At 64.7% G+C, this 55,646-nt stretch carries 57 protein-coding genes (1 of these 57 cut by a window edge); 29 read left to right on the top strand and 28 right to left on the bottom strand.

The window, feature by feature from the left end; genetic code table 11:
• Positions 1–82: 82 nt before the first annotated feature.
• The 10 genes from BLV07_RS20580 to BLV07_RS20625 form a co-directional block, all read right to left on the bottom strand.
• Entirely contained in the window at positions 83–493 is a 411-nt protein-coding gene (locus tag BLV07_RS20580) for a DUF2000 family protein (protein ID WP_091888929.1), read from the bottom strand.
• A 174-nt stretch (positions 494–667) separates the two neighbouring features.
• Positions 668–1,057 (bottom strand): DUF4189 domain-containing protein, encoded by a 390-nt coding sequence (locus tag BLV07_RS20585; protein ID WP_091888931.1) that lies wholly within the window; start codon positions 1,055–1,057, stop codon positions 668–670.
• A gap of 208 nt (positions 1,058–1,265) precedes the next feature.
• Entirely contained in the window at positions 1,266–2,870 is a 1,605-nt protein-coding gene (locus BLV07_RS20590; RefSeq protein ID WP_091888933.1) for an NTP transferase domain-containing protein, read from the bottom strand.
• Entirely contained in the window at positions 2,867–3,568 is a 702-nt protein-coding gene (locus BLV07_RS20595; protein WP_091888935.1) for an XdhC family protein, read from the bottom strand. The genes BLV07_RS20590 and BLV07_RS20595 overlap by 4 nt, the downstream gene beginning before the upstream one ends.
• 2 nt (positions 3,569–3,570) lie before the next feature.
• Complete coding sequence (locus tag BLV07_RS20600) at positions 3,571–3,894, bottom strand: XdhC family protein (RefSeq protein ID WP_008564652.1); 324 nt, start codon at positions 3,892–3,894, stop codon at positions 3,571–3,573.
• A gap of 10 nt (positions 3,895–3,904) precedes the next feature.
• Positions 3,905–5,107: a vWA domain-containing protein gene (locus BLV07_RS20605; protein WP_091888937.1), complete on the bottom strand. Its 1,203-nt coding sequence runs from the start codon at positions 5,105–5,107 to the stop codon at positions 3,905–3,907.
• 140 nt (positions 5,108–5,247) lie between these two features.
• Positions 5,248–6,171, bottom strand: a complete 924-nt coding sequence (locus BLV07_RS20610) for an AAA family ATPase (protein ID WP_091888939.1) — start codon at positions 6,169–6,171, stop codon at positions 5,248–5,250.
• A 62-nt stretch (positions 6,172–6,233) separates the two neighbouring features.
• Positions 6,234–7,040, bottom strand: a complete 807-nt coding sequence (locus BLV07_RS20615) for an FAD binding domain-containing protein (protein ID WP_091888941.1) — start codon at positions 7,038–7,040, stop codon at positions 6,234–6,236.
• 31 nt (positions 7,041–7,071) lie between these two features.
• Positions 7,072–7,557 (bottom strand): (2Fe-2S)-binding protein, encoded by a 486-nt coding sequence (locus BLV07_RS20620; RefSeq protein WP_091888943.1) that lies wholly within the window; start codon positions 7,555–7,557, stop codon positions 7,072–7,074.
• A gap of 135 nt (positions 7,558–7,692) precedes the next feature.
• On the bottom strand, positions 7,693–8,139 hold the full coding sequence (locus BLV07_RS20625; RefSeq protein WP_091888945.1) for an SRPBCC family protein: 447 nt from the start codon (positions 8,137–8,139) through the stop codon (positions 7,693–7,695).
• 168 nt (positions 8,140–8,307) lie between these two features.
• On the opposite strand from BLV07_RS20625, the gene BLV07_RS20630 reads away from it, so the two are divergent.
• The 3 genes from BLV07_RS20630 to BLV07_RS20640 all read left to right on the top strand — a co-directional run bounded on the left by BLV07_RS20630 (position 8,308) and on the right by BLV07_RS20640 (position 10,987).
• Positions 8,308–9,663 carry a 3-carboxy-cis,cis-muconate cycloisomerase gene (locus BLV07_RS20630; RefSeq protein ID WP_091888947.1) on the top strand — a complete coding sequence of 452 codons (1,356 nt, stop codon included), beginning with the start codon at positions 8,308–8,310 and terminating at the stop codon, positions 9,661–9,663.
• A 37-nt stretch (positions 9,664–9,700) separates the two neighbouring features.
• Entirely contained in the window at positions 9,701–10,483 is a 783-nt protein-coding gene (gene pcaD, locus BLV07_RS20635; protein ID WP_091888949.1) for a 3-oxoadipate enol-lactonase, read from the top strand.
• A 111-nt stretch (positions 10,484–10,594) separates the two neighbouring features.
• On the top strand, positions 10,595–10,987 hold the full coding sequence (locus tag BLV07_RS20640) for a carboxymuconolactone decarboxylase family protein (protein WP_091888951.1): 393 nt from the start codon (positions 10,595–10,597) through the stop codon (positions 10,985–10,987).
• On the opposite strand, the gene BLV07_RS20645 is transcribed toward BLV07_RS20640, so the two are convergent.
• Both BLV07_RS20645 and BLV07_RS47675 read right to left on the bottom strand, forming a co-directional pair.
• A complete protein-coding gene (locus BLV07_RS20645; RefSeq protein ID WP_091888953.1) occupies positions 10,949–11,473 on the bottom strand; it encodes a hypothetical protein in 525 nt (174 codons plus the stop codon). The genes BLV07_RS20640 and BLV07_RS20645 overlap by 39 nt on opposite strands.
• Positions 11,474–11,663: 190 nt before the next feature.
• Positions 11,664–11,825, bottom strand: a complete 162-nt coding sequence (locus BLV07_RS47675; protein ID WP_164934786.1) for a hypothetical protein — start codon at positions 11,823–11,825, stop codon at positions 11,664–11,666.
• A gap of 269 nt (positions 11,826–12,094) precedes the next feature.
• Here BLV07_RS47675 and BLV07_RS20650 point away from each other — a divergent pair, with 269 nt between their 5' ends.
• From BLV07_RS20650 to BLV07_RS20670, 5 genes are all read left to right on the top strand, one after another.
• Positions 12,095–13,012, top strand: a complete 918-nt coding sequence (locus tag BLV07_RS20650) for an ABC transporter permease subunit (RefSeq protein WP_091888955.1) — start codon at positions 12,095–12,097, stop codon at positions 13,010–13,012.
• A 24-nt stretch (positions 13,013–13,036) separates the two neighbouring features.
• Positions 13,037–14,338: a high-affinity branched-chain amino acid ABC transporter permease LivM gene (gene livM, locus BLV07_RS20655; RefSeq protein WP_091888957.1), complete on the top strand. Its 1,302-nt coding sequence runs from the start codon at positions 13,037–13,039 to the stop codon at positions 14,336–14,338.
• A complete protein-coding gene (locus BLV07_RS20660) occupies positions 14,335–15,168 on the top strand; it encodes an ABC transporter ATP-binding protein (RefSeq protein ID WP_091888959.1) in 834 nt (277 codons plus the stop codon). The genes livM and BLV07_RS20660 overlap by 4 nt, the downstream gene beginning before the upstream one ends.
• Entirely contained in the window at positions 15,165–15,908 is a 744-nt protein-coding gene (locus BLV07_RS20665; RefSeq protein ID WP_091888961.1) for an ABC transporter ATP-binding protein, read from the top strand. The genes BLV07_RS20660 and BLV07_RS20665 overlap by 4 nt, the downstream gene beginning before the upstream one ends.
• A gap of 171 nt (positions 15,909–16,079) precedes the next feature.
• Positions 16,080–17,198 (top strand): branched-chain amino acid ABC transporter substrate-binding protein, encoded by a 1,119-nt coding sequence (locus BLV07_RS20670; protein WP_091888963.1) that lies wholly within the window; start codon positions 16,080–16,082, stop codon positions 17,196–17,198.
• Between the two features lie 76 nt (positions 17,199–17,274).
• Here BLV07_RS20670 and BLV07_RS20675 read toward each other — a convergent pair whose 3' ends face one another.
• A complete protein-coding gene (locus BLV07_RS20675; protein ID WP_091888965.1) occupies positions 17,275–17,658 on the bottom strand; it encodes a response regulator in 384 nt (127 codons plus the stop codon).
• Between the two features lie 235 nt (positions 17,659–17,893).
• On the opposite strand from BLV07_RS20675, the gene BLV07_RS20680 reads away from it, so the two are divergent.
• The 3 genes from BLV07_RS20680 to BLV07_RS20690 all read left to right on the top strand — a co-directional run bounded on the left by BLV07_RS20680 (position 17,894) and on the right by BLV07_RS20690 (position 22,261).
• Positions 17,894–20,731 carry a PAS domain S-box protein gene (locus tag BLV07_RS20680; RefSeq protein ID WP_091888967.1) on the top strand — a complete coding sequence of 946 codons (2,838 nt, stop codon included), beginning with the start codon at positions 17,894–17,896 and terminating at the stop codon, positions 20,729–20,731.
• Positions 20,732–20,789: 58 nt separating this feature from the next.
• Positions 20,790–21,785: a P1 family peptidase gene (locus BLV07_RS20685; protein ID WP_091888969.1), complete on the top strand. Its 996-nt coding sequence runs from the start codon at positions 20,790–20,792 to the stop codon at positions 21,783–21,785.
• A 251-nt stretch (positions 21,786–22,036) separates the two neighbouring features.
• Positions 22,037–22,261, top strand: coding sequence for a KTSC domain-containing protein (locus BLV07_RS20690; protein WP_091888971.1), 225 nt, complete (start codon positions 22,037–22,039; stop codon positions 22,259–22,261).
• On the opposite strand, the gene BLV07_RS20695 is transcribed toward BLV07_RS20690, so the two are convergent.
• The gene (locus BLV07_RS20695; RefSeq protein ID WP_091888973.1) at positions 22,262–23,056 is read right to left on the bottom strand and encodes an EF-hand domain-containing protein; all 795 of its coding nucleotides are present in this window, start codon (positions 23,054–23,056) and stop codon (positions 22,262–22,264) included.
• 281 nt (positions 23,057–23,337) lie between these two features.
• On the opposite strand from BLV07_RS20695, the gene rpe reads away from it, so the two are divergent.
• The 3 genes from rpe (at position 23,338) to BLV07_RS20715 (ending at position 24,737) form a co-directional block, all read left to right on the top strand.
• The gene (rpe, locus tag BLV07_RS20700; protein WP_091889163.1) at positions 23,338–24,039 is read left to right on the top strand and encodes a ribulose-phosphate 3-epimerase; all 702 of its coding nucleotides are present in this window, start codon (positions 23,338–23,340) and stop codon (positions 24,037–24,039) included.
• A 300-nt stretch (positions 24,040–24,339) separates the two neighbouring features.
• A complete protein-coding gene (locus BLV07_RS20710) occupies positions 24,340–24,519 on the top strand; it encodes a hypothetical protein (protein ID WP_091888975.1) in 180 nt (59 codons plus the stop codon).
• A 26-nt stretch (positions 24,520–24,545) separates the two neighbouring features.
• A complete protein-coding gene (locus BLV07_RS20715) occupies positions 24,546–24,737 on the top strand; it encodes a hypothetical protein (RefSeq protein WP_091888977.1) in 192 nt (63 codons plus the stop codon).
• A 22-nt stretch (positions 24,738–24,759) separates the two neighbouring features.
• Here BLV07_RS20715 and BLV07_RS20720 read toward each other — a convergent pair whose 3' ends face one another.
• From BLV07_RS20720 to BLV07_RS20740, 5 genes are all read right to left on the bottom strand, one after another.
• Entirely contained in the window at positions 24,760–26,199 is a 1,440-nt protein-coding gene (locus BLV07_RS20720; RefSeq protein ID WP_091889165.1) for a bifunctional serine/threonine-protein kinase/universal stress protein, read from the bottom strand.
• A 5-nt stretch (positions 26,200–26,204) separates the two neighbouring features.
• Positions 26,205–26,945 carry a metallophosphoesterase family protein gene (locus BLV07_RS20725; protein ID WP_091888979.1) on the bottom strand — a complete coding sequence of 247 codons (741 nt, stop codon included), beginning with the start codon at positions 26,943–26,945 and terminating at the stop codon, positions 26,205–26,207.
• A gap of 116 nt (positions 26,946–27,061) precedes the next feature.
• The gene (locus BLV07_RS20730; RefSeq protein WP_091888981.1) at positions 27,062–27,667 is read right to left on the bottom strand and encodes a hypothetical protein; all 606 of its coding nucleotides are present in this window, start codon (positions 27,665–27,667) and stop codon (positions 27,062–27,064) included.
• Complete coding sequence (locus BLV07_RS20735) at positions 27,660–28,346, bottom strand: DUF2135 domain-containing protein (protein ID WP_091888982.1); 687 nt, start codon at positions 28,344–28,346, stop codon at positions 27,660–27,662. Before BLV07_RS20735 ends, BLV07_RS20730 begins: the two co-directional genes overlap by 8 nt.
• On the bottom strand, positions 28,343–29,113 hold the full coding sequence (locus BLV07_RS20740) for a MotA/TolQ/ExbB proton channel family protein (protein WP_091888984.1): 771 nt from the start codon (positions 29,111–29,113) through the stop codon (positions 28,343–28,345). Before BLV07_RS20740 ends, BLV07_RS20735 begins: the two co-directional genes overlap by 4 nt.
• 212 nt (positions 29,114–29,325) lie before the next feature.
• On the opposite strand from BLV07_RS20740, the gene BLV07_RS20745 reads away from it, so the two are divergent.
• Together BLV07_RS20745 and BLV07_RS20750 are read left to right on the top strand one after the other, a co-directional pair.
• Positions 29,326–30,696 carry a sensor histidine kinase gene (locus BLV07_RS20745; protein WP_091888986.1) on the top strand — a complete coding sequence of 457 codons (1,371 nt, stop codon included), beginning with the start codon at positions 29,326–29,328 and terminating at the stop codon, positions 30,694–30,696.
• Between the two features lie 7 nt (positions 30,697–30,703).
• Positions 30,704–31,357, top strand: a complete 654-nt coding sequence (locus tag BLV07_RS20750) for a response regulator (RefSeq protein WP_091888988.1) — start codon at positions 30,704–30,706, stop codon at positions 31,355–31,357.
• A 450-nt stretch (positions 31,358–31,807) separates the two neighbouring features.
• Here the strand turns inward: BLV07_RS20750 and BLV07_RS20760 are convergent, their stop codons facing one another.
• On the bottom strand, positions 31,808–32,395 hold the full coding sequence (locus tag BLV07_RS20760; RefSeq protein ID WP_176945658.1) for a TetR/AcrR family transcriptional regulator: 588 nt from the start codon (positions 32,393–32,395) through the stop codon (positions 31,808–31,810).
• Between the two features lie 565 nt (positions 32,396–32,960).
• On the opposite strand from BLV07_RS20760, the gene purB reads away from it, so the two are divergent.
• Both purB and BLV07_RS20770 read left to right on the top strand, forming a co-directional pair.
• Positions 32,961–34,268: an adenylosuccinate lyase gene (purB, locus tag BLV07_RS20765; protein WP_091888994.1), complete on the top strand. Its 1,308-nt coding sequence runs from the start codon at positions 32,961–32,963 to the stop codon at positions 34,266–34,268.
• 172 nt (positions 34,269–34,440) lie between these two features.
• The gene (locus BLV07_RS20770; protein WP_091888997.1) at positions 34,441–35,613 is read left to right on the top strand and encodes a M20 aminoacylase family protein; all 1,173 of its coding nucleotides are present in this window, start codon (positions 34,441–34,443) and stop codon (positions 35,611–35,613) included.
• Between the two features lie 118 nt (positions 35,614–35,731).
• Here the strand turns inward: BLV07_RS20770 and BLV07_RS20775 are convergent, their stop codons facing one another.
• The 3 genes from BLV07_RS20775 to BLV07_RS20785 form a co-directional block, all read right to left on the bottom strand.
• Complete coding sequence (locus tag BLV07_RS20775) at positions 35,732–37,558, bottom strand: caspase family protein (protein WP_176945659.1); 1,827 nt, start codon at positions 37,556–37,558, stop codon at positions 35,732–35,734.
• Positions 37,558–39,360 carry a caspase family protein gene (locus BLV07_RS20780; protein ID WP_091889001.1) on the bottom strand — a complete coding sequence of 601 codons (1,803 nt, stop codon included), beginning with the start codon at positions 39,358–39,360 and terminating at the stop codon, positions 37,558–37,560. Before BLV07_RS20780 ends, BLV07_RS20775 begins: the two co-directional genes overlap by 1 nt.
• 206 nt (positions 39,361–39,566) lie before the next feature.
• Positions 39,567–41,474 carry an acyl-CoA synthetase gene (locus tag BLV07_RS20785; RefSeq protein ID WP_091889003.1) on the bottom strand — a complete coding sequence of 636 codons (1,908 nt, stop codon included), beginning with the start codon at positions 41,472–41,474 and terminating at the stop codon, positions 39,567–39,569.
• A 250-nt stretch (positions 41,475–41,724) separates the two neighbouring features.
• On the opposite strand from BLV07_RS20785, the gene BLV07_RS20790 reads away from it, so the two are divergent.
• The 9 genes from BLV07_RS20790 to BLV07_RS20830 all read left to right on the top strand — a co-directional run bounded on the left by BLV07_RS20790 (position 41,725) and on the right by BLV07_RS20830 (position 49,285).
• Positions 41,725–42,798, top strand: a complete 1,074-nt coding sequence (locus BLV07_RS20790) for a SecDF P1 head subdomain-containing protein (RefSeq protein ID WP_091889005.1) — start codon at positions 41,725–41,727, stop codon at positions 42,796–42,798.
• Between the two features lie 245 nt (positions 42,799–43,043).
• On the top strand, positions 43,044–43,850 hold the full coding sequence (locus tag BLV07_RS20795; RefSeq protein WP_164934486.1) for a Crp/Fnr family transcriptional regulator: 807 nt from the start codon (positions 43,044–43,046) through the stop codon (positions 43,848–43,850).
• Between the two features lie 187 nt (positions 43,851–44,037).
• Positions 44,038–44,835 carry a glutamate racemase gene (gene murI, locus BLV07_RS20800; protein ID WP_091889009.1) on the top strand — a complete coding sequence of 266 codons (798 nt, stop codon included), beginning with the start codon at positions 44,038–44,040 and terminating at the stop codon, positions 44,833–44,835.
• 61 nt (positions 44,836–44,896) lie between these two features.
• A complete protein-coding gene (locus BLV07_RS20805; RefSeq protein ID WP_091889011.1) occupies positions 44,897–45,670 on the top strand; it encodes an HpcH/HpaI aldolase family protein in 774 nt (257 codons plus the stop codon).
• Positions 45,671–45,973: 303 nt separating this feature from the next.
• Positions 45,974–46,741, top strand: a complete 768-nt coding sequence (locus BLV07_RS20810) for an acyltransferase (protein ID WP_091889013.1) — start codon at positions 45,974–45,976, stop codon at positions 46,739–46,741.
• 198 nt (positions 46,742–46,939) lie between these two features.
• Positions 46,940–47,557, top strand: a complete 618-nt coding sequence (gene rpsD / locus BLV07_RS20815; RefSeq protein WP_018647416.1) for a 30S ribosomal protein S4 — start codon at positions 46,940–46,942, stop codon at positions 47,555–47,557.
• Positions 47,558–47,672: 115 nt separating this feature from the next.
• Positions 47,673–47,900 carry a hypothetical protein gene (locus BLV07_RS20820; RefSeq protein ID WP_091889015.1) on the top strand — a complete coding sequence of 76 codons (228 nt, stop codon included), beginning with the start codon at positions 47,673–47,675 and terminating at the stop codon, positions 47,898–47,900.
• Between the two features lie 53 nt (positions 47,901–47,953).
• Entirely contained in the window at positions 47,954–48,181 is a 228-nt protein-coding gene (locus tag BLV07_RS20825; RefSeq protein WP_349525246.1) for a type II toxin-antitoxin system RelE/ParE family toxin, read from the top strand.
• A 36-nt stretch (positions 48,182–48,217) separates the two neighbouring features.
• Positions 48,218–49,285 carry a threonine aldolase family protein gene (locus BLV07_RS20830; protein WP_091889017.1) on the top strand — a complete coding sequence of 356 codons (1,068 nt, stop codon included), beginning with the start codon at positions 48,218–48,220 and terminating at the stop codon, positions 49,283–49,285.
• A 32-nt stretch (positions 49,286–49,317) separates the two neighbouring features.
• Here BLV07_RS20830 and BLV07_RS20835 read toward each other — a convergent pair whose 3' ends face one another.
• From BLV07_RS20835 to grxD, 4 genes are read right to left on the bottom strand one after another with little or no spacing between them, the layout of a single operon-like run.
• The gene (locus BLV07_RS20835) at positions 49,318–50,577 is read right to left on the bottom strand and encodes a serine hydrolase domain-containing protein (protein WP_176945660.1); all 1,260 of its coding nucleotides are present in this window, start codon (positions 50,575–50,577) and stop codon (positions 49,318–49,320) included.
• A gap of 1 nt (position 50,578) precedes the next feature.
• On the bottom strand, positions 50,579–51,865 hold the full coding sequence (locus tag BLV07_RS20840; protein ID WP_176945661.1) for a serine hydrolase domain-containing protein: 1,287 nt from the start codon (positions 51,863–51,865) through the stop codon (positions 50,579–50,581).
• Between the two features lie 46 nt (positions 51,866–51,911).
• Positions 51,912–52,463 (bottom strand): O-acetyl-ADP-ribose deacetylase, encoded by a 552-nt coding sequence (locus BLV07_RS20845; RefSeq protein WP_091889023.1) that lies wholly within the window; start codon positions 52,461–52,463, stop codon positions 51,912–51,914.
• A 3-nt stretch (positions 52,464–52,466) separates the two neighbouring features.
• The gene (gene grxD, locus BLV07_RS20850; protein WP_061883061.1) at positions 52,467–52,793 is read right to left on the bottom strand and encodes a Grx4 family monothiol glutaredoxin; all 327 of its coding nucleotides are present in this window, start codon (positions 52,791–52,793) and stop codon (positions 52,467–52,469) included.
• Between the two features lie 250 nt (positions 52,794–53,043).
• Here grxD and egtB point away from each other — a divergent pair, with 250 nt between their 5' ends.
• On the top strand, positions 53,044–54,342 hold the full coding sequence (gene egtB / locus BLV07_RS20855) for an ergothioneine biosynthesis protein EgtB (protein WP_176945669.1): 1,299 nt from the start codon (positions 53,044–53,046) through the stop codon (positions 54,340–54,342).
• Between the two features lie 48 nt (positions 54,343–54,390).
• Positions 54,391–55,362, top strand: a complete 972-nt coding sequence (gene egtD / locus BLV07_RS20860) for an L-histidine N(alpha)-methyltransferase (RefSeq protein ID WP_165405444.1) — start codon at positions 54,391–54,393, stop codon at positions 55,360–55,362.
• A gap of 10 nt (positions 55,363–55,372) precedes the next feature.
• Here the strand turns inward: egtD and BLV07_RS20865 are convergent, their stop codons facing one another.
• Positions 55,373–55,646, bottom strand: partial view of a low temperature requirement protein A gene (locus tag BLV07_RS20865; protein ID WP_091889029.1) — the 3' portion only. It continues 908 nt past the right edge of the window; the window shows 274 of its 1,182 coding nt (coding positions 909–1,182); its start codon lies off the right edge, out of view — the gene reads right to left on this strand; its stop codon occupies positions 55,373–55,375.

Here is a 55,646-nt window from a genome sequence, read left to right on the forward strand (position 1 = left end):
GGCGTCAAACAGCACAAACTTTGCGCAACCCGATCGCCATCACGACATCCCGATGACGGCACGACATGACACGCCTGCGGCCTCAGCTATGGAACTTGAGGCCGTCGATAATCTTGTCGATCACCTTGCGCTCGGCGCGCATCGCGATGCCGACGAGATTGAGGTCGGTGCGCATCACCGCCCTCACCACTTCGCGATTGGCGGCGTCATGCGTCGTCTTGAACATGTCCTCGGTATAGACCGCCGGCTTGACGTTGCGCGTCAGCGCCCGGTCGAGCGCGCGCGATAATGCCGGAGCATCGGCGCCATAGATCAGGATCGGCTGGCCGATCAGCGCATGATATTTCGTGCCCGAGGCGTCCTCATAGGCTTCGCCGATGCATTCCGGAAAGGCCGCGGCAATGCCGCTCGTCAGGAAAGACGCGACGTTGAGCTTCTGCCAGGCCTGAAGATCGGTGCGGATCACGACAGCGATCTTGGTGTCGAACTGCATGTATATTCCTAGATGTCATTCCGGGCGCGCCACTTGGCGCGAGCTCTGATGCGCTGCGCATCGAGAATCCATCGCGTCCCAAAGTCGGGGGAGGATCGATGCTCAGGTCCGCGCACCGCGCGGTACCGTTGCATCGCCCCGGAATGACAGCAAGAGGAATCAGCGCTCGAAGGATCAACCCTTGGCGTCGCAGGCCCAGGCGCGGATCACGCATTCCTTGCCGCCATATTTGTAGCATTCGCGCGTGGCGGCATTGAGCGAGTCCGAAATCTTCGGCTTGACGGCAAAGCCATAAGCGCCGCAGGGATTGGCGAGATCGACCGACATCGCAGCGCAGGCGCGCTTCATCGTCACGGTCGTGCAATCGCCCTTGCATTGTTTCTGTGCCGCGGCGCGCGCCTCGTGCTCGGCGCCGTAATCATAGGCCTGGCCATACGCGCCGCACTTGCCGACCGCAATAGCGCCCGCTGCGTGGGCTTCGGTGATGTAACGGGCGCCGGAGACACAAACCGACAGCGCAAAGAAAAACATCGCGCAACGGCGCGCGACGACGTTCGAAGCCATGGAAAAACCCCTCCCCCCAAGGCAGGTGGAGGGGACTCTAAGCGGGGGTCGTTTCCACTTGGTGAACGGGTGGTTGAAATCGGGGGGTGAGAGATGCCGTAGGAAGGTGCCGTAGGGTGGGCAAAGCGCAGCGTGCCCACCAACTGTCGATCGCAACGAAGAGATGGTGGGCACGGCGCTACGCGCCTTTGCCCACCCTACGGCAGCATCATCCGCGTCTTGCCGCTTCCAGCGCCTGCGGGGTGTCGATGTCGAGGAAGGCGCTCTCGCCATCGACGGGCACCTCGGCCACGGCCTCCGTGTGCTTGGCGATCAGATGCCGCGCGCCGATGTCGCCGTCGAGGGTCAACAACTCCTTGAAGAAGCGGCGCGACCACAGCACGGGGTTGCCGCGGCGGCCTTCGCTGACGGGCACGACGATGAGGTTGCCGCGGTCGGGTGCAAAGCCGTCGATGAGGCGGTCGATCAGACCGGCGTCGATCAGCGGCATGTCGCCGAGGCACACCAGGGCGCCGTCGCAGGTCTCGGGCACGGCGGCGATGCCGGCCTTGACCGAGCTTGCGATGCCGCCGGCGAAATCCGGGTTGCGGACGAACTTGACCCTCAAGCCTTGCAGCGCCTGCTCGACCAGCTCGGCCTGGTGGCCGGTGACGACGATCACCTCGGATGCCCTGGAAGCCAATGCCTGTTCGGTGGCAATTCGCACCAGCTTCTTGCCGTTGAACTCCGCGAGCAGCTTATTCGATCCACCCATCCGCGTGGAGCGGCCGGCCGCCAGAACGATGGCGGCGACCTGGCTGTTGCCCTCGGTCTCGGGTTTTGCGCGCGGCTGCGGCCGCGTCACGATCTCCATCAGGAGGCCGCCGACGCCCATGCCCATCAGCTCGGACCGCGTCACCTTGATGCCGGCGAGCAGCCGCATCAGCACCCAGTCAAAACCGTTCTCGACCGGCGAGCGCGCGCAGCCCGGCGCACCCAGCACCGGCACCTCGCCGGCACGGGCGATCAGCAGCAGATTGCCCGGATCGACAGGCATGCCGAAATGCTCGATCTCACCACCGATGCCGGTGACGGCCGCCGGGATCACGTCGCGGCGGTCGGCGATGGCGGATGCGCCGAACACGATCACGAGTTCGGCGCCAAGACCCAGCAACTCCTTGATCGCAGCCGACAGCGCCTGCTCCTCATGCGGAACCCGCCGCTCGGCGATGATGCTGGCGCCGGCCGGCGCGAGCCGCTCGGCGGTAACACGCAGCGTCTTGTCGATCACCTTGGATGACAGGCCCGGCAGCAGCGTCGAAACCACGCCGACGCGCTGGATCACGTAAGGCGCGATTCTGAGCACATCCTTGCCGGCCGCCTTGACCGCGGCATCGCGCAAACTCTCGTCGACGCCGAACGGGATGATCTTGACGGTGCCGACCATCTCGCCCTCGACCACCGGCTTGTAGGCGGCGAGCGTGGCAAAGGTGATGGCCTCGTCGACATTGTTGATGCGATCAACTGCGGCGCGGTCGATCACCAGAACGCCTGCGCGCGCGGCAAACAGGTTGGCGCGGCCGGTGAAGGCGCGCTCGACATGGATGCCCTCGCCGCCGACGGCAAGCGCGATGCTGGCGGCCGCAACGTCCTCGGAAACGTCGCCGGCCTCCATGCGCACCACCACAATATCTTTGATCCCAGCGCGCTCCAGCGCCTCGACCTCGGCGGGGCCGATCGTCGTGCCTTTCTTGAGCACCAGCGGCCCCTGGCGCAGGGTGTGAACGGTCACCCCGCCGATCGCATCCTTCGGGCTCGCCGGGCCGAACTTCATGCCGCTTCTTCTTTTTCTTTCGGAGGCAGCCGCAGCACCGCCGTGATCTCGGCCATGATCGCGACCGCGATCTCGGACGGAGAAACCGCGCCGATCGCAAGGCCAATGGGCGCGTGGATGCGTGCGATGTCGCTTTCCTTGGCGCCCTGCGCCCGCAGCCGGTCGCCGCGCTTGGCGTGTGTCTTCCGCGAGCCGAGCGCGCCGATGTAGAAGCAGTTGCGCTCGAAGGCGTGCAGCAGCGCGGGATCGTCGATCTTGGGATCGTGCGTCACCGCGACGAAGGCGGTGTAGGCATCGACATTGAGCGGCGGCAGCGCCGTGTCGGGCCATTCCGCGACGAGCGGAATGTCGGGGAAGCGCTCGGGGCTCGCAAAGGCCGTACGGGGATCGATGACCGTGACGTCGTAGCCGAGCGAGCGTGCCAGCGGCGCCAAGGCCTGGCTGATATGCACCGCGCCGATGATGACGAGCTTGGCGGTCGGCGCATAGACGTTGAGGAACAGCTTCTTGCCGCCAGCCTCGACATTGGCGCTCTTGCCCATGCGAAGCTGCTTGTCGAGTTCTGCGTGCAGCGGATCCTTGGCAAAGTCATTCGCCTTCACCAGGCGCTGTTCGCCGCTCTCGGTGTCCGTCACCAGAATCACCGGCCGGCGCGCGGCGCGCTCGGCGTTGAGTTCGTGCAGGATCGCGAGCTTCACGGCTAACCCACCTTCTCGACGAAGACGCGGATGGTACCGCCGCAGGACAGCCCGACATTCCAGGCGGTCTCGTCGGCAACGCCAAACTCCAGCATCTTGGGCTTGCCGCTCTCGATCACGTCCATGGCCTCGGTGACCACGGCGCCCTCGACGCAGCCGCCGGAGACGGAGCCCAAGAACGTGCCCTCGTCGTTGATGACGAGGCTCGAGCCCGCCGGGCGCGGCGCCGAGCCCCAGGTCTCCACCACGGTGGCGAGCGCAACACCACGGCCGGCCTTTTGCCAGTCCTCCGCTGCCTTCAGAATATCCTCGTCGCGATCGAGCATGGCTGGCCTCTCAAGCTGCGGAGCGGATCAGGCTGCGGTGATGCGGCGGCAGCGGCCGGGAGAGCGTGGTGATCAGCTCCTGGATCGAACTCAAATTATGTACCGGGCGGAATTCGTCAACGTGGGGCAGCATCATTTTGATGCCCTGCGCCTTGGCCTCGAAACCGCTGAACCGGAGCAGCGGGTTCAGCCAGATCAGCCGCCGGCAGGAGCGATGCAGCCGGTCCATCTCGAAGGCCAGCTTGGAATCGGCCTCCCGCTCCAGCCCGTCTGAGATCAGCAGCACGATGGCGCCCTGGCTCAGAACGCGCCGTGCCCACAATTTGTTGAAGTTGTGCAGCGATGCCGAGATCCGCGTACCGCCGGCCCAATCCTCGACCGAGGCCGAGCAGCTTGCCAGCGCCTCGTCGGGGTCGCGCTGGCGCAGGGCGCGGGTGACGTTGGTCAGCCGGGTACCGAACAAGAACACCGAGACGCGCTTGCGCGCATCGGTGATGGCATGCAGGAAATGCAGGAACAGGCGGGTGTATTCGCTCATCGAGCCCGAGATATCGAGCAGCGCGACGATCGGCGCGGGCTTCTCGATGCGCCCAAGGCGATGGATGTCGATGATGTCGCCGCCGGTTCGTAAAGATGCGCGCAGCGTGCGGCGCAGGTCGAGCCGAAGGCCGCGCGGATCGGGGCGTTGCCGGCGCGTCAGGAGCTCGGCCTGCGGCAGGTGCATCCGCTCGACGGCGCGGAGCGCCTCGGCGATCTCGGCCGCGCTCATCTGCGCAAAGTCCTTCTTCTGGAGGATCTCCTTGTCGGAGACCGACAGGCGCAGATCCTGCTCCTGGTGCTGCGGCGTCTCCGTCATGCGCGGCTGCGACATCGCCTCCTGCACACGGCGGGAGCCTGCCTGCGGCTTCTTCCTGGCCTGCTCCGGCAGCGGCACCGAATCCAGCATGTGCTTCCATTCTTCCGAGGCGCGGAAGAACAGGTTGAAAGCCTGCTTGAAGATCAGCGCATGCTCGTGGCGCTTGACGAAGATCGCCTCAAGCGTGGTGAAGACATCGGCGCGACTGCCGATGTCGATCACCTGGAGCGCGCTCATGGCGTCGATGGCGGCGCCCGGTCCGACCGGCATGCCAGCTGCACGCAGCGCGCGGGCAAAGCCGACGATGTTGTCGGCGAACTGCTCGGTTTGCTCCGGGGCAAGGTGATTGATGGCCATGGTTCAACGCTCTCAGTGGTCATTCCGGGGCGCGACGCAGTCGCGAACCCGGAATCCATTCCTCCCCGTCGCCGCTGCACGATGGATTCCGGGTTCGGCTACGCGCCCCGGAATGACGAGTTAGTTATGACGCACGCGCGTCAATTCTCGCTCGTCGCGTCCTTCAGTACCTTCTGCAAGGCATCGCCCTGCATCCGCGTGATGTCGTCCTGGTATTTGAGCAGTGCGCCCAGCGTATCGCCGACCACTTGCGGGGTCAGCGAGCGGGCGTCGAGCTCCGACAAAGCGGTGGCCCAGTCGATGGTCTCGGCGACGCCCGGCGACTTGTAGAAGTCCTGGTTGCGCAGCGCCTGGACGAAGCGCACCACCTGCTGCGAGAGTTTTGCCGAGATGCCGGGCACGCGCGTCTTCACGATCGCGAGCTCGCGCTCGGCGGCGGGATAGTCCACCCAGTGATAGAGACAGCGCCGCTTCAGCGCGTCGTGGATCTCGCGGGTGCGGTTGGAGGTGATGATGACGATCGGCGGGTGCGGCGCCTTCACGGTGCCGAATTCGGGGATCGTCACCTGGAAGTCGCTGAGGATTTCGAGCAGGAACGCCTCGAACGCCTCGTCGGCGCGGTCGAGCTCGTCGATCAGCAGCACCGGGGGACCGGCAACGTCGGGCTCCAGCGCCTGAAGCAGCGGCCGCTTGATCATGTAGCGGTCGGCGAAGATGTCGCTCGAGAGCTGGTCGCGATCGGTGTCGCCGGCGGCTTCCGCCATCCGGATCGCGATCATCTGCGCGGCACTGTTCCACTCATAGACCGCGGAGGAGACGTCGAGGCCCTCGTAGCACTGGAGGCGGATCAGCTTCCGCCCAAGTGCTGCCGACAGCACCTTTGCGATCTCGGTCTTGCCGACGCCGGCTTCGCCTTCCAGGAACAGCGGCCGGCCCATGCGCAGCGACAGGTAGGTCACCGTGGCCAGCGCTCGCTCGGCAAGGTAGCCGCGCGACGTCAGGAGTTCGAGCATCGCATCGACCGATGCCGGCAAAGCACCGGAAGAATTGGCCGCTGAAGTCATGAAAAAGCCAGTCTCGCTACGCCCTCACCGGGGACAGATTTGGGCCGAGGAATGAGGTCAGCTCATTCCTTGGCATTGGCGGCATCGACGGCGCGACGCGTCAGCACGCCGATGAGATGCGCGCGGTATTCGGCGCTGCCGTGGATGTCGCTGTTGAGGCCTTCCGCCGGCACCGCAATGCCGTCAAGCGCCTTCGCCGAGAAGCGCTTCTTCAAGGCCTCCTCGAACGCGGTAACGCGGAACACGCCTTCGGAGCCCGCACCGGTGACGGCGACGCGCACGTCCGACGGGCGCCGCGCCACGAACACGCCGACCAGCGCGTAGCGCGAGGCCTGGTTGCGGAATTTGATGTAGGCCGCCTTCTTCGGCAAGGGAAACATCACCTTGGTGATGATCTCGTCGGCCTCCAGCGCGGTCGAGAACAGGCCCTGGAAATACTCTTCGGCCTTCAGGCGTCGCTTGTTGGTGACGATGGTGGCCCCTAACGCGAGCACCGCGGCCGGATAATCCGCGGTCGGATCGTTGTTGGCGAGCGAACCGCCGATCGTGCCCTTGTGACGCACGGCGGGATCGCCGATTCCGCCGGCAAGGCTGGCGAGCGCCGGGATCGCCTCGCCGACGACGGCGGAGGCCGCGACCTCGGCGTGCTTGGCGGTGGCGCCGATTACCAGCGAGCGGCCCTTCATCTCGATCGTGTCGAGCCCCTCGATGTGAGAGAGGTCGACCAGATGTGGCGGGCTGGCGAGGCGCTGCTTCATGACGGGGATCAGCGTGTGGCCGCCGGCGATCACCTTGGCGTCTTCGTTCTTCACCAGGAGGTTGGCCGCCTGGCGAACGGTCCCAGGGCGATGATATTTGAATTCGTACATGGGTGTGTCCTGATCGCGGAATGCGCGCGGTTTACGCGAGATCGGATTTGGCCATCGCCTTCGCGCCGGCGGAGATCGAGGCGACGATGTTCTGATAGCCGGTGCAGCGGCAGAGATTGCCCTCCAGCTCTTCGCGGATGGTGTTGTCGTCGAGCTCATGGCCCTTGCGATGCACGATGTCGATCGCGGTCATGATCATGCCGGGCGTGCAGAAGCCGCACTGGAGCCCATGATGCTCGCGGAAGGCCTCCTGCATCGGATGCAGCGGCGCGCCATCCGCGGCCAGTCCCTCGATCGTCTTGACCTCGTGGCCGTCGGCCATCACCGCCAGTGTGGTGCAGGACTTCACAGCCTTGCCGTCGAGATGCACGACGCAGGCGCCGCACTGCGAGGTGTCGCAGCCGACATGCGTCCCGGTCAGCCGCAGATTCTCGCGCAGGAACTGCACCAGGAGGGTGCGGGGATCGACGTTGGCCGTGACTGGATTGCCGTTCACGATGAGGGAGATTTTTGCCATAAGCACTCTCTATCAGCGCCCCGACGGGTCCCATCGAAGCGGTTCTTATAATTATTCCAACCCATCATATGGGCCATTATGCCCGGGGGCAACATCACCCCGGACGCAAGGCGCCATGCCGAAAGGCGATAGCCTTCAGCCCTGTACCGCCTTGGCGAAGTTTGCGAAAAATTCGTCGGCCAGCTTCTTGGCAGCGCCGTTGATCAGGCGCTGGCCGAGCTGCGCCAACTTGCCGCCGATCTGCGCCTCGACGTCGTAGGAGAGCAGCGTGCCGCCGTCCTTCTCCGCGAGCTTGACGGCCGCGCCGCCTTTGGCGAAGCCGGCCACCCCGCCCTCACCCTCACCGGAGATTTTGTAGCCATTGGGCGGGTCGAGATCGGACAGCATGACCTTGCCCCTGAAACGCGCGGATACCGGGCCGACCTTCATTTTCGCCGTTGCGCGAAAGCCGCCGTCTTCAGTTTTCTCCAGCTCTTCGCAGCCGGGAATGCAGGCCTTCAGCACCTCGGGATCGTTGAGCTTGTCCCACACGGCCTCGCGCGATGCCGCAAGCTGGACTTCGCCGTTCATCGTCATGGCCATGGGTGCCTCCCGGATCGCACAACTATAATGCTGTTCAAGTAACGCACGGAGGCCGTAAAGGAAAGGGCGGGCCCCGGTCACGTGCAATGCATATTCGCAACTGCAAAAAGCTGCGCCGATAGTTTGGGATTGGCACAGGCGGGCCATGGTGGTTAGGTCCCGCATAATATGAGCACATCCCTCTCCCCCCTGCTCGCGCCGATGCTGTCGAGCGCAGCCATGCGCGCGGTCTGCGACGACCGGTCGACCCTTCAGAACATGCTCGATTTCGAGGCAGCCCTGGCACGGGCCGAGGCCGCCACAGCTGTGATTCCCGCATCCGCGCTGGGGCCGATCGCGTCCGCCTGCAAGGCTGATGCCTTTGATATGGCAGCCCTGGCCGAGGCCGCAACGCGATCAGGTAATCTCGCGATTCCCCTGGTCAAGGCACTGACCGCCAATGTCGGAAAGGCCGATGCGGAGGCCGCGCGTTACGTGCATTGGGGCGCGACCAGTCAGGACGTCATCGATACCGCAACCATGCTCACGCTGCGCGCCGGCATCGATGCGCTGGACGCCGACCTCAGCCGCGCCATCAAGGGTTTTGCCGCGCTGGCGCGAGCCCATCGCGCCACCGCGATGGTAGCGCGGACCTGGCTCCAGCACGCGCTGCCGATGCCGTTCGGCCTGAAGGCCGCCGAATACGCCGCAAGCCTTGGCCGCGCCCGCTGCCGCCTCAGGCGGCTCTCCCGCGAGGGCCTCGCGCTGCAATTCGGCGGCGCCGCCGGCACGCTCGCCGCGCTCGGCGATAAGGGACTCGCGGTCGCCGAACGGCTGGCGCAGGAGCTCAACCTGCCGCTGCCGGAGGCGCCCTGGCACACCCATCGCGACCGCATCGCGGAAGCCGCCTCCTGCTTTGCAATTCTCGCCGGCAGCTGCGGCAAGATCGCGCGCGACATCTCGCTGCTGATGCAGACCGACGTCGCCGAAGCGTTCGAACCCGCCGGCGAAGGCCGCGGCGGCTCCTCGACCATGCCGCACAAGCGCAACCCGGTCGCCGCCGCCAGCGCGCTCGGCGCTGCGACCATGGCTCCGCAGCTCGCCGCGACGATTTTTGCCGCGCAGGTGCAGGATCATGAGCGCAGTGCCGGCCCCTGGCATGCGGAGTGGCCGACGCTGCCGCAATTGATGCTGGTCACCTCGGGAGCGCTTGCGGCAATCGTCGACATCGCCGAAGGCCTCGACGTCGACGCCGCGCGCATGCGCAGCAATCTCGATGCGACGCATGGCCTGATCATGGCGGAAGCGATCACCTTTGCGCTGGCCGAGAAGATCGGCAAGAGCGATGCGCATCATCTCGTCGAGGCCGCCAGCAAGCGCGCGGTCGCCGAGAAGAAGCATCTGCGCGAGGTGCTGTCGGCTGATTCGCTCGTCACTGCTCATCTGCCGCCCGAAAAAATTGCGGCATTGTTCGATCCGATGGCCTATCAAGGAGCTTCCCAAGCCCTGATCGACCGGCTGCTCGACAGCCTCGACCGCGAATAAGAACCGCAATTACGACCAAATACGACGGAGACGCCGCATGCCCATGATCGATGCCGACGGATGCCTGCTCAACGTCTCCGTCGAGGGCCGCGACGGCGGACCGACCTTGATGCTCTCCAACTCGCTCGGCTGCACGCTTCAGATGTGGGAGCCGCAGATGAAGGCGCTGACGCAGGTGTTCCGCGTCATCCGTTACGACCGCCGCGGCCACGGCAAATCGAACGTGCCGCCCGGTCCATACACGATGGAGCGCTTCGGCCGCGACGTGCTCGCGATCCTCGACGATCTCAACATCGAGAAGGTGCATTGGTGCGGCCTATCGATGGGTGGCATGGTCGGACAATGGCTGGGCGCCAACGCGCCGGAACGCTTCGGCAAGATCGTCCTCGCCAACACCTCCTGCTATTATGCCGAGCCGACCAAATGGCTGGAGCGCATCGACGCCGTGAAGAAGGGCGGCATCGCGGCGGTCGCGGATGCCGTGATCGCGGGCTGGCTGACCCAGGACTTCCGCGAGCGCGAGCCCGAGATCACCGCCAGAATGAAGTCGATGCTGCTCGCCTCCCCCGTCGAGGGCTATCTGGCCTGCTGCGAGGCGCTGTCGACGCTGGACCAGCGTGCGCTGCTTCCCAAGATCAAGAGCCCGACGCTGGTGATCGCCGGCCGCCACGACATGGCGACGCCGATCTCGGCAGCCGAAATGATCCGCTCGAACATTCCCGGCGCCAGCATGACCATCATCGACGCCGCCCACATTTCCAACGTCGAACAGCCGCACGCATTTACGGACGCGGTGGTGGGGTTTCTGACACAACGCTGATCTCACAACGCGTCATTGCGAGGAGCGTAGCGACGAAGCAATCCAGACTGTCTCCGCGGACGCATTTCTGGATTGCTTCGCTACGCTCGCAATGACGAAGGAGGAAACACAATGGACGACCAGAACCGCCGCGATGCCGGCATGAATGTACGCCGAAAGGTGCTGGGCAATGCCTGGGTCGACAAGTCGATCGCGGGCCGCAACGCCTTCAACACCGACTTCCAGGACCTGATCACCCGCTATGCCTGGGGCGAGATCTGGACGCGGCCGCATTTCGACGAGCGCACGCGGCGGGTGCTGGTGATCGGCACCATGGTCGCGCTCGGGCAATGGGACGAATTCCGCCTGCATGTGCGCGCGGCGCTTGCCGAGGGCGGCTTCACGCCCGACGACATCAAGGAGATCCTGCTGCAGCAGGCGATCTATTGCGGCGTCCCGGCGGCGAACCACGCCGTGAAGGAAGCCTCAGCGATTGTGCAGGAGCTCGGCCTGCTCAAGACTTAGCGGCGCGGCGGTCTCGACGGTCTTTGGCGCCGTCGCCGGCTTCTCGATCACCACCACGATGGCGGCACCGAGCAAGAGCAGGAGCTCGGTGGCGTGCAGCCGGAGCGCGGCCATCTCGCCGACCTTCGAGGCCATCACCATGCTGGCAAACGAGATCAGGCTGCCGATCGCCAGGGCAATGCCGAGCGCCTCGTCGCTGCCGCCATTCTTCCGCGAGCGGGGGATACAGAGCAGCGCGAGATAGATCACGAAGAACGCCACGACGGTCAGCCGGCCCAGGGCCAGCAGCCAGGCGGCCCGCACCGTGCTCATCCCCGTCACCTCGAGATGGTCGCTGAGGAACAGCGCGACCGCGACGCTCGGCCGCTCATAGAGGCCGTGCACCGGTGCCACCATGATGCTGAAGGCGACGAGGGTCCAGGCCGGGATGAAATAGGCCGCCAGCAGCGCGCCGTTGACCGAGCCGATCCGCCAATTCCTGAACATGCCGCTTCCCGCTTGGTTTGCCGAAGGCCCTCAACGGAAGGCAGCGGCTTTGCCGGAGCTAACTCGCATCAGACTGTGGCGGCAATTTAAACCCTTTGTTTACCTTAACTGCCCGGTGGACCGGGGCGCCCCCAATAAAAAGGCCCCGCCTTACGGCAGGGCCCCTCTTCTCACGCCTGGGCTCCCAAACTTACTTGTCCTGACCCTGTTGCTGACCGGGCCGGTCGCCCTGGCGCATCGGATCCTGCTGTTGCTGTCCGGGTTTCTGCCCGCCGCCCTGCTGCTGCTGAGGGGTACGCTGGCCGGGGTTCTGACTCTGCTGACCCGGATTCTGGTTCTGCTGCTTCGTCATTCGGGGAACTCCCTTGTTGGACGACAGAGGCGAGACAACGGCCGCCCTCCATTTTGGTTGCCCAGGAACCCGGTTCCTCACTGTTCGTGGGAACCGAAGGCGAAAATGACCTCTGTACAAGCCTTGATGTCGAGATCTGGCCAGTTGCAGCCGCCAGTTCCCTCCTGTTACAAAAACCGGAAGAACGCTCAAGGGCTGCCGGGGCCCGAGAAGAAACTTGAGAACTCTCTCTCCCTTTGAGCCGCGTCAGGTTTGGTAAACGGCAGCGCATGGATTATTTCGCCCAGCAGCTCATCAACGGTCTCGTCCTGGGCTCGATCTACGGCCTGATCGCGATCGGCTACACGATGGTCTACGGCATCGTCGGCATGATCAACTTCGCCCATGGTGACATCTTCATGATCGGCGGCTTCATTGCGCTGATCACCTTCCTGATCCTGATCTCGTTCGGCCTCACCGCAATCCCGGTGATCCTGCTCGTGGTTCTCTTGGTTTCGATGGCGATCACCGCGCTCTATGGCTGGACCATCGAGCGTATCGCCTACCGGCCGCTGCGCCATTCCTTCCGCCTCGCCCCGATGCTGTCGGCGATTGGCATGTCGTTCGTGCTGACCAACTACTCGCAAGTGGCGCAAGGCGCCCGCGTCAAGCCGATCCCGCCCTTCATCACCGGCGGCTACACGCTGCATGAGAGCGCGGACGGCTTCGTGATCCAGCTTTCCAACATCCAGATCATGGTGGTCATTACCACCATCGTGCTGCTGGCGATCTTCACCTGGCTGGTCTCGCGCACCCGGCTCGGGCGCGACATGCGCGCCTGCGAACAGGACCAGACCATGGCGGCGCTGCTCGGCGTCAACGTCGACCGCACCATCTCCATGACCTTCGTGATCGGCGCCGCGCTCGCCGCGGTCGCGGGCCTGATGTACCTGCTCTATTATGGCCTGGTCGATTTCTTCATGGGCTTCGTCGCCGGGATCAAGGCCTTCACCGCAGCCGTGCTCGGCGGCATCGGCTCGCTGCCGGGCGCCATGCTCGGCGGGCTTGCGATCGGTCTGATCGAGACGTTCTGGTCGGCCTATTTCTCGGTCGAGTACAAGGACGTCGCGGCGTTCTCGATCCTGATTGTCGTGCTGATCTTCATGCCGACCGGCCTGCTCGGCCGTCCCGAAGTCGAAAAAGTCTGACGCCGCGTGACAGCTCCCTCGACCATGACGGCCAGATCCGCAACGGGCATCCTCTCCCTCCTGAAGACAGCCGTCATCAACGCGCTGGTCGCACTGGTGCTGTTCTCGCTGATGGTCGGTATCCGCACCGAAGCGGGCTCCTCCGGCCAGCTCACCTATTGGACGCGCCTCGGTGAGCTCGCATCCCTCGTCGGCGTCGTGTTCGGCGGCTCGATCGTGATCGAGCTGCTACGGCAATGGATCGGTCCGAGCGGCGCCGAGCGGCTGGTGCCGCCGGCAGTGCAAAACGGAATGTCGTTCGTCGGCCGTTTCCTCGCGCCGGCGCTCCTGATCTTCACCCTGCTGGTGCCCGTGCTCTTCTATGACCAGCGCTACATCCTCGATCTCGCGATCCTCGTGCTCACCTATGTGATGCTGGGTTGGGGGCTCAACGTCGTGGTCGGCTTAGCCGGCCTGCTCGATCTCGGCTATGTCGCCTTCTATGCGGTGGGCGCCTATTCCTATGCGCTGCTCGCCACCAATTTTGGCTGGTCGTTCTGGATCTGCCTGCCGCTCGCCGGCATTCTCGCCGCCCTCTGGGGCGTGATGCTCGGCTTCCCGGTGCTGCGCCTGCGCGGCGACTATCTCGCCATCGTGACACTGGCCTTCGGCGAGATCATCCGGCTGGTCATCATCAACTGGCAGAGCCTAACGGGCGGGCCGAACGGCGTCTCTAGCATTCCGCGCCCTACCCTCTTCGGCATCCCCCTCGACAGCAGCGACGATGGGCTCGCTGCGAAGCTCGGCATCGAGTATTCGGCGACCCACCGCATCGTCTTCCTGTTCTATGTGATCCTGGCGCTGGCGCTCCTCACCAACTGGGTGACGATCCGCCTGCGCCGCCTGCCGATCGGCCGAGCCTGGGAAGCGCTGCGCGAGGACGAGGTCGCCTGCCGCGCGCTCGGCATCAACACCACGACCACCAAGCTCACGGCGTTCGCGACGGGCGCCATGTTCGGCGGCTTCGCCGGCGCGTTCTTCGCCACGCGCCAGGGCTTCATCAGCCCGGAATCCTTCACCTTCCAGGAATCGGCGCTGGTGCTCGCCATCGTCGTGCTCGGCGGCATGGGTTCGCAGCTCGGCGTCGCGCTTGCAGCGCTCGCCATGATTGGCGGCTTCGAGCTGTTCCGCGGCCTCGAAACCTATCGCATGCTGGTGTTCGGCATGGCGATGGTGCTGATCATGATCTGGCGGCCGCGCGGCCTGATCGGTCACCGCGCGCCGACCGTGTATCTGACCAAAGCGCAGGCGATCTCCTCCGACCTCGTCAAGGAAGGGCACGGATGAGCGGCGACAAGATTCTCAGCGTCGACCGGCTCACCATGCGCTTCGGCGGCATCGTCGCCGTGCAGGACCTGTCGCTCTCGGCTGAGCGGAAGAAGATCACCGCACTGATCGGACCGAACGGCGCCGGCAAGACCACCGTCTTCAACTGCATCACCGGCTTCTACAAGCCGAGCGGCGGCACCATCCGCCTCACCCACGACGACCGCAAGGTCATCGCGCTGGAGCGGCTCAACGATTTCCGCATCGCCAAGCGGGCCAAGGTCGCGCGCACCTTCCAGAACATCCGCCTGTTTCCCGGCATGACCGCGCTGGAGAACCTGATGGTGGCGCAGCACAACCCATTGATGCGCGCCTCCGGCTTCACCCTCCTTGGTCTCCTCGGTGTCCCCGCCTACCGCGACGCCGAAAAGCGCGCGATCGATCTCGCCACCGACTGGCTCAGGCGGGTCAATCTGCTCGACCGCGCCGACGACGCTGCCGGCAATTTCGCCTATGGCGATCAGCGCCGGCTCGAGATCGCGCGCGCCATGTGCACCGAGCCCGCGCTGTTGTGCCTGGACGAACCCGCGGCCGGCCTCAACGCGCGCGAGAGTGCCGCCTTGAGCGAACTCCTGCTCTCGATCCGCGACGAGCTCGGCACCTCGATCCTGCTGATCGAGCACGACATGTCGGTCGTGATGCAGATCTCCGACCACATCGTGGTGATGGACCATGGCGTCAAGATTGCGGAAGGATCCCCGCGCGAAGTCCGTGACGACCCCAAGGTGATCGCCGCCTATCTCGGCGCCGACGAGGACGAGGCGGTGGCCGTGATGGAGAGCGGGACGTGACGTCGGCGCCCACTCCCTTGCTCGCGATCCACGGTCTTCGTGCCGCTTACGGCAAGATCGAGGCGCTGAAGGGCGTCGATGTCGAGATCAATGCCGGCGAGATCGTTGCCCTGATCGGCGCCAATGGCGCCGGCAAGTCGACGCTGATGATGACGATCTTCGGCAAGCCGCGCGCCCGCGCCGGCCAGATCCTGTACGAAGGTCGCGACATCACCGACGTTCCCACCCACGAGATCGCGCATTTGCGCATCGCGCAATCGCCGGAAGGCCGCCGCATCTTCCCGCGCATGAGCGTTGCGGAAAACCTCCAGATGGGGGCGGATGCCACCGGATGCACCGATGCGGAGCGCGAGGCGACGCTGCAGCGCGTGTTCACGCTGTTTCCGCGGCTGAAGGAACGCTTTGCCCAGCGCGGTGGAACCCTGTCCGGCGGCGAGCAGCAGATGCTGGCAATTGGCCGCGCCCTAATGAGCCGCCCCCGCCTGCTTCTGCTCGACGAACCCTCGCTCGGGCTGGCACCGCTGATCGCCCGCCAGATTTTCGATGCGATCCGCACCCTGAACCGGCAGGACGGCCTGACCGTCCTGATCGTCGAGCAGAACGCCAACCATGCCCTCAAGCTCGCCCATCGCGGCTATGTCATGGTCAATGGCCTGATCACGCTGGCCGGGACCGGCGCCGAGTTGTTGCAGCGCCCCGAGATTCGCGCCGCCTATCTGGAAGGCGGCCGGCACGGCTGACGCTCCCCAAGGGCGACGAAGGGCGAACCACGTGCGGCCCAATTGGGCGAGATATCTCCGCCCACGCCCATATTTTGCCGGTGACTTCTCGGCAATTTCATTCGAGAATAGGACCGGTTTGGACCGGGCAAGCCCGGCAACTCCCACAGGCGACCACCCGCGAGGTATCTCATGAAATCACTGAAGCTCATCGGTCTGGCATTCGGCGCATCGCTCGCGCTGTCGAGCGCGGCATTCGCGCAGGATGTCACCGTCGCAGTCGCTGGCCCGATGACCGGCGGCGAGTCCGCCTTCGGCCGCCAGATGAAGAACGGCGCCGAGATGGCCGTGACCGACATCAACGCCGCCGGCGGCGTCAACGGCAAGAAGCTGGCGCTATCCGTCGAGGACGACGCTTGCGATCCGAAGCAGGCGCGCTCGATCGCCGAGAAGATCGCCGGCGCGAAAATCCCGTTCGTGGCCGGGCACTATTGCTCATCGTCGTCGATCCCCGCCTCTGAAGCCTATGCCGACGGCAACGTGCTCGAGATCACGCCCGCCTCGACTAACCCGCTGTTCACCGAGCGCAAGCTCTGGAACGTGGCGCGCGTCTGCGGCCGCGACGATCAGCAGGGCCTGATCGCGGCGCAGTACATCGCCAAGAACTTCAAGGGCAAGAACATCGCGATCCTCAACGACAAGACCACCTACGGCAAGGGTCTTGCCGACGAGACCAAGAAGGCGCTCAACAAGGCCGGCATCACCGAGAAGATGTATGAGTCCTACAACAAGGGCGACAAGGACTTCAACGCGATCGTCTCGCGCCTGAAGCGCGACAACATCGACCTCGTCTATGTCGGCGGCTATCATCAGGAGAGCGGCCTGATCCTGCGTCAGATGCGCGATCAGGGCCTCAAGACCGTGCTGATGGCCGGCGACGCGCTCGCCGACAAGGAGTACGCTTCCATCACCGGTCCGGCCGGCGAAGGCACCCTATTCACCTTCGGCCCCGATCCGCGCAACAAGCCGACAGCGAAGAAGATCGTCGAGGCCTTCAAGGCCAAGGGCATCGATCCCGAGGGCTACACGCTCTACACCTACGCGGCGATGCAGGTCTGGTCGCAGGCCGCCAAGAAGGCCGGCACCACCGACCCCAAGAAGGTCATGGCGGCGATGAAGGCCGGCAAGTGGGACACCGTGATCGGCCCGATCGAGTATGACGCCAAGGGCGACATCAAGCAGATCGACTACGTCGTCTACAAATGGGATGCCAAGGGCGGCTACACCGAGATCGCCGGCAGCGGCACCTAGCCCGCTGGCGTGGCCTCAGACCGACCAATCACCACCACGCCCCGGCTTGCCCCGGGGCGTTTCTTCTTGCGTGAGGTCAGACGGCTGCCGGCAGCTCGCCGCCCGCCGCGGCCTGGGCCTTTCGCAGGGATTGCAGGAGATCATTCGGCCGAAACGGCTTTTGCAGGCAGACCACGTCGGCGAGGTGAGGCGATTCCATGAAATCGAGCGTCGTCATCCCGGACACCGCAACGACGGGGAGCGCAGGCGCGCGCTCACGCAGGGTCGCGATGACGTCGACGCCGCTGGTATCACCGAGGAAGATGTCGACGATTGCCGCGTCAAACGAGCATTCCGCGAAGGCTTTCAGCCCGGCCGCACCGCTTTCAGCCTCCACGACCTCGAAACGATTGACCCGAAGCACGATCGCGACCATCGCGCGGACGTCCTTCTGGTCGTCGATGATCAGGACGCGAGGCATGGGGACAACTTCCGATATTGAGATCAAAATCGCTGATTCAAACCTGGAACCCGCCGGGACGGAGGGGCATTATGACACCACCCAGTAAAGCGCATCTTACCCCGTCCTATACCGCGTTCCCGCCGAAATTAAGTAATCTGTAACCTTCGGTTGAGTCGTCACCGGTTCCGTTCACGATGTGCGCCAGAACTCGCTACCATGAACGAGGCTGACGGCCGAATGAGACGAAGCGGAGATGCTCAAAACGCTGCTCAAAGCTGACCTGCTCAAGACCGACCCGCGAGAGGTGGACGTGCCTGCACCGATCGACCGAAGCACATTTCTTTCGACCCTGCCGGCCACCTCGACCGACCGCAGTGCGGCGTTGACGATTGTCGGCGTGTCCTCGATCCTGTTCGCAGCGGCCGTGCCTTTCGCGGGTACCCCGCTCCTGCCCGTCCCCGCCTTCGTCGCGAGTTATCAATCGGCGCTCGCCGTGAGCGACATCGTCACGGCAGTGCTGCTGCTGTCACAATTTGCAGTCTTGCGGACCCGTGCGTTGCTCTGGCTCGCGACCGGTTATCTCTTCACCGCCGCGGCGGCGCTGGTCCATGCCCTCACCTTCCCCGGCCTGTTCACACCGACCGGGCTCTTCGGCGCGGGCCGGCAGACCACGGTCTGGCTTTACATGATCTGGCACGGCGTCTTCCCGCTATGCGTGCTGGGCTATGCCTGGCTGAAGGAAAAGGACGGAGGCCCGCGGGTTCGGAGTGCGACGAGCAGTGCGATCTGTGCCAGTGTGCTCGGCATCATCGCCGCGATGGCGGTCTTCACCTGGATCGTCACCGTGCAGCACGATCTGTTGCCGGTCCTGCTGCGCGACGGCCGCTACACGCCGACAATGATCGGTGTCGTGTCCTTCGTGTGGTCGCTGAGCTTTGCCGCGCTCGTCTCGCTCTGGTTCCGCAGGCCGCATTCGGTGATCGACGTCTGGCTCATGGTCGTCATGTGCGCCTGGCTGTTCGACGTCGCGCTGTCGGCGATCGTCAACGTCGCGCGCTTCGATCTCGGCTTCTATGCCGGCCGGCTCTATGGCCTCGCCGCGGCGAGCTTCGTGCTCGCGGTGCTCCTCATCGAGAATGTCCGCCTTCAGGCGCACACGGTGGGCCTCGTCGGCAGGTTGCGCCAGCAATCGGCTTCGGAACGCGACTATTACGGCAAGCGTCTTGCCCTGTATGGTGCGGTGGTCGAGTCCTCCAACGACGCCATCATCACGAAAACGCTCGACGGCATCATCACCAGCTGGAACAAGGCCGCCGAACATCTGTTCGGCTATTCCGCTGCGGAGGCGATCGGCAAGCCGATCGACATCATCGTGCCACCGGATCTCAAGAGCGAAGTCAGGAGCATCCTCAACCGGATCGCCAGCAACGAATCGATCGCCCAGCACGAGACGATCCGTATCCGAAAAGACGGACGCCCGCTCGACGTCGTCCTGAATGTCTCCCCTTTGCGCACAGATCATGGCGAGATCATCGGCGCCTCCAAGATCGCCCATGACATTACCGAAGAGAAGCAGGCGAGAGAGAAGCTGCGCCGCGAGATCGAAGAACGCCAGCGCATTTTCGAGACATCGCAGGACCTGATCCTGGTCACCGACGGCTACGGCAATTTCGTCCAGATCAGCCCGAGCGTGAAGAACATCCTCGGCTACAGCCCCGAGGACATGGTCGGGCACAGCGCGACCGAGTTCATCCATCCCGACGATCTCGAGAACACGCGGAGCGAGATGCGCGCGGCCCGGCGTGGCGCGGTCAAGCGCAGTTTCGAGGCGCGTTACTACCACTACGACGGTCACGAGGTCACGCTGAACTGGATGGGCACCTGGTCGGAGCCGGTGAAGCGCCACTTCTTCATCGGCCGCGACCTCACCGACAAGCAGGCCGCCGAGGCCCAGCTCCGGCAGGTCCAGAAAATGGACTCCATCGGCCAGTTGACCGGCGGCGTCGCCCACGACTTTAACAACGTGCTGACCGTCATCACGGGCACGATCGGCATTCTCAGCGACGCCGTCGCCGACCGGCCCGAACTTGCCGCCATCACCAAGTTGATCGACGATGCCGCCGAGCGGGGCGCGCAGCTGACCAAGCACCTGCTTGCCTTCGCGCGCAAACAGCCGCTGCAGCCGCGCGAGATCGACGTCAACGCACTGGTGCTCGAAGCCGCCAAGCTGTTGCATCCCACGCTTGGCGAGCAGATTACGATCGCGCCGCAGCTCACCGAGGATGCATGGCCGACGCTGGTCGACCCGGGCCAGCTCTCCACCGCGATCCTCAATCTGGCCTTGAACGCGCGCGACGCCATGCCCGACGGCGGCACATTGGTGCTGGAGACGCGCAACATCTTCCTCGACGACGGCTATGCCAGCATGAACCCTGACATGGTCGCCGGCAGCTACGTGATGATTGCGGTCAGCGACACCGGCAGCGGAATTCCGGCGGACCTGATCGACCGTGTGTTCGATCCCTTCTTCACCACCAAGGAGGTCGGCAAGGGCACCGGCCTCGGCTTGAGCATGGTGTTCGGCTTCGTCAAACAGTCTGGCGGCCACATCAAGATCTACAGCGAGGAAGGCCACGGCACGAGCGTGAAGATCTACCTGCCGCGCTCGACCGGGGTGCAGGAGACCGAGTTCGAAGCGCTCCAGAATGCGCCCATCACCGGCGGCAACGAGAAGATCCTGATCGTCGAGGATGACGCGCTGGTGCGGCAATATGTTGTGACGCAGGTCAAGAGCCTCGGCTATACCGCGCTCGAGGCCGCTAACGGCGCCGAGGCCCTCACCATCATCGATAGCGACAAGACCATTGACCTGCTCTTCACCGACATCATCATGCCCGGCAACATGAACGGCCGCCAGCTTGCAGACGAAGCGCACAAGCGCCGCCCCGACCTGAAGACGCTGTTCACCTCGGGCTACACCGAGAACGCCATCGTCCATCACGGCCGGCTGGATTCCGGCGTGCTGCTGCTGGCCAAGCCCTACCGCAAGTCCGAGCTCGCCAAGATGCTCAGGACGGCCCTCGCCAGTTGAGCCTGCGACGTCTCTGCGCTATCGCAGGTACGAACTCCTCTCAGGTTACGAGGCCAGTTTGAAAAATCTCCTCACCGACATTGCCGGGGTCCGCGTCGGCCATGCCGAAGACGCAAAAGCCGGCTCGGGCGCGACCGCGGTTATCTTCGATTCTCCGGCGGTCGCCGCCATAGACGTTCGCGGCGGCGGACCCGGCACGCGCGAGGACGCATTGCTCGATCTTGCCAACACCGTCGAGCGCGTCGACGCCATCGCGCTGTCGGGCGGCTCCGCCTTTGGCCTCGATACCGGCGGCGGCGTGCAGGCCTGGCTCGCCGAGCAGGGCCGCGGCTTCCGGGTTCGCGAAGCGCTGATCCCGATCGTGCCGGGCGCGATCCTGTTCGACCTCCTCAACGGTGGCGACAAGGCCTGGGGACGCTTCTCGCCCTATCGCGACCTCGGCTACGCCGCGGCAGCCGCCGCCGGCACGGACTTCGCGCTCGGCAGCGTCGGCGCCGGCCTCGGTGCCACCACTGCGACGTTCAAGGGCGGGCTCGGCTCGGCCTCGGCAGTGACGCCAGATGGCGTCAAGGTCGCGGCAATCGTCGCCGTCAACGCGGTGGGCAGCGTCACCATCGGCGACGGACCGTGGTTCTGGGCGGCGCCGTTCGAGGTGGACGGCGAATTCGGCGGACGCGGCCTGCCGGGCAAATTCAACGACGACATGCTCCGCATGCGCATCAAGGGCGGTCCCGCCGCGAGCGCGCGCGAAAACACCACTATCGGCGCCGTCGTCACCGACGCGGTGCTGACCAAACCCCAGGCCAAGCGGCTGGCGATGATCGCGCATACCGGCTTTGCCCGCGCGATTTATCCGGTGCATGCGCCGACCGACGGCGACGTGCTGTTCGCCGCCGCGACCTGCGCGAAGCCGATCGAGCCGCTGGTCGGCCTCACCGAGCTTGGCACGATCGCTGCCAACGTCGTCGCACGCGCGATTGCGCGTGGCGTCTACAGCGCGTCGACCTTGCCGTTCCCCGGTGCGCAGCCGGCGTGGAGGGATCGGTTCGGCTAGAAACGAAACGGAATTAGGTTGAATCGATTGCCACGGGCTCGCTCACCTCTCCCGCCTGCGGGAGAGGTCGGCGCGAAGCGCCGGGTGAGGGCTCTCTCCACTAGGGGATTGTCCCATTGCGGAAACACCCTCTGCCGCAAGCGGGAGAGGGAGCCCACCTCCGCCGTTGCAGCTATCGAGCTTCATCTCGTCATGCTCTGGCAACGAATTGGCGGATTCCGCGTTTCCCTGACGGGCTAAGATGCACCGTCATGCCATCTTCCGTGATCCGCTTCTTTCGCTATGCGCCCGATGCGCGCGAGCTGAAGGTGACTTTCGTCAGCGGTCGCCTGTATGTCTACGAGGACGTTCCGGCCGAGGTCGTTGCCGCGTTCAAGGATGCGCGCTCAAAGGGAACGTTCTTCAACCAGCACATCCGTGACCGCTATGCCTGTCACGAGATCACGCGTGAATACTCCGGACGCGCCGGATCCTGATCACACGCTCATCGACATCGAAGAGGACGCGGTCGCGGACACAGCCTGCGCCTGACGCTGCATCATCTGCCCGAACCAGTCGTAGGGCGAATTGCCGCCACCATTCGCGTTTGAAGAGCTGGACGCGCCAGGCACCGTCGTCGACATCTTGAAACCGTCGGCATAGGTGACGGTGGTGGTGGTCGAGCCGTCGGCGTTGCTCGTCGTGGTCGAGGTCGATCCACCGCCCGACGACGAGGAATCCGAGCCGCTGGAGGCGTCGCCCGCGCCGTTCGCGCCATGGGCGTGGTGGCCGCGGTGACCGCTCTTCAGCGCCTTCGACATCTCATCCAGGCTGATGCTGTCATCCGAGTTCGCATCCATCTTCGAGAACACGTCGTCGGCCTGCGCCAGATTGGTGCCGCCGGCGCCCAGCGCATCCTCGAACTCGGACTTGGTGATCTTGCCGTCGCCATCCGCATCGATCTGCGAGAACAGATCCTCCAGCGCCGACTCCCGGTCCTTCGAGGTCGAGGACGCCGAACTCGACGAGGTCGCGCTGGTCGCGCCGTCGGCCGACTGGCTTTGCGCCGCGAACAACGCATTCATCGTTTCGGGCGATATCTGCGGATACCTGCCCGAATTGACCGACGAGGTCGCGCCGCTGGTCGTGCTGCTGTTGCCGCTGTCGATCGCGAACGGATTGGTTGCACCTTGGGAAGATCCCGTCTTCTGCGTTGACGATGACGATTTCGAGTTCGTCAGCGACTGGATCGCGTCGAGCGCACTCGATACCGCGCCTAGGGCGAACAACATTGCACAACTCCAACCGATGCGGCATGCCGCGGCCAATGTTCCGAAAACGACTTCAGCAAGAGACGACGTCAGAAAGAGACGTCAGCAAGCGTCGTGCCAGCGTGAAAAGCTCAATGAAATCCGCCTTCGCTGCGCCTTGCACGGTCCGGGAACACCGGCAATTCGTGCCGGTCGCGGCAGAAATTTCCGCCCACAGGAAGCAGCTTCCCCTGCATTGCCCGCCGCGGAGGCCCATGTTAGGCGAGGCCGTTCCTCTTTCGGCCGCCACCGGAAACCGCGCCATGACCCAAGCCTTCGCCCCTCGCCCCCTGGCCATCGCACCCTCGATCCTGGCCTCGGATTTCTCCAAGCTCGGCGAGGAGGTGCGCGCGGTGGATGCCGCCGGCGCCGACTGGATCCATCTCGACGTGATGGATGGGCACTTCGTGCCCAACATCTCCTACGGCCCTGATGTCATCAAGGCGATGCGCCCGCACACGAAGAAGATCTTCGACGCGCATCTGATGATCTCGCCCTGCGACCCCTATCTCGAGGCCTTCGCGAAAGCCGGCTGCGACCACATCACCGTGCATGCGGAGGCTGGTCCCCATCTGCACCGTTCGCTCCAGGCCATCCGCGCGCTCGGCAAGAAGGCCGGCGTCTCGCTCAACCCGGGCACGCCGATCAGCGCGCTCGAATACGTGCTCGACCTGGTCGACCTCGTGCTGGTGATGTCGGTCAATCCCGGCTTCGGCGGCCAGGCCTTCATCCCCTCCGCGATCGGCAAGATCCGTGACATCCGCGCGATGACTGCGGGACGCCCGATCGACATCGAGGTCGACGGTGGTGTCGGTCCCGACGTTGCCGGCGCGCTCGCGGCGGCCGGCGCCAACGCCTTCGTGGCTGGCACCTCCGTGTTCAGGGGCGGCACGCAGGAGGCCTACAAGACCAACATCGCGGCCATCCGCAACGCGGCGCTAGGGGCGCGCGGCGAAGCGATTTGAGCTGGATCGGGAGCCCATAAACCTGCGGCTCCTAGCGGTGTTGCGGCGCGCAATGCCTAAAACTGCAACCTTGATCCGTACTCATCCGGACTTCACTGATTCGTGCAAATCACCGCAAGTAACTCCTGCCTGCTTTTGACGGGAGCACATCATGACGACGACCCTGGTTTGGACTGGCGTAGCGTTGTGGTTCGGATTCAATGCGGCGATTGCAGCTCGCAGTCTCTACGTGGCGCGACCGGTGAAGGCCCCAACTTCGGACCGCATCATCCCCCTTCATCGTCACCGGGACTGAGCGCCATGCAGATCGCACTCGTGAAGCGCCAGCCGAAGCGCAGGTGCCGGATCCCGCGTCGCCCGCATCCGAGCCTCGATGACTTCTTCGGCCGCCTCGAACGCGCCGACGGTACGCTGGACGACGATGCCAGGCCGGACAATTCGGACCTCGACCATTCGTTCTCCTCGCAGCGCCGACACTGAGATTTCCTTTTTCCGGACCGCCTCCCATGAAGCCGCACTGCCCGAACTGCCTGAAGGAAATGACCAAGGCGTCCGCGTCGCGCAACCTGTTCAACTGCGAGCCCTGCCGCGAGATCATCCAGTATTTTGGCGGCAGTGCGGATCACGGCGAGCCCGGCCCGCAATTCTCCTGGCCCATCCGCCGTAAACGCGCGACTCACACGGCCCACGCGGCCTGATCCGCCGCTCGGAGGCGCAGCGCTATCCGGCCGCCTCGCCGGCATCCGCTTCGGCTGCATCCCCCGCCATTCGCGGCGGCCGCACCACCGTGACGGTGCAGACTGCTTCCGAGGCCACCTTGGCCGAGACGCTGCCGAGCAGCGTACGGCGGAACGAGCTCTGCCGTGCCCCGATGATGACGTGGTCGACCTGATTGACCGCGGCGAACTCCAGGATCGCAGCGGCGGGATCGACGGCTTCCAGCACATGAACCGACAGCCGGCTCTCGTCCAGCTTGAGCGGCGTCGCCCAATGCCGGAGCGCGACCAGGCGATCGATATGCTTGTTGGAGCCCTGCTCGTCGAGCGTCCGGTCGATCGCGATGCGGTTGAGCTTGAGCACGTTGAGGCAGGCAAGCCGCGCCGAGGGCAGCGTGGCGAGGATGCGCTCGGTTGTCACGCGGAGCGCTTCGTTCAGCTCCGGTGCGCCCTCCACCGTGTCGAGCGCCACCGCAAGAATTGGGCTCGACGCGATCTGCGCCGCGACATCCGATTTCGCCTGTGGCTGGATGACGCCCTGATTGAAGCGGCGCCGCCACGCGATGCCCAGGGAATCACGCTTCAGCCGCTCCGCGCGCGCGGTGAGCTTGACCTGATCCGGATGGGTGAGGTCGAAGGCGAGCTGGGATGCCGTTGGATAGCGCCACACCGGCTCGATCTCGAGGCAGCGCAGCACCACCTCCTGGAGCCAGGGCGGATAGTCGGCGCGCAATGCGCGCGGCGGATAGGGATCGCGCCACAGCCGGCGCCGCATCGCGCGCAACGTCTCACCCTCGCCGAAGGGACGCTCGACCGTGGTGAAGAAATACAGCAGCACGCCGAGCGAGAACAGGTCACTGCGCGGATCGTCACGAACACCAAGCAGCCGCTCGGGGGCCATGTAAGGCGCGGTCCCGTAAGGCAGGCGAAATTCTTCCTGCAACAAATCAGGCAGATGGTTGTGGTGCGACAGGCCGTAATCGATCAGCACGGCCTCGCCGCTCTCGCGGAACATGATGCTGCTTGGCTTGATGTCGTGATGGATCACGTTCTGCCGGTGCAGGTCGGCGAGCGCGGTCGCAATCTTCGCCACGAGTTGCCGCGCCTCGTCATAGGGCAGCGGCAGGTCCGGCAGCCGCTTGTAGAGCGTCGTGCCGACGATGCGCTCGATCACGACATAGGCCTGGTGCGCGAAATCCCCGGTGCCGAAACAGGCCGGCACGTGCGGCCCTGCGAGCCGCGGCAGGATCATCATCTCCATCTCGAAGGAGACGATCGCGGCGGGATCCTCGCCCTCCGACACCCGCGGGATCTTCATCAGCAAGGGCACGTCGATGCCGGGATGGGTGACGGTCCACAGCGTCGCCATTCCGCCGGCATGCACGCACTCGCCGATGGTGAAGCCGTCGATCACAGCGCCTGATTTGACCAGCGGTTTCGGCATCGCCGTCAGCGCCCCTGCGAGAGGCGGTCGGCCAGCCAATGCGGCAGGCCGTTCTCGCGGATCCGGTTTGCGGCCGTCTCGATATCGTAGGGCGCGCGGCAATAGGTGATCTGGCACGAGACCGTGTCGAACAGCACGAAGGCCGCGGATGGATCGCCGTCGCGGGGCTGGCCGACCGAACCGAGCACGGCAAGCCATTGCCGCCCGCGCAAGAGCTGCACGGACACGTCGGTCTTCGGCACGAAGCTCGTCATCTTCGCCGTCACCGACATCGAATAGAGCGCCGGACGGTGGATGTGGCCGCAGAAGGTGACGTGGGCGGGCGTCGATATCAGGCTCTTGGCGGCATCGGCCGTTGATCGGACATAGTGCCAGCGCTGCGGGCTGGAGGCTTCCGAATGCACGAACAGACGGCCGTCGTCCTCCACCAGCATCGGCAATTCGGCCAGGAACCGCCGCTGCGCGCTATCGAGCCGGCCGCGGGTCCATTCGATCGCGACCTGCGCCTCGATATTCATGGTCTCGGCCGAGGAATTGACCGCCTGGTCGTGATTGCCGCGCACGGCAATGGCGCCGCCGGCGACGAGCTCCATCGCTGTGTCCACGACCCATTCCGGATCGGCGCCATAGCCGACGAAATCACCGAGCAGGACGAAGCGCTCCGCGCCCTTCGCACGGGCGATCTTCAGGCACGCCTCGAACGCCTGCCGGTTGCCGTGGATATCCGAGAAGACAGCTAGGAGCACGCACCCTCCACCCTCAAATCTTATCGGAAGCCGATAAGGCCAAATTGAGGGACGTCAAGAACATGCGCCGGCGCGGGTCGGTTTTCCAGCGGGTCGCTGCCGCGATGGTGAAGGGCCTATTGCTCGTCCTTTGGCGGCATCCGGGGCGGCGGCAGCGGCGTGAACACAGCGCTTTGCGCGCCGGCCGGCGGGGCGTTGAACTCGCCGGTCGAGGAATCGCCGCCACTGGTCTCCAGGATCGTCTTCGGCGTCACATATTCCCGCACCATGTCGATCAGGCTGCCGTCACCGCCGCCGAAATCGGCAGCGCGCCCGCCCTGCGGATGCCCGGCCGCGATCTCGTTCTGCGCCGCATGGGTCTTGTCGGCCAGCCTGTCGTCGTAGGGCACCCGGAACGCCCGGGGAATGCCGCTCGGCCGATTGTCTTCGTCCAGCGCCTCGACCCACAGATAGATCGAGCCGGGGTCGCCCTCCAGCGAATGCGGCTCGACGATGCGGGCCTGGAGCAGCTTGAAGGCGGCCGGCATCCGGTCGGAGCTGGCCCAGCCGAGCAGCCCGCGCATCTCGGTGAAGCTGACGACATAGAAGGCGCTGGTCACGACCACCGCGACCGCCTTCAATGACCAGTGCAGCCTCGCATAGACCAGCACGACCAGCAGCAGAGCGCCTACGACGGCGTAGGCGACCGACAGCGAGAGGATGACCGTCTGCAGGCTAATCACGGCGCACCCTCACAGCGTTCTTGCTCACACCGGTCTTGGGATCGACATCGCCGCCGTTGCGCCAACTGCTGCGAAACGTCTCCAGCAGCGACTTCGGCCGCTGATCCACGTTGACCACCTTGCCCTCGGCATCGAGCCGGAACCGGACCGCGGTCTTCTCGTCGCCGGTGTGGTCGAGCGTAAGCTTGTTGTCGAAGATCACCTGCGCGGTCGGATTGAGCTTCTGCACCTTCACATTGGCGGTCACGGGCTCGCCGGTCGTCGCGACGAAATGCGAGACATTGACGGTGTATTCGCCGGCGAGGATACCGCGCACGGTGACGATCTCCTCGCGGATGGGCGATGCGATCTTCTTGCCGGCGACGATGATGAAGTCATTGGCGCCGCCGCGATCGTCGCGGTCGAGCGTGAGGAAGCCGGCCTCGCGGTGGCGGTACCAGGCGATGTTGCCGGCGGGATCCTGCACGAACAGGTCGAGATCGTCGGGGTGATTGTCCGGCCAGTCCAGCGTGATCATGAACTCGGCCTTGGAATCGATCTTGCCGTCCTTGGCGTCCGGCGAGACCGCAAGCAATGCCAGAAAGAACAGGAACGCGATCACCTGGAGCGCCTTGAACAGCATCACGCCGAGCGGATCGAACGCCTCCTCGCGCGGATAGAGACCGAAATCATCCATCATGACGGCGTCCCAGATCCCCTGCGCTCCAGGACCGGGGTCACATAGGTCTCGGTCAGCACCACCGCATCCGAGAACACCCGCTGGGTCGCCGCATCCAGCATGTAGTACTGGATGCGGACCAGGATCGAGCCGACGAGGCCCGCCAACGTCGTGTACATCGCCACCGCCATGCCGTCGCTCATCAGCCCCATCGAGGAGCGCATCGCGGTCTTGTCGGCGGCATCCAGGCCCGCGATCGGCGCCAGCATGATGATGAAGCCGATGATGGTGCCGAGCAGGCCGAGCTTCATCAGCGTATCCGAGACGAAGGCGCCGAAGCCGTTGGAGCCGCGCAGCCGGTCGGCCAGCGTCCGCAGCAGCAGCGTCTGGTCGACCGGCCGGTAGCCTTGCGCAGCGGCCTTGGTCACGAGGCTCTCGATGTGATCGCGCACGAGGCCGCGCGGCAGCGCGGTCGCCCCCGCATCCAGCGCCTTGCTGCCGCCGGCAGCCGACAGCACCGCCCGGCAGCGCCGTGCCGCGGCGCCCTCACGGGCGATCGCCCGAGTCCGCAGGAAGCAGTGGCCGCAGGTGACGACATAAAGCACCGCGATCACGCTCGAAATGTAGGTGCGGTCGGAGGTCAGCATCAGGTGGATCAGGCCGAAGCGCCACAACAGCACGACGGCGAAGACCGAGAGCCCGGTGAAGATCATCCAGAACAGCAGTGCGCTGCGCTCGGATGGGTCGGCAGCTTGGCCCGCGATCGGTCCAATCGTCATAGAACTCATGCTGCACTGCTCCTGACTTGCGCCGATTGGCTGCGACGATTGACCGAGAAAGATTCTTGCCCGATTAGATCAAAGCCGCCGCGCCAGGTCCAAAGACCCATGCCCAATCCGGCTTGGGAAATTTGCCCGAGCTGCCATCCTGCCGTTCCCCGCAATTGGCAAGGCGCGGCGGCGTTGTTAGGCTGAGCTTACCAAACGTTGGGGGTGATCGCATGCGCCTCGTGCTTCAGCTCGTCGCCCGTCTGCTGCTCATCGTGGCGCTGTGCCTGGGTGCGGCGACGGTGTGGGCCACGTTCGACGCCTATCGCAGCGTCGACCGGGCGACGGCGGCCTCCGCGCAGCGGGTCGCGCAAGCGCTTCAGGCGCTATATTGGCGTGAGCTCTTGTTGCGCAGCAGCAGAGCCCGCGAGCATCTCTTGCCGGTTCCAGATTGGCGCACGCTGGAGACGATGAAGCTGATCTCGCCCGGCGTCTGCGTCGAGTTCCAGCCAGCCGCGGCGTTCGAGAAGCCGCTCTGCGGCCAGAGCCAAGGCATCGGCAAGACACCACCGCGCTGGTTCGCATCGATCGTGCCGACCTTCCTCGGCAGCCACGCCGAGGTGGTGCGGCCTGTCAGTCCCCGCGCGGCAGCCGCCGGCACGGTGGTTGCGACACCGGACGCCGCCGCCGCAATCTCGCTCGCCTGGGAGTACATCCTCAACGTGATCGACGTTGCTCTGCTGATGGCGGCGGCAATCGCTCTACTGGCTTCGCTCGCGATCGCGCACGCGCTGGCGCCGGCACGCACCATCGTCACCGCCTTGCAGCGCATGGCGCGCGGCCAGTATCGCACGAAGCTGCCGCGCTTCCGTTCGATGGAGCTTGCGATGATCGGCAGCGCCGTCGATGCGCTCGGCGGCCGGCTGGAGGAGGCCACCGAGCAGCGCGCAGCGCTGACACGGCGGCTGATCGAAATCCGCGACGACGAACGCCGCGCGCTCGCCCGCGAGCTGCACGACGAATTCGGACAAAATCTCTCCGCCATCCTCGCCTTCGCCAACACCATCGAGATGGCGAGCGCGAAGGAAAGCAAAGACAACGGCATCGCGCAGGATGCGCGCATGATCTCGCAGGCCACCCATCACCTGATGGCGTCGCTGCGCGATGCGCTGAAGCGGCTGCGCAATCCGCTGCCCGAGGAGCTCGGGCTCGAGGCCAGTCTCGTCAATCTCGTCGACAGCTGGCGTTCGCAAAGCGCGGCGCGGCCGACGATCCAGCTCGACCTCAGGGGCGATCTCACCGACATCAGTGGCCCGGCGGCCACCACCGCCTATCGCGTTGCGCAGGAATGCCTGACCAATGCCCTGCGTCACAGCTCGGCGCGCGAGATCTCGTTGCGCATCGAGCGCCAAGCCGGCGAGGACGACGCGCTCCTGATCCGTGTCGAGGACGACGGCGGCGGCGATGCGGAACGCGTCGCACAATCGGCCGGCTTCGGCCTCACCGGCATCCGCGAACGTGTTGCGGCTGCCGGTGGATCGCTATCGATCCTGCCCGCGAGCCGCGGCCTCAGCGTGGCCGCTACCATCCCGCTCGCCGCGTGAGGCCGAGATGAGCGAGGTCGCGGCAACAGGAATCTCCGTGCTGCTGGTCGACGACCACCCGATCGTGCGGCAAGGCTACCGGCGCGTGCTGGAAAGCCAGGGCGATCTTCGCGTCGTGGCGGAAGCCGACAACGCCGCGGACGCCTATGGCGCCTTCAAAGCGCACGATCCCGATGTCGTCGTGCTTGATATCTCGATGCCCGGCGCGAGTGGGCTGGAGGCGATCCGCAACATCCGCGCGCGCAACCCGCGGGCGCGCATTCTCGTCTTCACCATGCACAACGAAGCCGTGCTGGTGAAAGCCGCCTTCGGCGCCGGCGCCTCTGGCTTCGTCACCAAGAGCAGCGAGCCGTCGGCAGTCGTGAATGCGATCCGCAGCGTGGCGCGCGGCGAGCGCGCCATGAGCGACGACATCGCGCATATTTTAGCCGAGGACAGCCTGTCGCCGACCGGTTCGGCGCTGGATCAACTGGGCGAGCGTGAGATCGAGATCCTGCGGCAGTTCGCCGGCGGCGCCACCACCGAGCAGATCGCAGCGCATCTCAACCTCAGTGTGAAGACGGTGCAGAACTATCACTATCTGATCAAGTCGAAGACGGGCGCGCGCACGGACGCGCAACTCGTGCGGCTCGCGGCGTCGTGCGGGTTGACGAGGATCTAGCAGCAAAGCTGCCGCATCGCTTCAGTCCCTTGAACCTTCTCAATGTGCCGAGCGGAATGGAACGGAGACCGTTCAGTTTCGGTTAGCAACGGAGTGAAGGAGTAACGGTCATGAGTAAGGGTCATCACAAAACAGTCGACCATCCCCCGATCATCACAGTAGGCGAACTCATTGACGAGCTTTGCCGCCTGCCGGACACCGCCGTCGTCCACTTCCGCTGCCCAATGCTCGATCAGGAACTCACATTCTACCGTCTTCGAAAGCGATCGAAGGACGTCGTCGAAATCGCGGTCAATGCATATCCGGAGAGTCCGCCGGTCGTGCCCTCGTCCGACCCTGCTTTCCACACGCAAAGACACCAGGCTTCCTCGCCCTCGCTTCGCGACGGCCCCCTGCTCCACAAGGCGAGAGGTTGATTAGCCGCACCGCTTTTGAAGGGATCCTGCGGCTTTAGGCCGCTTTCAGCCCACGCAGCAGCAGCGCCAGCGTCGCATCGACGCGCGCGGAGAGATCGGCATCCTTCCACTCGTCGGCATGGGCCGGATGGTGGAAGCGGACGGTGGCATCGAAGATGGCGCGCGCGGTGGTCTGGACGTCCTCCACCTCGAATACGCCCTGCTTGACGCCGTCGGTCAGGATCGCCGCGATCTGGTCGATCATGGTGTCCTTGTGACACTTGACGGCCGCACAGGCCTCGCGCGCCAGCGTCAGATAGGTCTGGAACATCTCGGGGTCGTCGAGCACGCGCGAACGCTTGGCGGCGAACAGCGTGCGCAACCAGCGATCGAGCCTGTCAGGCGCGGCGCCCTGCTCCCCGGCGATCGCGCGCAACGGCGCGTCGATGCGGTCAAGCCAGCGTTTGGCAACGGCCTCGCGCAGCGAGGCCTTGCTCGGGAAATGGCGATAGACGCTGCCGTGGCTCACATCGAGCGCACGGGCAACGTCGACCACCGTGGCCTTGGCAAGTCCGAAGCGCCTGAGCACGTCCTCTGTGACTTCGAGGATCCGCTCCGACGTCAAGACAATAGCTTCATTCATGCCAGCACCATGTTCCCGTTCAGGGCTCAGTTACCCGGCAGTAGGACCGCTTCCGAAGCGCCCTGGCCGGTCGTTCGGAAAGCCTATGCCTTAATGAGGCAGTTTTGCAGCCTGCGCCGCGATCTGGCGCGCCACCAGCAAATTGAGCCAATGCCCAATCACGCCGGTGAAATTGAGGATTTCGGTCGTCATTGTCTTAAGTCTCCATTCGTCCGCGGTCCCCGTTCTTCAATCCGCCCTCCGATCCGAGCTTGCTTCGGATGTCGGGCTCCCCGGGGCTTGTCGCGGGACGCCCAATCGGAGCGTCCGAGTAGGGATATACACGTCTCGCTGACAGATTTCAATATCTGTCAGTCAATGATCCGTGATTGATAGCCAATTTTTGGTCCGGCGCAGGCTCGCCCCGCCCGACCGGTGGATAGTTGCCCCCATACCCAGCTCCCTGAGCCGGATCGTTTGTTTCGCCCTCCCCGCTCTGCTAAATCGCGGCGTAAAAAGCATTTTGGCCGGAGCCCACGCCCCTAGCGTCCCCAGGGGTATCCCGCCCACCTCTTGGAGCCGTCAGATGATCCCCCGCTATACCCGCCCGGAAATGGCCTCGATCTGGGAGCCGCAGACCCGGTTCAAGATCTGGTTCGAGATCGAGGCGCATGCGGCGGACGCGCTCGCCGAGCTCGGCACCATCCCCAAGGAGGCCGCCAAGACCGTCTGGGCCAAGGCCAAGGACGCCACGTTCGACGTCGCCCGCATCGACGAGATCGAGCGCGAGACCAAGCACGACGTCATCGCCTTCCTCACCCATCTTGCCGAGATCGTCGGTCCCGAGGCGCGCTTCGTGCACCAGGGCATGACCTCCTCCGACGTGCTCGACACCTGCCTCAACGTCCAACTCACCCGCGCCGCCGACCTGCTGCTCGCCGACCTCGACAAGGTGCTGGCCGCCCTGAAGAAGCGTGCCTTCGAGCACAAGATGACGCCGACCATCGGCCGCAGCCACGGCATCCATGCCGAGCCCGTCACCTTCGGCCTCAAGCTCGCTTATGCCTATGCCGAATTCTCGCGCGCCAAGGAGCGCCTGATCGCGGCGCGCAAGGAGGTCGCGACCTGCGCCATCTCCGGCGCCGTCGGCACGTTTGCGCAGATCGACCCCCGCGTCGAAGCGCACGTCGCCAAAGCCATGGGCCTCGTGCCGGAGCCGATCTCGACGCAGGTGATCCCGCGCGACCGCCACGCGATGTATTTCTCGACCCTTGGCGTGATCGCCTCCTCGATCGAACGCATCGCGGTGGAGATCCGCCACATGCAGCGCACCGAGGTGCTGGAGGCCGAAGAGTTCTTCTCGGAGGGACAGAAGGGCTCTTCGGCAATGCCGCACAAGCGCAATCCGGTGCTGTCGGAAAACCTCACCGGCCTCTCCCGCATGGTGCGAGCCTATGTGACGCCGGCGCTGGAGAACGTCGTGCTCTGGCACGAACGCGACATCTCGCACTCTTCCGCCGAGCGCATGATGGGCCCGGATGCAACGGTGACCCTCGACTTCGCGCTGGTGCGCCTCGCCGGCCTGATCGACAAGCTGCTGGTATACCCCGCCAACATGCAGAAGAACCTCGACCGCCTCGGCGGCCTCGTGCACTCCCAGCGCGTGCTGCTGGCGTTGACGCAGAAGGGCGCCAGCCGCGAGGACGCCTACAAGCTCGTGCAGCGCAACGCGATGCCGGTCTGGCGCGGCGAAGGCGACTTCCTCCAGCTCCTGAAGAAGGACACTGAGGTGAAGAAGTATCTCACCGACGCCGAGATCGAGGAGCAGTTCGATCTCGGCTATCACCTCAAGCACGTCGATACGATCTTCAAGCGCGTGTTCGGGGAGTCGTAGGATCGTAGGGTGGGTTAGCCTTGCGGCTGCGCGAAGCGCAGTCCGCTCGGCGTAATCCACCTCTTTCGCGTCCGCGGAGACAAACAGTGGTGGGTTAGCCCTGCAGATGCGCGTTGCGCATCTGCAGGGCTAACCCACCCTACGAGCAACAACAAAAACGGACCCCCGCCTCATGCCCATCGTCAACCGTATCGCCGCCCTGTCCGACGAAATGGCCGCCTGGCGCCATGACTTCCACGAGAACCCCGAGCTGCTCTACGAAGTCCACCGCACCGCCGGCATCGTCGCCGACAAGCTGCGCGAGTTCGGCTGTGACGAGGTGGTGACGGGCATCGGCCGCACCGGCGTGGTCGGCGTGATCCGCGGCCGCAAGTCCGCCTCCGGCAAGACCATTGGCCTGCGCGCCGATATGGACGCGCTGCCGATCATGGAGACGTCAGGCGTACCTTACGCCTCAAAAGTCCCCGGCAAGATGCACGCCTGCGGCCATGACGGCCACACCGCGATGCTGCTCGGTGCCGCCAAATATCTCGCCGAGACGCGCAATTTCGACGGCACGGCGATCATGATCTTCCAGCCCGCCGAGGAAGGCGGCGGCGGTGGCAAGGCCATGGTCGAGGACGGGCTGATGACGCGCTGGAACATCCAGGAGGTCTACGGCATGCATAACATGCCGGGCCTGCCCGAAGGCCATTTCGCAACCACCCCCGGTGCGATGCTTGCATCTTCCGACAACATTCAGATCACGGTCCACGGCAAGGGCGGCCACGCCGGCGCGGGTCCACATAAATCCGTCGACAGCGTGCTGATCGGCTCGCAGATCGTCAACGCGCTGCAATCGATCGTGGCGCGCAATGTCGATCCGCTGAAGTCCGCCGTCATCTCGATTACGCAATTCCACTCCGGCACAGCCTTCAACATCATCCCCGAAATCGCCGAGCTCGCCGGCACCGTGCGCACGCTCGATCCTGAGGTGCGCGATCTCGTCGAGCGCCGCATCGGCGAAGTCGCCGACAGCGTCGCGCGCGCCTATGGCGGCTCGGCCGAGACGAAGTATACGCGGATGTATCCGGTGACGATGAACCATGCGCGCGAGGCCGGCATCGCCGCCGAGGTCGCCCGCGACATCGTCGGCACTGATCGCGTCAACGACAAGTTCATCCCGATGATGGGCGCCGAGGATTTCTCGTTCATGCTGGAAGCCCGCCCCGGCGCGATGATCCTGGTCGGCATGGGCGAGGGCAACGAGTGCCACCACCCGGCCTACGTCTTCAATGACAACATTTTGGGCCATGGCGCGTCGTACTGGGTGCGCCTGATCGAGACGCGGATGCCGGCGGGGTAACTCAGCGAAGAGCCCCCCTATCGAGGCCCGTGGCGTCTACGCCAAACCACAATACAGATAGCCCTGCCGGATTGGCGCGGCCTTGCCAGCCATGTCACCGCGAGGCTGTCGCTTCAGATCAGTTGCAAACCTCTCTCTGCTGTCCAATGCCGCCGCTCCCCTGTGATTGACCCGTACCAATCACTATCCGACACCCTCTTGCTGCAGGTCGGCAGCCCGCCTGGTTGCATAGCACCTGTTCTGAGGATTGGGTCTTTGGCGGTGTGGACTCGGTTCGTTTGCGCTCAACGTCGCGCTTCTTCGAATCTTCGCGTGTCGCGACCGGCTTCTTCTCCTGGATCTTCTCGCACTCATTGTCGTCGCTGACGCGGTAGCCCGGGCGACAGACGATCTTGGTGCAGGCGTCGCCGTCGGCCCTGAAGCCGTGGTCGCAGACCAGCGGACAGATGCGTCCCGACTTGGCCTTCAAGGCATCGAGCACATCAGCATTCGCAAGCTTCGCATCGAATTTCGTGCCGGCGTATTTGTTGAACAGTATGAGTGAGCGTTGCGCGGTCTCGTTCCAATCGGTATTCGGCTCAGCCTTCATGCAGCCGACGCGGCGCAGTTCGAGTTGGACCGATTTCGCGAGATCGCCGGGCGGCGAAGAATTGGACGGGGGCGACAGCGCAGCAACCTTCCTGATTTCGGCGTCCGCGGCCTGCTTCGTCGCGGCCTCAGCCGCTGCCTTTTCGACCGCCTGCTTCTCCGCGAGCGATTTAGCGGCCGCGGCCTCCGCCGCCTTGCGCTCGCGTTCGGCCGCTTCAGCCTTCGCCTGCTCGATCTGCTTTTGCTTCTCCGCAGCGATCCGCGCATCTTCGGCAGCTTTCGCGACGGCGGCAGCTTTTTCCAGCTCCGCCTTCCGAGCACGTTCTGCGGCGAGCTTCACCTTTTCCTGCTCGGCCAGCCGCGCCTTCTCCGTCGCCGCCGTGCGCTCCTCCTCGGCGGCAATCTTCTTTAGCTGCACGCGGGCGAGGTTGGCGTAAAAGCCGTCCGGATAGGTCTGCAGGAATGCTTCCCAGGCCTCCCGCAACCCGGCCTGGAGTGCAAGCTCGTAGTCTCTGCGGACGCTGTCCTGCGGATTGGCCTGCGGTCCGGGCGCAGCAGGCTTGGTCGGGACCAGCGCCACGTCGTCGCCGCCGAGCGAGCCGTAGACATAGGGCTCCTGCCTGTTGCCGGTGTTCTTCAGGACGTCGTCCCGCACGAAGCCGAACGCCTTGCGCAGATCGAGCCCGGGCTTCGGCAGATGATCCGACAATGCCACCGCAAACGGGCTGCTCCGGGAGTCACCATCCGAGGCGGTTGAGCCTGCCTTGGCTGCAAACGCGATCATCGTGTTGGGGCTGGTCGGCTCGACCTTGGCAAGCCCGCGCCCGATGGCACGCGAGGCCACCGTACGCTTCATCGTCTTCGCGAAAGGGTTGTCACGGCAGGCGTCGAGGATGACGAGCCGAAGCTGTTTGGCAGGCTCGATGCTCACCAGCACGCGATCGATCGGCAACGCCTCATCGTAGACGTCGGTGTCGGTCTCGAGAGCGGCATCGGTCGGGATCAGATAGTTGGTGCCGTCCAGCTCCATGCCGTGGCCCGCATAGTAGATGACCGCGACATCGGCATCTCGCGTCCGCCCGCCGAACTCGCGCAGCGCCTTGCGCATTTCAGAAGCATTCAAGTCCTGCCTGACGTCGACCGTGTCGAAGCCGGCTTTCCTCAGCATGGCGCCGATCAAGCCAGCGTCGTTCACCGGATTGGCAAGCTTCGGCACGCTCTTGTACGCGGAATTGCCGATGACGAGCGCGACGCGCTTGTCGGCGAGTGCTGGACTGCAATCGAGACAGCCTGCAAGAACAAAAAAAGCAAGGGCCGTCAGTGCGAAGGAGCAAGTCCGAAAGGTGCGCTTCATCATCAGTTGCATATTTCGGCCGGTATCTTCACCGTAGGAGTGGCAGGATGATTGGCCGTTCCAAGCCGGCACCCCTTGGCAATCGGCCTGCATCCGGCGGCATTGCAGATCACTTGTCCCGAGGCTTGCGGTGCTGCCGGCGCGGTTTCAGTCTGTTTTCGGTCTGTGTCCCGCCTCCTCGAATCCTCGCGCGTCGCGACCGGCTTCTTCTCCGGCACCTTCTCGCATTCGTTGTCATCGCCAACGCGATAGCCGGCGCGGCAGGTAATCTTCACGCATTGATCGCCGTCGGCTTTGAAACCGAAATTGCACACCAGCGGGCAGACCCGGCCCGGCTTCGCCTTCAGCGCATCGAGCGCGTCGACGCTGGCGAGCTTCACGTCGAACTGGGTGCCGGCATATTTGTTGAACAGCGTCAGCGAGCGCTGCGCGGCGGATGTCCACTCGCCCTCTGCAGCCGACGTAAGACAGCCGACGCGGCGTAGTTCGCTCTGCACGGATTTTGTCAGATCAGCCGCGGATAATGTTGACGTCGGCGCCGGCGAGAGCGCAGCGACTTTCTGGTTTTCGACTTCGGGCATCTGCCGATCGGCAGCCGGCTTTGCGGCCTGCTCCGCTTTCTCTGCCGCCTGCTTGGCAGCGAGCTCGGCCTTGGCCTTCTCCGCGGCCTGCTTCTCGGCCAATGCCTTCGCTGCTGCCGCCTCGGCCACCTTGCGCTGCTGCTCGGCCGCCTCGGCTCTCGCCTGCTCGATCTGCTTCTGCTTCTCCGCCGCGATGCGTGCCTCTTCGGCCGCCTTGGCCGTCGCGGCGGCCTTCTCCCGCTCGGCCTTCTGGGCGCGCTCGGCGATGAGTCTTGCCTTTTCCTGCTCGGCCACCTTGGCCTTTTGTTCGGCCGCAGCGCGCGTCTCTTCGGCCGCGATCTTGTTCAACTGGCCCTTGGCCAGATTGGCGTAGAAGCCGTCAGGATACGCCGCCAGAAACGCCTCCCAGCCGTCGCGCGTGGCAAGCTGGAGCGCAAGTTCGTAATCCCTGCGGATGGCATCCTGCGGGTTGGCCTGCGGACCGGTTGCGGCTTGCTTCGCGACGAGGGGCACGTCGTCGCCGCCGAGCGAGCCGTAGACATAAGGCTCCTGCTTGTAGCCGGTACTCTTGAGCACGTCGTCGCGGACGAAGCCGAAGGCCTTGCGCAGATCGAGTCCCGGCTTCGGCAGGTGGTCGACCAGTGCCGTGGCGAACGGGCTGTTTCTCGAATCGCCGTCGGATGCGGTCGACCCAGCCTTGGCCGCGAAGGCAATCATCGTGTTCGGGCTGGTCGGCTCGACCTTGGCGAGGCCGCGTCCGATCGCGCGCGAGGCCAGCGTGCGCTTCATCGTCTTCGCGAACGGATTGTCGCGACAGGCGTCGAGAATGATCAGGCGCAGCTGCTTGGCCGGCTCCACTGCAAACAGTGCACGCTCGACCGGAATAGTCTCGTCGAGAACGTCGCCGTCCGTCTCCAGCGTGGCGTCGGTCGGAATGAGATAGTTGTTGCCGTCGAGCTCGATGCCGTGACCGGCGTAATAGATCACCGCCATGTCCGCGTCGCGCGACCTGCCGGCGAATTCGCGCAGCATGCGCCGCATCTCGCTGGCGCTGAGATCCAGCCTGACGTCCACGGAATCGAAGCCGGCCTTCTTGAACATGCCACCGACCAGGGTGGCATCGTTGACGGGATTGCCGAGCTTCGGCGCGCTCTTGTAGGCGGAATTGCCGATCACGAGTGCTACACGCCGGTCGGCATGCGCCGATCCGCAGGTAAGGCCCATCGCAAATATCAACAAAGCAAATAGCCGAAACGGAATCACTTGCGTCCCCCCGGATGCAATTCCACGAGACTATTCGGAAGCATCGCCGATTGCTAATTCTTCCTATGTGATGCCTGTCACATAAGATGCTTCTAATGGGGGTATGGATAATGCGGCGCAGCGTCGCCCTGCTTTCGGACTGACGCCGAAGCCGTCTGTCGAGGTCGCTACAGCTGCACCACCTCGTGGCGCATCACGAACGGTGCAAGCAGCGCATGCACCTCGTTCGCGACCACGTCGCGCTGATCCGGTGGCAGGCCCGCAAGCGTCACGGTGGCGATCGAGCCGTGGCTGCCATGGGCACCAACCCTGACCTTGCAATCGATGCCGCGCTCGACCAGCGGCGCCAGTACCTTGGTGAACACGCGCTCCGCCGCGTCCCAGCGCAGCTGCGGCTTGAACACCTTGCCGACGCCCGTCACCGGCATCGGATTGATCGGAATCACCTGCACCGGCACGGCGGCGCGCTCCGGCGTGCGCTCGCGCACCCACGTTTCGAGCTCGCCCGGCTCGACGCTCGCGCCCGGCTTCAATTGCACGTAGCCCACCGGCAGCTCGCCGGCATAGGCGTCAGGCTGGCCGACAACGGCGGCGAAGCCGACGGCGGGATGCCTGAACATGATTTCCTCGATCGGCGCCGGATCGATGTTGTGACCGCCGCGGATCACGAGGTCCTTGGCGCGGCCGGTGATCCAGAGATAGCCGTCGGCATCGAGCCGGCCGAGATCGCCGGAATTGACCCAGACATCGTCGACGAAGGCGCCCCTGTTGTGCTCGTCGTTGAGATAGCCGCCGAACACGCCGGGCCCGGCCATGATGACGACGCCGATCTCGTCGGGCGCACAGTCGCGGATCAGGCGGCCATTGGCATCGAGTTGCACGATGCGCACGCGCGCGTAAGGCATGGGAAGGCCAACCGAGCCGAGCCGGATCGGCCGCGACGGATAGGCCAAGGTGTGCACACTCGAGGTCTCGGTCATGCCGTAGACCTCGATCACCGGCAGCTTGAGCTTGTCCTGGATCGCCGAGCCCACGGCGACGGGAATCGCCGAGCCACCGCCGGCGGCATATTTCAAGCTGGAGATGTCGGCGTTGCCTGGCGGCACCGCCAGCGTAGCTGCGAGCACCGTCGGCACGCTCGACAGCGCGTCGGGCCTGTAGCGCTCGACGAGCTGCCAGATGTTCTTCACCGCATTCGGATTGCGCCAGCCGCTCGGCGACAGCACGACCAGCGAGCCGCCGCTCGACAGCGTCAGCAGCACCTGCGTCAACGATCCGCCGACGTGAAACAGCGGCATTCCGAACAGTAGATTGGAGCCAGGCTTCGCCTTCAGCAGCAGATTGAGCGCCCAGGCCTGATAGACCTGGTTGGCATGGGTGTGCCGCACCAGCTTCGGCGTGCCGGTGGTGCCGCCGGTGTGGAAATAGGCGGCGATGTCGGCACCCGAAATCTTGCGCCCGCTGACAAGCCGGTCCGACGGCTGCTGCTTGATCAGGTCGCCGAAGGCGAAGATGCCGTTGGCGGGATCGCCGCCGCCGAACACCTGCACGATGGCCTTGAGATGCTTCAGTTGCGGGCGGATCTGCTCGACCTTCTGCCAGATGTCGGTGCCGGGCATCGGCCCAAGCGCCACCAGGATTTTCGTGTTCGCGGCCTCGAGGATCTCCGCGATCTGGTGCGGTTCGAGCAGCGGATTGACGGGATTGGCGATGCCCGCGGCTTCGGCGCCGAACAGCGTCACGAAGGCATCCGGCACCAGCGGCAGCATGAAGCTGATGACGTCGCCCTTCTCCGCTCCCAACGCGTGAAACATGTTGGCGGCCTGGGTGACGCGCGCGATGAAATCGCGATACGTGACCACGACCGGCGTGTCGGTGGGATCGGCGTTTTGCAGGAACTGGATCGCCGCGCCGTCGGGATTGCGCGCTGCACCCAACCTGATCGCGTCATAGGTGCTCTCGGCCGCGACGCGATCGGCATAAGGAATCTGCTCGAAGGCCCGGACGTCGGCGTCCGTCAAGAAATCCGGATAGTCGTTGCCGATGAGCCGATCGAGCGCGTGGATGCCCGCCATGGAATTCCGTCCTCCCTCAGATGCATGTCCCCGCCCCCTGTCTTTTGACATTTTGGTTCGGCGAGGCCTCGACCGATTTGCCGGTCGAGCGGGAACACAATGATGGATGATTTGGCGTTCGTCTATTGCCTACCGGCTGCGGTAGTCGGCCTCGATCCAGACCGAAATTGAACCTCCGCGCCCGATCCGGGGACCAAGAACTGGCGCCGGCCTCCGCCGCCAGCGTCCTGCCGCAAGACTTGAGGTGATCATGCCCACGCATCTGCGGAACCGCATCACAAGCCTGCTCGTCGGACTCGCCATGGCGATCGTGCTGCCTCGCGTGGCGTTGGCCGACACTCAATTCGACAAGATGCGCGCCAAGGTCGCGGCTTTCGTCGCCGACAAGATGGAGAAGCTGGGCGGATCCCGCATCATCTACAAGGTGGACACCGATGGCTTACGGGAAGCGGTCGTCACGGATCTGCGCGATGACGCCTACAAGATCCTGCGCGAGGGACGGATCGCCTTCTCCGGCCTTGCGATCCGCGACGGCGGCGTCGAAGTGAAGATCGCGGACGCCAAAGGTCGCGAACAGCTCACGCGCAAGCTCGCCTCGGCGGCGGAGGGATTGCCCACGCACGCGCTCACCGTGACCGACGCGGGCGACGGACTGATCAGGCTTGCGCCGACCGACGCCGCATCCACCGCACGGCTGCACGATCTCGTCGAAGATTCCATCGCCATGATCGAGCAGCGCCTCAAGGACGCCGGCGTCACACTCGCCAGCGTCCAGCCTGAGGGAACGGACCGCATCCGCATCTTCCTGCCGGGCGCGATGGAGCCCGAGCGCATCACCACGATCTTCGCGAAGAAGGTGCGGGTCAGCTTCCGCCTGATCGATCTCTCGATGCCGCCGGAGCAGGCGCGATCCGGCACGCCGCCCACTGGCACGGAAATCCTGCTCGGCTTCAAGGACAAGCTTTCCTATCTCGTTGCCAAGGACAGCGCGCTCGACGGCGACGACATCAGCCATGCGGGACCGGGATTTACGAGCGACACGAAGGAGCCGATCGCCTCGTTCCGCTTCAACGGCCGCGGCACGCGGCGCTTCGCCCACATCACCGCAGAGAACATTGGAAAGCCCTTCGCCATCGTGCTCGACGACAAGGTGATCGCCGCTCCGGTGATCCGCGAGCCCATCACCGGCGGCTCAGGCCAGATCTCCGGCAACTTCACCCTGGAAGAGGCCAACAGCGTCGCCATGCTGCTGCGCGCCGGCTCGCTGCCAGGACGTCTTGGCCTCGTCGAGCAGCAGGTCGTGCAACCCGCCGCCAAGCCCTAAGGCGGAGATCGGGCGGCCCCCGGGCGGCGGGCGTCCAGGCCCATCCGCGCCGCCGAAGCCGCCCCGAATCACGGCCGCGTTGCGGGCCGACGCACAACCAAAGGGGCAATTGCCGAAACGCCCGATCAAGCTAAAATTTGCCTCTTGCGGCATGACGGCCAAAGGCTTCATTTCAGGCGGCCGTCATTCGATTTCGGCTATACGAATACCGAGCAGGACTGAAGGCCTTACGCGGGGTTAGTACCATGCCGTCCGGCAGCGCAGACGTTTCTTCGATCCTCGACCGCATTCTCGATGCGGCAACGGACAACCTCAGGATCGCGAAGATCCTGGTCCAGATGGGCCTCGATCCAAACAACGTCACCTACGACGCCATCTTCAACCGGCTGCTGGAGATCTTCGTCCACAACATCACGCTGGCCAATCTGTTCGCCGCGGTCGGCGCCGTCTTCTTCGTCGCCACCCTCCTGATGCGGACGATGGTGCCGCTGCGCGTCGCCAACATGATCGGCTGCGCGTTGTTCGCCGTTTTCGGCGCGCTCTCCGCCAACGTCTCGACGTTCCTCCTGTATCTTCTGTTGCTGCCGATCAACGCCCTGCGGCTGCGGCAGATGCTCAAGCTGGTCAAGAAGGCGCGCCATGCGGCCGAAGGCGACATGTCGATCGAATGGCTCAAGCCGTTCATGACCGAGCGCAAATATCGCCATGGCGACACGCTGTTCAGGCTGGGCGACCCCGCCAACGAGATGCTCCTCACGGTCACCGGAAAATTCCTGGTCAAGGAGATCAATGTCGAGATCGGGCCGGGAACTCTCATGGGAGAGCTCGGCTTTCTCACGCCGGACAACCGGCGCACCGGAACGATCGAGTGCATCGAAGACGGACAGGTGCTGACGATCACCTATGACCGCCTGCTCGAGATTTATTTCCAGGATCCGCAGTTCGGCTATTACTTCCTGGTGCTGACCAGCCAGCGCCTCCTGCAAAACATCGATCGCCTGCAGAAGCAGCTCGCCACGGAGCGGGCGGCCGCCACGAACAGGATCGCGTGACCGCCCCGGCTCTACGCCGCAACGCCAAAGGCGTTGCGGCCCGTCTAGGACACGATGGCTCCCCGCAATTTTGCGGATATGTCCCCGTCCGCAGCGCATTCGACCCTTCCAGATTGGCGCTGGGGCGGTCCCGCCGCAAAACCGCCCTAAAAACCGAATGGTAACCATGGCGCCTTAAGGTAATGACGTGACCAATTCCCCGACCATCCTGGTGTTCGATTCCGGCCTTGGCGGACTCACGGTGCTCCGTGAGGTCGTCGCCGCACGCCCGGACGCGCATTACGTCTATGTCGCCGACGACGCCTTCTTCCCCTACGGCCACCATGGCGAGGACGAGATCATCGCCCGCGTGGTGCCGTTGATGGGTGAATTGATCGGCACGCATGATCCCGACCTCGTCGTGATCGCCTGCAACACGGCATCCACCCTGGTCCTGTCTCACTTGCGCGCCGCTTATTCCGTGCCCTTCGTCGGCACGGTGCCGGCGATCAAGCCGGCCTGCGCGCAGTCGAAGACCCGCCGCGTCTCGGTGCTCGGCACCAAGGGCACGGTGAAGCGGGAATATACCAAAGCTTTGATCCGCGACTTCGCGCAGGGCTGCGAGGTGACTCTGGTCGGCTCGCCCGAGCTTGCCTCGCTGGCTGAAGCCGAGCTCGGCGGCGCTGCGATCAGCGACGAGGCCATCCTCGCAGAACTCGCTCCCTGCTTCGTCGGCGACGCCGGGGATGCGACATCGCGCACCGACACGGTGGTGCTCGCCTGCACGCATTATCCGCTGCTGCTCGACCGGCTGAAACGGCTGGCGCCCTGGCCGGTCGAGTGGATCGACCCTGCGCCCGCGATCGCCCGCCGCGTCTCGGATTTGCTTGGCCCGCGGATCGGCGGCATCGTGCAGTCCGGCGCCGAGATGATCTTCACCTCGAACCGCGTGCATGGCCTCTCGGCGATGCTCACACCGTTCTTCGGCGGCCGCGCCCTGGCCTGACTTTGCGCGGCAACGGCGCGCTGCTAGGCTTTGCCGTTGTCACCTTGCCGCAGGCCTTCCCATGTCGGTCCCCTCCACACCACTCAACCGTCTCCGCCAGCTCTGGCGCGAGGGACGCCCCGCCTTCGGCGCGATCGCGACGATCCCGAGCGTGCAGATGGTGCAGATCATGGCGCGCTCGCTCGACTGGATCATCGTCGATCTCGAACATGGCCCGATTGGATTGACCGAAGCACATGCGATGATCGCCGCGACCACGGGCACGCCATGCACGCCACTGGTTCGGATCGCCGCGAACGAGCCATGGCTTGCGAAAGCACCGATGGACATCGGTGCCTTCGGCATCAACTTCCCGATGATCACCAACCGAGACGATGCCGAGAAAGCAGTGCGCAGCGTGCGCTACCCGCCGCGCGGCGATCGGCTCTGGGGTCCCTTCCACGCGCCGTTCCGCTGGGGCCAGTCGATGCCGGACTACATGGCCAGCGCCGACGACGAGATGATCTGCATGATCACCATCGAGCATGTCGACGCCGTCAATCGCATCGACGAGATCATGGCAACGCCGGGCATCGACGTCGCGGTGATCGGTCCCGGCGATCTCGCCACCTCCATCAACAAGCGCGGTCAGATGGATGATCCGGAGCTGCTCGAGCTGGTCGCCCGCGCGGAGGCGGGCATCCTCAGAAGCGGCGTGCCGATCGGGGGCGTGGCGCGCACCGCCGACCAGGCCAACGCCCTGATCGACCGCGGCTACCGCGCGATCGCGCTCGGCTTCGACTGGTCGCTGTTCCAGCGCGGCATCATGGCAGCGTTCGAAGGGATCAGGCGCTGAACAAGCCGATCTCGGCCTTGCCGGAAACCGGGCACTGCTAGGGTCGACGGTTCCACAAGCATCTGAAGGCGGCGATTCCTACCGGGTCCCGGCAGGTGCCCGTGCACGACGCCAAAATATATGGCGGCAAGTCATTGAAACTACTAAGAATTTACGTTGTCGACAACTCCAAACCGCTGGCCTCGCCGGCGCCCCTCATGCGACGAACCGACCGAGCCCAAGCGGGTTGGTTCGTGCTAGATCACGCGGGGAGCAGATGACCTGCTCGCTGCACATATTTTAATCTGCGGGAACCGGAGACCAATGCGCGGGACGCCCAAGACCATCTCGCTGCGGCGCCGCCTGATTTGCGACCTCATGCGCGCCTCGATGGGCGTGCCCTTCGTCTCGCTCTCCCGTTCGCTCGATATCCGCCCCCTGCTCGAATCCCGCGCCGGCGCGATGGCGCCTGCCGGCTGGGCGGCGATGTTCGTCAAGGCCTTCGCCCTGGTCGCCAAGGACGAGCCGATCCTGCGGACCGTCTACGCCAAATGGCCCTGGCCATCGCTCTACGAGCTGCCGAAGAGCGTGGCGCTGGTGGCAATCGCCCGGATCGAGGACGGCGAGGAATGCGTGATGCCGCAGCGGATTTCGGCCCCGGAAGCCCTGCCATTGGGCCAGATCGACGCCGAGATCCGACGCGCCAAGACGGCGCCGGTCGAGGACGTCCCGATGTTCCGCAAGATCATGCGGGCGACCCGCCTGCCCCTGCCGTTGCGGCGCCTGTCCTGGGCGGTGGGGCTGAATTTCGGCCGGCAGCGCGGCAACTGGTTCGGCAGCTTCGCGGTGAGCTCGGTGGCCGCCTATGGCGGCGGCGAGCTCCACCCCATCACGCCGGGCCCCTTCGTCATCAGCTATGGGGTGGTCGAGGCGGACCAGACCATCCATGTCGTGATCCGCTGGGACCACCGGGTGACGGATGCCGCCCCGATCGCCCGGGTCCTGACCCGGCTGGAACAGGTCCTGAACACTGAAATCGCTGCCGAATTGCGGGCGGCCGGGTCAAAGCCGATCCGCGCGATCAGGACCTGATTCCAGGGCATTCGCATTGACAGCGAGCCCCAAACTCCCCTAAAAGCCGCCTGCTCGCGGGCCGATTTCGGCCCGCGAAGCGTTTCGCGACCCGTGGTCCTGTCCCTTAAGCTTTGGGGATCGGACCTGTCGGTGCCGGGCCTAGCCCGTCACACAGGAGGGCGCGTTTCCTCAAACCATGCAACCGAAGAGGACGCGATGACTAAGCGTAGTGAGGCGAAGTACAAGATCGATCGCCGTATGGGCCAGAACATCTGGGGCCGCCCGAAGAGCCCCGTGAACCGCAGGGAATACGGCCCCGGCCAGCACGGCCAGCGCCGCAAGGGCAAGCTCTCCGATTTCGGCGTGCAGCTCCGCGCCAAGCAGAAGCTGAAGGGCTACTACGCCAACATCAGCGAGCGTCAGTTCCACGGCATCTACGTGGAAGCCAGCCGCCTCAAGGGTGACACCGGCGAGAACCTGATCGGCCTGCTCGAGCGCCGTCTCGACGCGGTCGTGTACCGCGCCAAGTTCGTCTCCACAATCTTCGCCGCGCGCCAGTTCATCAACCACGGCCACATCAAGGTGAACGGCCGCAAGGTCAACATCTCGAGCTACCAGCTCAAGGTCGGCGACGTGATCGAGGTCAAGGAAGCTTCCAAGCAGCTCGCTCACGTGCTCGAAGCCAGCCAGCTCCCCGAGCGCGATGTTCCCGACTATCTCGAAGTCGACCATGGCAAGATGACCGCAAAGTACGCGCGCATCCCCGGCCTCTCCGACGTGCCGTTCCCGGTGCAGATGGAGCCGCATCTAGTCGTCGAATTCTATTCGCGCTGATCGTTTCGGCAGATCGACGTTCAAAGGCCCCGGTTTCCGGGGCCTTTTTCGTTTCAGGCCGCCACTCCCCTGTCTCATCCCATCCGTGCTATGCTTACACGTAGCGGAGTTGACCATGACGCGTCTTCTGGAAGAGGCCTTTAGCAAGGTTTCCGGCCTGCCCGATTCAGAGCAGGATGAGTTGGCGCGAGCGCTGCTTGAACTCGCCGGAGTCGATCAGCCTCCGATCCAGCTGACGGCGGCGGAAGAGGCGGATCTCGCCGAGGCCGAAGCCGAAATCGCCCGCGGTGAGCTGGCTAGCGCCGATGAAGTTCGCGCGATGTGGGCCAAGCACGGGCTGTGAAGGTCCGCTACACGAAGCGGGCGCTTGCCTAGATCGACGTAGCCCTGACCTATATCGAAGCGCGCTCGTCCCAAGGAGCAGGCCACGTCCGCGACCGCATTGTCGCGCTTATCGCGCTGCTCCAGGACCATCCTTATGCAGGGCGGCAGACCACTCGTGCATACGTCCGCCGCTTGCCAGTCAACCCTTATCCTTATCTGATCGATTATCGTGTGACCGAGACAGAAATCGTTATTATGCGGTTTCGTCATGCCGCCCGGCGTCCACCTAGAATTCGCTGACCGCGAGTGAATGCCAATCCCTCAGGGAGCAAGTTGATGCTCTACACCCCTCCCCCCCTCGACCCCAAGGCGCCGCCGGTGCGCATCAATCTGCTCTCGGACACGCAGACGAAGCCGACGGCCGCGATGCGCGAGGCGATGGCGCGGGCGGAGGTCGGCGACGAGCAGGTCGGCGACGATCCGACCGTGAATGCGCTGTGCGAGCGCGTGGCCGATCTGCTCGGCAAGGAAGCCGCGGTGTACATGCCCTCTGGCACGATGTGCAACGTCACCGCGACGCTGGTGCATTGCCGTCCCGGCGACGAGATCCTCGCGCACGAGACCGCGCACATCATCGCCCGCGAAGGCGGCGCGCATGCGGCGATCGGCGGCTTCCAGGTCACGCAGCTGAAGGGCGCCGACGGCCAGTTCACGCCCGACACGTTGCGCAGGGCGCTGCATCCGCGCACGCGCTACCAGCCGCCGCAGACCGTCGTCAGCGTAGAGCAGACCGCCAATATTGGCGGCGGCACGATCTGGAAGAAGGCGGCACTGGACGAGATCGTCGCGATCGCCAAGCAGCACGGCCTCATCACCCACATGGACGGCGCGCGCCTGCTCAACGCCACCGTGGCAAGCGGAATCTCGCCGCGCGACATGACCGCCGGATGGGATTCGGCCTGGATCGACTTCTCCAAGGGCCTCGGGGCGCCGATCGGCGGCGTGCTTGCAGGCTCACGCGCCTTCATCGACGCGGTATGGCAATGGAAGCAGCGCCTCGGCGGCTCGATGCGGCAGGCCGGCATCTGCGCCGCGGCCTGCATCTACGCCCTCGACCATCACGTCGAGCGCCTTGCCGACGACCACGCCAATGCGCGCGCGCTCGCCCGCGGGCTGTTGCAGATCTCTGGCATCGAGGTGCAGGAGCCCGAGACCAATTTGGTGTTCTTCAAGCCCGACGGCGCCGGCGTTGCCGGCGACAAGATGGTCGCAGCGCTGCGCCAGCGCGGCGTGACGCTTGCGATGATGGACGGCCGCATCCGCGCCTGCACCCATCTCGACGTCAATGCGAGCCAGATCGAGGAGACGATCGGATACGTCAGGGAGATCGTGCGCGGGGCGTAAGTCAGGTAGCCCGAGCGGCGTAATGGTCGAGCTCACCGCCCCATCGCCTGATAGATCAGCGTCTTCAGCGCCAGCTGGATCCGGCCGCGCTGTGAGGGGGTCTGCACCATGAAGATCCCGAACAGATCGTCTTCGGGATCGATGAAGAAGAACGTGCCGCCGACGCCGTCCCAGCGATACTCGCCAAGCGGCCACGCCGTACCCGACGGCACCGCGGTGCGTACGGCAAAGCCGAGGCCGAAGCCGGAGCTGTCGCCCGGGTAATAGTTCTGGTCGCGCGCGATCTTCGTCTCAGCTCCGATGTGATCGGATGCCATCAGCGCGATAGTCTCGGGCTTGAGATAACGCCGTCCCTCGTAGATGCCGCCATTCAGCAGCATCTGCGCAAAACGGGCGTAGTCGCCGATCGTGCCGACCATGCCGCCGCCGCCCGATTCCCACTTCGACGGCCGCCTGATGTCGCGAACCGGCGTGGTCGGGTTGATGTTGCGATCCTCCGGCATCGGCTCGGCAACGCGCTGGAATTTGGCGGGATCGGCAACGAAGAACGCGGTCTCGGTCATGCCGAGCGGATCGAGCAGCCGCTCCTTCTCGAACTGGAGCAGCGTCTTGCCGGAAGCGACCTCGACGACGCGGCCGAGCACGTCGGTGGAAAAGCCGTAATCCCACGCGGTGCCCGGCTGCTCGACCAGCGGCAGCGTGGTGATCTTCGCGACGAAGTCGGCATTGCTGAGATTGCTTTGAAACAGATTGGCCTCGGCATAGAGCTCGCGCACCAAGCCGCCACCATGATAGCCATACGGCAGACCCGAGGTGTGGCGCAGCAGGTCCTTGATCGTGACGGGACGATTCTGCGCTTCCAGCGCCAGCACGACCTTGTCGTCCTCCGCCTTCGTCTCAACCCCGACCTTCATGCCTGCGAAGGCCGGAATGTATTTCGAAACCGGATCGTCGAGCGAAAGCTTGCCCTCCTCGACCAGCATCATCGCCATGACCGAGGTGATCGGCTTCGACATCGAATAGAGGCGGAAGATCGTGTCCGCGCTCATCGAGATCTCGGTCGCGACGTCACGGACGCCGAAATTCTCATAGTAGACCGGCTTGCCATGCTGCTGGAGCAGCAGGATGGCGCCGGGAATCTTGCCGGTGGCGATCTCGTTCCGGATGTAGTCGGAGATCTTTGCGAGGCCTTCAGGCGAGAATTTGTGCGCGGCGCGCTCGGAGCCCGCACGCGCACCGACCACTCCAAACAGAACAACGAGCGCCGCGATCACCGCGCGGCGCCCGCGCACATCACTTCTCCATGGCTTCATAGACCAACTGCTTCAATGTCCGTTGCACCCGCTGGCGCTCGGTAGGAGTCTGCTCCAGGAGGACGAAGAACATGTCCTGCTTGGGGTCGATCACGAAATAGCAGCCGGAGGCGCCATCCCACTTCAATTCGCCGAGATCGCCGGGTGGCGGCGGCTTGGCATTGCCGGGATCGGTGCGGACTGCAAGGCCGAGGCCGAAGCCAAAACCGTCACCGGGGAAGTAGAAATAGTCGCGGTCGACGCCCGATTTCGGGCCGACCTGATCGGTCACCATCAGCTTGAATGTCTCGGGCTTGAGGATGGTCTTGCCGTTGAGGCTGCCGCCGTTGAGCAGCATCTGCGCAAAGCGCTCATAGTCGGCCATGGTCGTCACCATGCCGCCGCTGGCGAATTGGATTTTCTTGACGGTGGTCGGATCGTTGATCCGGCCGACCCGGAAATCGCTGTCGTTCGGCACCGGCTGCGCCAGGAGCTTTTGCTTCTCGGGGGCCGTAACGAAGAAGCCGGTATCGACCATGCCGAGCGGGTCGAGCAGCTTTTCCCGCATGATGTCGATCAGCGGCTTGCCGGCCGCAATCTCCATCACACGCGCCAGCACGTCGGTGGAATGGCCATATTGCCAGAGCGCACCCGGCTGGTTGTGCAGCGGCAGTTTTGCGATCCGCTCGGCGAACTCGGCAAGGTCGAAATCGCCAGCATAGATATTGGCCTCGCGATAGGCTTTGCGCACCAGGCTGTCGCCATAGAACCCATAGGTGATGCCCGAGGTGTGGCGCATCAGGTCGAGCACGGTCATCGGCCGGTTGGGCGGCACCAGTTCGAGCGACTTGCTGCCGTCCTCCGCCTTCTTCTCGACGCCGACCTTCACATTGGCAAACGACGGGATGTATTTCGAGACGGGATCATCTAACTTGATCTTGCCATCCTCGATCAATCGCATCGCGACCACCGAGGTGATCGCCTTGGTCATCGAGAACAGGCGGAAGATCGTCTTGTCGGTGATCGGCGCCTTGCTGACCATGTCCTGCACGCCGAAGGCTTCGTGGTAAACCGGCTTGCCGTGCTGCTTGATCAGCACGGTGGCGCCGGCGATCTTGCCGGTGGCGACCTCGTTCTTGAAGAACTCGCTGACCTTCGCGAGCTTGTCCTGGTTGAAATGCGCGCCGGCCGGAATCTCGTAGGTGCCCTCCGCGTGCGCGGACGACATCGCACCAAGCGACACCAGCGTGCCGCAGACCAGCGCACGCAGTCCAGACTGTGAAATCATACCCCCTCCCCGGAACATGGTCCGGCGGAGTGTACTGACCGCGTCGTCACGCACAAGGGCTGCCGTACCGCGCCAACACGTCCATGTGAAGGGCCGCGCTTCGCTCCGAGAAACAACAGAATATGACACGGCTGACCGAGGGCGCGGCCGGCAGCGTGTCGATGGTCGTATGAACCGCAATCTTCGCGGCCTGGCCGGCCGGAAAACGATAAACGCCAGTGGAGATCGCGGAGAAGGCCAGCGAGGTCAGCCCATTGGCCTGACAGAGCTCGAGCGCGCGACGATAGCACGAGCGCAGCGCCTCCGCCTCGCCGCGGCTGCCGCCATGCCAGACGGGGCCGACGGCATGGATCACATGGCGCGCAGGCAGAAGATAACCCTTGGTGATCTTGGCATCGCCGGTCGGGCATCCTCCGAGCGTCCGGCACTCGGCGAGAAGCTCGGGACCGGCAGCGTCGTGGATCGCCCCATCGACGCCGCCCCCGCCAAGGAGAGACGAATTTGCGGCGTTGACGATGGCGTCAACGCCGAGCGTGGTAATGTCGGCAACGATGACCTCGAGCTCGGCGCCACTGACCCGGCGCGTCAGCTGGGTCATGCATCAAGCCGCAACGACGACGCCCTTCTCGGAGAAGAGCTGCTGCAATTCGCCGGCCTGGAACATCTCGCGGACGATGTCGCAGCCACCGACGAACTCGCCCTTCACATAGAGCTGCGGGATGGTCGGCCAGTTCGAATATTCCTTGATGCCGTTGCGCAGCTCGGCGGATTCCAGGACGTTGAGGCCCTTATAGCCGACGCCAATATGGTCGAGGATCTGGACGACCTGGCCGGAGAACCCGCACTGCGGAAATTGCGGCGTGCCCTTCATGAACAGAACCACGTCGTTCGACTTCACTTCGTTGGCGATGAATTCCTCGATGCTCATTTCCATGTCCTTCCGGGGCGGAGCCCCCACCAATTGTCTCGGGCCGGCTCAGCCGATCTAACCCGACATCTGCCCATATATGTAGCCCAAACCGTTGTGCATCCAAAGTAAAATGGCGGCGAAGGGCCCTCGTCCTGGACTTGGGCGGCCGGTCTGAGCCCCGCCGGTCCATAGGCTGATGACATCAATATCATCGCCGGAGAGGACTTTCATACCGTAACGGAGCCCCTATCTAGGACGAACCTTGGTTTTGGAACCGGGTAGCGCCAACAACGTTCTCTTGTCCTGTCTGGAGAAAAACGTGACGAAACAAGCCTCAGCTACGGCCGCCGCCCTGCTTTCGTCACCGTCCTCCGACCCGGGCAAGCTCGCCCAGCGGCTGGGAGACGCGTTTCTCACCGTCCGCAACGAGACCGAACGCAGGGCGGTGCCACTCTCACCCGAGGACCAGCAGATCCAGTCCATGCCGGATGCGAGCCCGATCAAATGGCACCGGGCGCATACCACCTGGTTCTGGGAGCAATTCCTGCTCGGCGAGCACTGTCCGGGCTACCAGCCCTTCCACCCCGATTTCGCATTCCTGTTCAATTCCTATTACGTCAGCGCCGGCCCACGTCATGCCCGGCATCGCCGCGGCGACATCACCCGTCCCAGCGCCGACCAGGTCGGCGCCTATCGCAGATATGTCGATGCGGCCGTCGTCAAATTCTTCCGCGAAGCCGGCGCGGCCAAGCTGCGCGAGATCGCGCCGCTGGTCGAGGTCGGGCTCAATCACGAGCAGCAGCATCAGGAATTGATGTTCACCGACATCCTGCACGCCTTCGCACAGAATCCGGTCTCCCCGGCCTATGATCCGGACTGGCGCTTCCCGGCTGCGACCCGTGCCGGCGAGGAATGGCTGTCTCTGAACGAAGGCATCCACACCGTCGGCCATGTCGACGACAGCTTCCATTTCGACAACGAGAAGCCGGCGCATCGCGCCCTCGTTGGCCCGGTCAAGATCGCCCATCATCTCGTCACCAACGGTGAATGGCTCGCCTTCATGCGCGAGGGCGGCTACCGGACCGCAACGCTGTGGCTGATGGACGGCTTTGCCACGGTGAGCAACGAGGGCTGGGAGGCGCCGGGCCACTGGCGCGAGGTCGATGGCGCGTGGCACATGATGACGCTTGCCGGCCTCAAGCCGATCGATCCGAATGCGCCGGTCTGTCACGTCAGCTATTACGAGGCGGACGCGTTCGCCCGCTGGACTGGAAAACACCTGCCGACCGAGATGGAATGGGAGGTCGCGGCGCGCACCGGCCAGCTCAACGATGCCTTCGGCATCGTCTGGCAATGGACCCGCTCTTCGTACGCGCCGTATCCCGGCTACCGCGCCGTCGAAGGCGCGCTCGGCGAATACAACGGCAAATTCATGGTCAACCAGCTGGTGCTGCGCGGCTCCTCGCTTGCAACCCCTGAAGGCCACAGCCGTATCACCTATCGCAACTTCTTCTATCCGCACCACCGCTGGCAGTTCACGGGGCTGCGGCTCGCCGACTACGACTAAACATTCCGACGACAAATGCGCGCCGGACAGCGCGTTCAGGAGAGTATCATGAATGTGCACGCCAGCGCTTTGGCCGAAGCCCATCTCCCCGACGAGCAGACGACTGCCTTCGCCCGGGAGGCGATCGAGGACCTCTCGCAGCAGCCGAAAAAGCTGTCGCCGAAATATTTCTACGATGCGACGGGGTCAGAGCTGTTCGAGGCGATCACGCGCCTGCCGGAATATTATCCGACGCGCACTGAGCTTGCGATCCTGAGGGAGCGCGGCAGCGACATCGCGAAGATCATCCCGGAGCATGCGGCGCTGGTCGAGTTCGGCGCCGGCGCGACCACCAAGGTTCGCCTGCTGCTGGGCCATTGCAAGTTCGCGGCCTATGTGCCCGTCGACATCTCCGGCGACTTCTTGAAGGCGCAGGCGAACGGCCTGAAGCGGGACTTCCCGACGCTCGGCATCTATCCGGTCGCCGCCGACTTCACCACGCCGTTCGAACTGCCCAGGGCGGTCGCATCCATGCCCAAGGTCGGATTCTTCCCGGGCTCGACCATCGGCAATTTCGAGCCGCAGGAAGCCCAGGCGTTTCTGAAGAGCGCGCGCAAGATCCTTGGCCGCGGCGCGCAGATGATCATCGGCGCCGATCTCGAGAAGGATGAGCGGGTACTGCACGACGCCTACAACGATGCCGCCGGCGTCACCGCGCGCTTCAATCTCAATGTGCTGGTGCGCATCAACCGCGAGCTCGGCGGCAATTTCGACCTCTCCGCCTTCACCCATCGTGCGATCTACAACCGCGAGCGGCACCGGATCGAGATGCACCTGATCAGCAGGAGGAGCCAGACTGTGCGTCTGCTCGGCACCAGCTTCTCGTTCCGCCCGGGCGAGAGCATCCACACCGAGAACAGCTACAAATACAGCATCGAGCGTTTCGCATCACTGGCACAGGGCGCGGGCTGGCGTGTGCGCGAAAGCTGGACCGACGCGGCCAAGATGTTCTCCGTGCATGCGCTGGAGGTGGCGGAGTAGGCCTCCGCGCCTACTCCTCGGTTGCCGCCCCCAGCGACACCGACTCCCACACTGCCACGACGATCATGATCACCGTTGTTGCGACCGAAAGCCAGAGCGGCGATAGCTCCGACGCGAACCAGCTCAGCACCAGCAGCAGGATGATGCCGATGCCGTGGGAGAGCTGGAGGAAGCCGCGGATGGCGTGCTTGAACAGGATGGTGCCGACCAGGAACACCAGCGGACCGCCGATCGTGCTCACGATGGTGCGCAGGTCGGAATGGCCGGCGGGATGCTTCAGCACC

This window comes from Bradyrhizobium sp. Rc2d, from assembly GCF_900099855.1.
GTDB lineage: Bacteria > Pseudomonadota > Alphaproteobacteria > Rhizobiales > Xanthobacteraceae > Bradyrhizobium.

Bases quoted from the DNA above. Each gene is read 5' to 3' on its own strand.
- BLV07_RS20580 (WP_091888929.1), bottom strand. From the start codon at position 493: ATGCAGTTCGACACCAAGATCGCTGTCGTGATCCGCACCGATCTTCAG.
- BLV07_RS20585 (WP_091888931.1), bottom strand. From the start codon at position 1,057: ATGGCTTCGAACGTCGTCGCGCGCCGTTGCGCGATGTTTTTCTTTGCG.
- BLV07_RS20590 (WP_091888933.1), bottom strand. From the start codon at position 2,870: ATGAAGTTCGGCCCGGCGAGCCCGAAGGATGCGATCGGCGGGGTGACC.
- BLV07_RS20600 (WP_008564652.1), bottom strand. From the start codon at position 3,894: ATGCTCGATCGCGACGAGGATATTCTGAAGGCAGCGGAGGACTGGCAA.
- BLV07_RS20605 (WP_091888937.1), bottom strand. From the start codon at position 5,107: ATGGCCATCAATCACCTTGCCCCGGAGCAAACCGAGCAGTTCGCCGAC.
- BLV07_RS20610 (WP_091888939.1), bottom strand. From the start codon at position 6,171: ATGACTTCAGCGGCCAATTCTTCCGGTGCTTTGCCGGCATCGGTCGAT.
- BLV07_RS20615 (WP_091888941.1), bottom strand. From the start codon at position 7,040: ATGTACGAATTCAAATATCATCGCCCTGGGACCGTTCGCCAGGCGGCC.
- BLV07_RS20620 (WP_091888943.1), bottom strand. From the start codon at position 7,557: ATGGCAAAAATCTCCCTCATCGTGAACGGCAATCCAGTCACGGCCAAC.
- BLV07_RS20625 (WP_091888945.1), bottom strand. From the start codon at position 8,139: ATGGCCATGACGATGAACGGCGAAGTCCAGCTTGCGGCATCGCGCGAG.
- BLV07_RS20630 (WP_091888947.1), top strand. From the start codon at position 8,308: ATGAGCACATCCCTCTCCCCCCTGCTCGCGCCGATGCTGTCGAGCGCA.
- pcaD (WP_091888949.1), top strand. From the start codon at position 9,701: ATGCCCATGATCGATGCCGACGGATGCCTGCTCAACGTCTCCGTCGAG.
- BLV07_RS20640 (WP_091888951.1), top strand. From the start codon at position 10,595: ATGGACGACCAGAACCGCCGCGATGCCGGCATGAATGTACGCCGAAAG.
- BLV07_RS20645 (WP_091888953.1), bottom strand. From the start codon at position 11,473: ATGTTCAGGAATTGGCGGATCGGCTCGGTCAACGGCGCGCTGCTGGCG.
- BLV07_RS47675 (WP_164934786.1), bottom strand. From the start codon at position 11,825: ATGACGAAGCAGCAGAACCAGAATCCGGGTCAGCAGAGTCAGAACCCC.
- BLV07_RS20650 (WP_091888955.1), top strand. From the start codon at position 12,095: ATGGATTATTTCGCCCAGCAGCTCATCAACGGTCTCGTCCTGGGCTCG.
- livM (WP_091888957.1), top strand. From the start codon at position 13,037: ATGACGGCCAGATCCGCAACGGGCATCCTCTCCCTCCTGAAGACAGCC.
- BLV07_RS20660 (WP_091888959.1), top strand. From the start codon at position 14,335: ATGAGCGGCGACAAGATTCTCAGCGTCGACCGGCTCACCATGCGCTTC.
- BLV07_RS20670 (WP_091888963.1), top strand. From the start codon at position 16,080: ATGAAATCACTGAAGCTCATCGGTCTGGCATTCGGCGCATCGCTCGCG.
- BLV07_RS20675 (WP_091888965.1), bottom strand. From the start codon at position 17,658: ATGCCTCGCGTCCTGATCATCGACGACCAGAAGGACGTCCGCGCGATG.
- BLV07_RS20680 (WP_091888967.1), top strand. From the start codon at position 17,894: ATGCTCAAAACGCTGCTCAAAGCTGACCTGCTCAAGACCGACCCGCGA.
- BLV07_RS20690 (WP_091888971.1), top strand. From the start codon at position 22,037: ATGCCATCTTCCGTGATCCGCTTCTTTCGCTATGCGCCCGATGCGCGC.
- BLV07_RS20695 (WP_091888973.1), bottom strand. From the start codon at position 23,056: ATGTTGTTCGCCCTAGGCGCGGTATCGAGTGCGCTCGACGCGATCCAG.
- rpe (WP_091889163.1), top strand. From the start codon at position 23,338: ATGACCCAAGCCTTCGCCCCTCGCCCCCTGGCCATCGCACCCTCGATC.
- BLV07_RS20710 (WP_091888975.1), top strand. From the start codon at position 24,340: ATGCAGATCGCACTCGTGAAGCGCCAGCCGAAGCGCAGGTGCCGGATC.
- BLV07_RS20715 (WP_091888977.1), top strand. From the start codon at position 24,546: ATGAAGCCGCACTGCCCGAACTGCCTGAAGGAAATGACCAAGGCGTCC.
- BLV07_RS20720 (WP_091889165.1), bottom strand. From the start codon at position 26,199: ATGCCGAAACCGCTGGTCAAATCAGGCGCTGTGATCGACGGCTTCACC.
- BLV07_RS20735 (WP_091888982.1), bottom strand. From the start codon at position 28,346: ATGATGGATGATTTCGGTCTCTATCCGCGCGAGGAGGCGTTCGATCCG.
- BLV07_RS20740 (WP_091888984.1), bottom strand. From the start codon at position 29,113: ATGAGTTCTATGACGATTGGACCGATCGCGGGCCAAGCTGCCGACCCA.
- BLV07_RS20745 (WP_091888986.1), top strand. From the start codon at position 29,326: ATGCGCCTCGTGCTTCAGCTCGTCGCCCGTCTGCTGCTCATCGTGGCG.
- BLV07_RS20750 (WP_091888988.1), top strand. From the start codon at position 30,704: ATGAGCGAGGTCGCGGCAACAGGAATCTCCGTGCTGCTGGTCGACGAC.
- BLV07_RS20760 (WP_176945658.1), bottom strand. From the start codon at position 32,395: ATGAATGAAGCTATTGTCTTGACGTCGGAGCGGATCCTCGAAGTCACA.
- purB (WP_091888994.1), top strand. From the start codon at position 32,961: ATGATCCCCCGCTATACCCGCCCGGAAATGGCCTCGATCTGGGAGCCG.
- BLV07_RS20770 (WP_091888997.1), top strand. From the start codon at position 34,441: ATGCCCATCGTCAACCGTATCGCCGCCCTGTCCGACGAAATGGCCGCC.
- BLV07_RS20775 (WP_176945659.1), bottom strand. From the start codon at position 37,558: ATGATGAAGCGCACCTTTCGGACTTGCTCCTTCGCACTGACGGCCCTT.
- BLV07_RS20780 (WP_091889001.1), bottom strand. From the start codon at position 39,360: ATGGGCCTTACCTGCGGATCGGCGCATGCCGACCGGCGTGTAGCACTC.
- BLV07_RS20785 (WP_091889003.1), bottom strand. From the start codon at position 41,474: ATGGCGGGCATCCACGCGCTCGATCGGCTCATCGGCAACGACTATCCG.
- BLV07_RS20790 (WP_091889005.1), top strand. From the start codon at position 41,725: ATGCCCACGCATCTGCGGAACCGCATCACAAGCCTGCTCGTCGGACTC.
- BLV07_RS20795 (WP_164934486.1), top strand. From the start codon at position 43,044: ATGCCGTCCGGCAGCGCAGACGTTTCTTCGATCCTCGACCGCATTCTC.
- BLV07_RS20805 (WP_091889011.1), top strand. From the start codon at position 44,897: ATGTCGGTCCCCTCCACACCACTCAACCGTCTCCGCCAGCTCTGGCGC.
- BLV07_RS20810 (WP_091889013.1), top strand. From the start codon at position 45,974: ATGCGCGGGACGCCCAAGACCATCTCGCTGCGGCGCCGCCTGATTTGC.
- rpsD (WP_018647416.1), top strand. From the start codon at position 46,940: ATGACTAAGCGTAGTGAGGCGAAGTACAAGATCGATCGCCGTATGGGC.
- BLV07_RS20820 (WP_091889015.1), top strand. From the start codon at position 47,673: ATGACGCGTCTTCTGGAAGAGGCCTTTAGCAAGGTTTCCGGCCTGCCC.
- BLV07_RS20830 (WP_091889017.1), top strand. From the start codon at position 48,218: ATGCTCTACACCCCTCCCCCCCTCGACCCCAAGGCGCCGCCGGTGCGC.
- BLV07_RS20840 (WP_176945661.1), bottom strand. From the start codon at position 51,865: ATGATTTCACAGTCTGGACTGCGTGCGCTGGTCTGCGGCACGCTGGTG.
- BLV07_RS20845 (WP_091889023.1), bottom strand. From the start codon at position 52,463: ATGACCCAGCTGACGCGCCGGGTCAGTGGCGCCGAGCTCGAGGTCATC.
- grxD (WP_061883061.1), bottom strand. From the start codon at position 52,793: ATGAGCATCGAGGAATTCATCGCCAACGAAGTGAAGTCGAACGACGTG.
- egtD (WP_165405444.1), top strand. From the start codon at position 54,391: ATGAATGTGCACGCCAGCGCTTTGGCCGAAGCCCATCTCCCCGACGAG.